General features: G+C 71.0%; 41 protein-coding genes and 1 pseudogene. 8 read left to right on the top strand and 34 right to left on the bottom strand.

Annotated features, from left to right (window positions below):
• The first annotated feature begins 35 nt into the window (after window positions 1-35).
• On the top strand, window positions 36-1,019 hold the full coding sequence (locus tag QM638_RS07890) for a hypothetical protein (protein WP_415141406.1): 984 nt from the start codon (window positions 36-38) through the stop codon (window positions 1,017-1,019).
• Between the two features lie 83 nt (window positions 1,020-1,102).
• Here QM638_RS07890 and QM638_RS07885 read toward each other — a convergent pair whose 3' ends face one another.
• The 5 genes from QM638_RS07885 to QM638_RS07865 form a co-directional block, all read right to left on the bottom strand.
• On the bottom strand, window positions 1,103-2,476 hold the full coding sequence (locus tag QM638_RS07885; RefSeq protein ID WP_415141405.1) for an NAD(P)/FAD-dependent oxidoreductase: 1,374 nt from the start codon (window positions 2,474-2,476) through the stop codon (window positions 1,103-1,105).
• A gap of 62 nt (window positions 2,477-2,538) precedes the next feature.
• Window positions 2,539-3,837, bottom strand: a complete 1,299-nt coding sequence (locus tag QM638_RS07880; RefSeq protein WP_415141409.1) for an ABC transporter permease — start codon at window positions 3,835-3,837, stop codon at window positions 2,539-2,541.
• Window positions 3,838-3,842: 5 nt separating this feature from the next.
• A complete protein-coding gene (locus tag QM638_RS07875) occupies window positions 3,843-4,691 on the bottom strand; it encodes an ABC transporter permease (protein WP_415141404.1) in 849 nt (282 codons plus the stop codon).
• Window positions 4,691-5,818 (bottom strand): ABC transporter ATP-binding protein, encoded by a 1,128-nt coding sequence (locus tag QM638_RS07870; RefSeq protein ID WP_415141403.1) that lies wholly within the window; start codon window positions 5,816-5,818, stop codon window positions 4,691-4,693. Before QM638_RS07870 ends, QM638_RS07875 begins: the two co-directional genes overlap by 1 nt.
• Window positions 5,802-6,995, bottom strand: a complete 1,194-nt coding sequence (locus QM638_RS07865; protein WP_415141401.1) for an ABC transporter substrate-binding protein — start codon at window positions 6,993-6,995, stop codon at window positions 5,802-5,804. Before QM638_RS07865 ends, QM638_RS07870 begins: the two co-directional genes overlap by 17 nt.
• A 201-nt stretch (window positions 6,996-7,196) precedes the next feature.
• Between QM638_RS07865 and QM638_RS07860 the strand changes: the two genes are divergently transcribed.
• The 4 genes from QM638_RS07860 to QM638_RS07845 all read left to right on the top strand — a co-directional run bounded on the left by QM638_RS07860 (window position 7,197) and on the right by QM638_RS07845 (window position 11,256).
• Entirely contained in the window at window positions 7,197-7,664 is a 468-nt protein-coding gene (locus tag QM638_RS07860) for an Lrp/AsnC family transcriptional regulator (protein ID WP_415141400.1), read from the top strand.
• Window positions 7,661-9,064 carry an NAD(P)/FAD-dependent oxidoreductase gene (locus QM638_RS07855; protein ID WP_415141399.1) on the top strand — a complete coding sequence of 468 codons (1,404 nt, stop codon included), beginning with the start codon at window positions 7,661-7,663 and terminating at the stop codon, window positions 9,062-9,064. The genes QM638_RS07860 and QM638_RS07855 overlap by 4 nt, the downstream gene beginning before the upstream one ends.
• A 209-nt stretch (window positions 9,065-9,273) precedes the next feature.
• Complete coding sequence (locus QM638_RS07850) at window positions 9,274-10,152, top strand: serine protein kinase RIO (protein WP_415141398.1); 879 nt, start codon at window positions 9,274-9,276, stop codon at window positions 10,150-10,152.
• Window positions 10,153-10,161: 9 nt separating this feature from the next.
• Complete coding sequence (locus QM638_RS07845; protein WP_415141397.1) at window positions 10,162-11,256, top strand: LOG family protein; 1,095 nt, start codon at window positions 10,162-10,164, stop codon at window positions 11,254-11,256.
• Between the two features lie 110 nt (window positions 11,257-11,366).
• On the opposite strand, the gene QM638_RS07840 is transcribed toward QM638_RS07845, so the two are convergent.
• The 3 genes from QM638_RS07840 to QM638_RS07830 form a co-directional block, all read right to left on the bottom strand.
• Window positions 11,367-12,479, bottom strand: a complete 1,113-nt coding sequence (locus QM638_RS07840) for an enoyl-CoA hydratase/isomerase family protein (protein WP_415141396.1) — start codon at window positions 12,477-12,479, stop codon at window positions 11,367-11,369.
• Between the two features lie 68 nt (window positions 12,480-12,547).
• Window positions 12,548-13,741 carry a glycosyltransferase family 4 protein gene (locus QM638_RS07835; protein WP_415141395.1) on the bottom strand — a complete coding sequence of 398 codons (1,194 nt, stop codon included), beginning with the start codon at window positions 13,739-13,741 and terminating at the stop codon, window positions 12,548-12,550.
• A gap of 95 nt (window positions 13,742-13,836) precedes the next feature.
• Entirely contained in the window at window positions 13,837-14,637 is an 801-nt protein-coding gene (locus QM638_RS07830; RefSeq protein ID WP_415141394.1) for a GNAT family N-acetyltransferase, read from the bottom strand.
• 186 nt (window positions 14,638-14,823) lie between these two features.
• Between QM638_RS07830 and QM638_RS07825 the strand changes: the two genes are divergently transcribed.
• Window positions 14,824-15,336 (top strand): hypothetical protein, encoded by a 513-nt coding sequence (locus tag QM638_RS07825; protein WP_415141393.1) that lies wholly within the window; start codon window positions 14,824-14,826, stop codon window positions 15,334-15,336.
• A 196-nt stretch (window positions 15,337-15,532) separates the two neighbouring features.
• On the opposite strand, the gene QM638_RS07820 is transcribed toward QM638_RS07825, so the two are convergent.
• The 8 genes from QM638_RS07820 to rpsB all read right to left on the bottom strand — a co-directional run bounded on the left by QM638_RS07820 (window position 15,533) and on the right by rpsB (window position 22,622).
• The gene (locus tag QM638_RS07820) at window positions 15,533-16,615 is read right to left on the bottom strand and encodes a class I SAM-dependent methyltransferase (protein ID WP_415141392.1); all 1,083 of its coding nucleotides are present in this window, start codon (window positions 16,613-16,615) and stop codon (window positions 15,533-15,535) included.
• Between the two features lie 55 nt (window positions 16,616-16,670).
• A complete protein-coding gene (gene rlmN, locus QM638_RS07815) occupies window positions 16,671-17,813 on the bottom strand; it encodes a 23S rRNA (adenine(2503)-C(2))-methyltransferase RlmN (RefSeq protein ID WP_415141391.1) in 1,143 nt (380 codons plus the stop codon).
• Between the two features lie 84 nt (window positions 17,814-17,897).
• Entirely contained in the window at window positions 17,898-18,269 is a 372-nt protein-coding gene (locus tag QM638_RS07810; RefSeq protein ID WP_415141390.1) for a hypothetical protein, read from the bottom strand.
• A 118-nt stretch (window positions 18,270-18,387) separates the two neighbouring features.
• Window positions 18,388-19,278: a phosphatidate cytidylyltransferase gene (locus tag QM638_RS07805; protein ID WP_415141389.1), complete on the bottom strand. Its 891-nt coding sequence runs from the start codon at window positions 19,276-19,278 to the stop codon at window positions 18,388-18,390.
• Between the two features lie 34 nt (window positions 19,279-19,312).
• A complete protein-coding gene (gene frr / locus QM638_RS07800; protein ID WP_415141408.1) occupies window positions 19,313-19,867 on the bottom strand; it encodes a ribosome recycling factor in 555 nt (184 codons plus the stop codon).
• Between the two features lie 81 nt (window positions 19,868-19,948).
• Window positions 19,949-20,662, bottom strand: coding sequence for a UMP kinase (gene pyrH / locus QM638_RS07795; protein WP_415141388.1), 714 nt, complete (start codon window positions 20,660-20,662; stop codon window positions 19,949-19,951).
• Window positions 20,663-20,803: 141 nt separating this feature from the next.
• On the bottom strand, window positions 20,804-21,613 hold the full coding sequence (gene tsf / locus QM638_RS07790) for a translation elongation factor Ts (RefSeq protein ID WP_415141387.1): 810 nt from the start codon (window positions 21,611-21,613) through the stop codon (window positions 20,804-20,806).
• Between the two features lie 49 nt (window positions 21,614-21,662).
• A complete protein-coding gene (rpsB, locus tag QM638_RS07785) occupies window positions 21,663-22,622 on the bottom strand; it encodes a 30S ribosomal protein S2 (protein ID WP_415141386.1) in 960 nt (319 codons plus the stop codon).
• Window positions 22,623-23,097: 475 nt separating this feature from the next.
• Between rpsB and QM638_RS07780 the strand changes: the two genes are divergently transcribed.
• Window positions 23,098-23,691 carry a murein hydrolase activator EnvC family protein gene (locus tag QM638_RS07780; protein ID WP_415141385.1) on the top strand — a complete coding sequence of 198 codons (594 nt, stop codon included), beginning with the start codon at window positions 23,098-23,100 and terminating at the stop codon, window positions 23,689-23,691.
• A gap of 80 nt (window positions 23,692-23,771) precedes the next feature.
• Here the strand turns inward: QM638_RS07780 and QM638_RS07775 are convergent, their stop codons facing one another.
• The 13 genes and pseudogenes from QM638_RS07775 to rpsP form a co-directional block, all read right to left on the bottom strand.
• Window positions 23,772-24,719 (bottom strand): tyrosine recombinase XerC, encoded by a 948-nt coding sequence (locus QM638_RS07775; protein WP_415141384.1) that lies wholly within the window; start codon window positions 24,717-24,719, stop codon window positions 23,772-23,774.
• Window positions 24,720-24,927: 208 nt separating this feature from the next.
• A complete protein-coding gene (gene dprA, locus QM638_RS07770) occupies window positions 24,928-26,133 on the bottom strand; it encodes a DNA-processing protein DprA (RefSeq protein WP_415141383.1) in 1,206 nt (401 codons plus the stop codon).
• Window positions 26,130-27,743, bottom strand: coding sequence for a YifB family Mg chelatase-like AAA ATPase (locus QM638_RS07765; protein ID WP_415141382.1), 1,614 nt, complete (start codon window positions 27,741-27,743; stop codon window positions 26,130-26,132). Before QM638_RS07765 ends, dprA begins: the two co-directional genes overlap by 4 nt.
• A 1-nt stretch (window position 27,744) precedes the next feature.
• Window positions 27,745-28,110 (bottom strand): YraN family protein, encoded by a 366-nt coding sequence (locus QM638_RS07760; RefSeq protein WP_415141381.1) that lies wholly within the window; start codon window positions 28,108-28,110, stop codon window positions 27,745-27,747.
• A 146-nt stretch (window positions 28,111-28,256) separates the two neighbouring features.
• A complete protein-coding gene (locus tag QM638_RS07755; protein ID WP_415141380.1) occupies window positions 28,257-28,565 on the bottom strand; it encodes a DUF2469 domain-containing protein in 309 nt (102 codons plus the stop codon).
• Window positions 28,562-29,308 (bottom strand): ribonuclease HII, encoded by a 747-nt coding sequence (locus QM638_RS07750; protein WP_415141379.1) that lies wholly within the window; start codon window positions 29,306-29,308, stop codon window positions 28,562-28,564. The genes QM638_RS07755 and QM638_RS07750 overlap by 4 nt, the downstream gene beginning before the upstream one ends.
• Entirely contained in the window at window positions 29,305-30,153 is an 849-nt protein-coding gene (gene lepB, locus QM638_RS07745) for a signal peptidase I (RefSeq protein ID WP_415141378.1), read from the bottom strand. Before lepB ends, QM638_RS07750 begins: the two co-directional genes overlap by 4 nt.
• 27 nt (window positions 30,154-30,180) lie before the next feature.
• The gene (rplS, locus tag QM638_RS07740; RefSeq protein ID WP_415141377.1) at window positions 30,181-30,531 is read right to left on the bottom strand and encodes a 50S ribosomal protein L19; all 351 of its coding nucleotides are present in this window, start codon (window positions 30,529-30,531) and stop codon (window positions 30,181-30,183) included.
• A gap of 258 nt (window positions 30,532-30,789) precedes the next feature.
• Entirely contained in the window at window positions 30,790-31,296 is a 507-nt protein-coding gene (locus tag QM638_RS07735) for a GNAT family N-acetyltransferase (RefSeq protein ID WP_415141407.1), read from the bottom strand.
• A gap of 15 nt (window positions 31,297-31,311) precedes the next feature.
• Window positions 31,312-32,004 (bottom strand): annotated as a pseudogene (trmD, locus tag QM638_RS07730) (tRNA (guanosine(37)-N1)-methyltransferase TrmD); the annotation flags it as partial.
• Window positions 32,001-32,582, bottom strand: coding sequence for a ribosome maturation factor RimM (gene rimM / locus QM638_RS07725; RefSeq protein WP_415141376.1), 582 nt, complete (start codon window positions 32,580-32,582; stop codon window positions 32,001-32,003). The gene rimM and the pseudogene trmD, both read right to left, overlap by 4 nt.
• A gap of 124 nt (window positions 32,583-32,706) precedes the next feature.
• Window positions 32,707-32,949: an RNA-binding protein gene (locus tag QM638_RS07720; RefSeq protein ID WP_415141375.1), complete on the bottom strand. Its 243-nt coding sequence runs from the start codon at window positions 32,947-32,949 to the stop codon at window positions 32,707-32,709.
• Between the two features lie 5 nt (window positions 32,950-32,954).
• Entirely contained in the window at window positions 32,955-33,422 is a 468-nt protein-coding gene (gene rpsP / locus QM638_RS07715) for a 30S ribosomal protein S16 (RefSeq protein WP_415141374.1), read from the bottom strand.
• Window positions 33,423-33,633: 211 nt separating this feature from the next.
• On the opposite strand from rpsP, the gene QM638_RS07710 reads away from it, so the two are divergent.
• Window positions 33,634-34,551, top strand: coding sequence for a VanW family protein (locus QM638_RS07710; protein WP_415141373.1), 918 nt, complete (start codon window positions 33,634-33,636; stop codon window positions 34,549-34,551).
• A gap of 31 nt (window positions 34,552-34,582) precedes the next feature.
• Here QM638_RS07710 and QM638_RS07705 read toward each other — a convergent pair whose 3' ends face one another.
• The 5 genes from QM638_RS07705 to QM638_RS07685 all read right to left on the bottom strand — a co-directional run.
• Window positions 34,583-35,665 carry an amidohydrolase family protein gene (locus QM638_RS07705; protein WP_415141372.1) on the bottom strand — a complete coding sequence of 361 codons (1,083 nt, stop codon included), beginning with the start codon at window positions 35,663-35,665 and terminating at the stop codon, window positions 34,583-34,585.
• 52 nt (window positions 35,666-35,717) lie between these two features.
• Entirely contained in the window at window positions 35,718-37,403 is a 1,686-nt protein-coding gene (locus QM638_RS07700; protein WP_415141371.1) for an FHA domain-containing protein, read from the bottom strand.
• A 118-nt stretch (window positions 37,404-37,521) separates the two neighbouring features.
• Window positions 37,522-37,893 (bottom strand): hypothetical protein, encoded by a 372-nt coding sequence (locus QM638_RS07695; protein ID WP_415141370.1) that lies wholly within the window; start codon window positions 37,891-37,893, stop codon window positions 37,522-37,524.
• Window positions 37,894-38,011: 118 nt separating this feature from the next.
• Window positions 38,012-39,592, bottom strand: a complete 1,581-nt coding sequence (ffh, locus tag QM638_RS07690) for a signal recognition particle protein (RefSeq protein WP_415141369.1) — start codon at window positions 39,590-39,592, stop codon at window positions 38,012-38,014.
• Between the two features lie 186 nt (window positions 39,593-39,778).
• Window positions 39,779-41,050 (bottom strand): ACT domain-containing protein (locus QM638_RS07685; RefSeq protein WP_415141368.1); only part of this gene is annotated, 1,272 nt, incomplete at its 5' end.

Genomic DNA, 41,050 nt, shown 5'->3' with positions numbered 1-41,050 from the left:
TCTGCCCACCGGTTCCGGTGGGCAGACCACGCGGCATGTCACCTTCACTCTCACCACCGGCGCTCCCCTCACTGGCCGACCTGGGGCTCGGCCTGCCTTGCGAGGAGCCATTCACCCGCACTCAGGCGGCCGACCACGGGATCACTCCAGCCAGACTCAAGCGGCTGATCGCCGGCGGCGCCGTACGTCGCGTGCTCCACTCGGTCTATGTCGCGGCGGAGGTGCCCGACTCGATCGACCTGCGCTGTCGTGCGCTCTCCTCGGTCCTCGCCCCCGATTCCTTCATCTGCGACCGGACGGCCGCGTGGATCTACACCGGGTCGAGTGCGCTCGCGCCCAACGAGCACCTCGCGATGCCGTCGATCTCGTGCTTCCGTCCCAGCGGCAAGCGCCGTCTCACCGGTCCGATCCTGGTCAGCGGGGAGCGAGCCATTCGCGACGGCGACCTGCGCGAGCTCAACGGCCTTGTCCTGACGACGGAGCTGCGTACGGCGCTCGACCTCGGCCGCCTCGAACCGACGATGGACATGCGGGTCTGGGGAATGAGCAACCTGCTGGCCACCGGTGCCTTCGACAAGGAAGCGCTGCTGGCGCGTGTTCCCGAGTTCAAGGGTGCGCGAGGCGTGGTGGGCCTGAGGATCGCGGTCCCGCGCGTCGACGCCAGACTGGAGTCGATGGGCGAAGCCGCCCTCTACAACCGTTGGCTGGACATAGGCCTGCCACCTCCAGAGCTCCAGATCTCGCTCCAGGTCGACGGCGTCGAGGTCGCGCGACTCGACATGGGGCTCCGGGAGTGGCTCTTCGCCGCCGAGTACGACGGGGAGAGGTTCCACTCCAGTGACGCCGACGTGGAGCATGACGAGGACCGGCGGGCCTGGATCGAGCGCGACTTCCGGTACCTCATCGAGGTGTTCACCAGGGCCAACGTCTTCGGTCGTTCACAGGATGTCGACGTACGACTGCGGAGAGCGGCCCTTGCCGCGCGGGCGAGCGCGGGGTCGAGGAGCTTCATCCTCTGAGCCACAGGTTGACCACCTGGCTCTGCTCGCCGCCCCCAGGGCGACCATTTGGCTCTGCTCGCCGTGGGGGGACCTCAGGAGTCTCAGGAGTCGAAGCCCAGGCCCAGTTTGTCGAGGAGGCGGAGCCAGGGACCGTGGCGGCCGGTGGCCGCCTCCTTGGCCATCGCGCGCCGGGTGAGGTTGATGCCCGCCCACCGGATCGGCTCGGGTGGGAACGGCAGCGGCTTGGTGCGCACCATCTCCAGTCTGGTGCGCGGCGTCTGGGCACCGGAGAGCAGGTCGAGCATCACCTGGGCGCCGAACCGGGTCGCCCCCACGCCGAGCCCGGTGTAACCGAGCGCGTAGGCGACCTTGCCCTGGTGCGCGGTGCCGAAGAACGCGGAGAACCGGCTGCAGGTGTCGATCACGCCCGCCCAGCGGTACTCCCAGCGCAGCTCAGCGACCTGGGGGAACCGGGCGCGGAAGATCTGCGCGAGCCGCTCGTGCGTGGTCGGCTCGACCTCCAGGTCACGTCCGGTGCGGCCGCCGAAGTGATAGACGGCGTCGTAGCCGCCCCACAGGATCCGTCGGTCCCTGGTCAGCCGGTAGTAGACGAACAGCGGCGAGGCGTCGGCCAGACCGTACCCGTCGTGCCAGCCCAGCGCCTCCCACTGCTCGTCGGTCAGCGGCTCGCTCATCAGCACATAGTCGTAGACCGGCACGATCCGGCTGCCTGGGCCCTTGACCAGCGGGGCCCAGGCGTTGCTGCCCAACGCCACCTTGTCGGCGCTGACGCTTCCCTGCGGCGTGGAGAGTACGACGCGCTGGCCGGTGTCGCTCAGCGTGTGCACGGGGGTGGACTCATAGAGGCGCACGCCTGCGTCCAGACAGGCCTGGCGCAGTCCCCAGGCCAGCCTGGCCGGCTCCACCAGGGCTGCGTTCGGCTCCAGCACGCCGCCGAGGAAGCTCTCGCTGCGCGCGCCGATCTCGGACGGCTCGAGCCAGCGCACGTCCCGGCCGCGCGCCCTCATCTCCTCGTACTCCTCGCGCAGCCCCTCCAGGTCGGACCGGGTGGCCGCGATGGAGAGCTCGCCGGCGAGATGGAAGTCGCAGTCGATGCCGAGCCTGGCGATCGTCTCACCCATCTCGCGCAGATTCTGCGCGCCCAGCTCGTCGAGCCGGTCGAGCTCGTCGGGCCAGCGCGCCAGGCCGTTGCCGAAGCCGTGGGTCAGCGAGGCGCTGACGAAGCCACCGTTGCGACCGCTCGCGCCGTCCCCGCAGCCCTCCTGCTCCACCAGCACCACGGAGCGGCCGGCCTCGGCGGCCAACAACGCGGTCCACAGACCGGTGTAGCCACCGCCGACGACGGCGAGATCCGCCTCGATGTCATCGACCAGTGGAGCGGTGCGGGTGGGACGGTCCGGGTCGTCGAGCCAGGCAACCTTGGTCTTCGCGTCGGCCAGGGTGGGATGCAGCATGGATATCGGTTCGGTTCCTTGGGTGGAGTGACGGGGTGATGAGGCGAGGGGCCGGCGGGCGCTCAGGCGCTGCGCGCCCGGCGGCGGCCGACCAGGTCGGCGGTGACGACCAGGACGATGGCCAGCAGGAACATGAACGTCCCGACCACGTTGACCTGCATGGGGAGCCCGCGCTGAGCCGCGCCCCAGACGTACATCGGGAACGTGGTGGTGGTGCCGGCGTTGAGGTTGGTGACGATGTAGTCGTCGAAGGAGAGCGAGAAGCTCAGCAGCGATGCCGACAGGATGCCGGGGAAGACCAGCGGGAAGGTGACCTTCCAGAAGGTCTGCACCTCGGTGGCGTAGAGGTCCATCGCGGCCTGCTCCAGGGTGCGGTCCATGCCGGCGAGGCGGGCCTTGACCGTCATCACGACGTAGGACAGGCAGAACATCACGTGCGCGATGATGATGGTGGTGTGGCCGAGGTGGCCGCCCAGGCGCAGCGCGACGAAGAGCGCCAGCAGCGAGGAGCCCATCACGATCTCCGGGGTCGCCATCGGCAGGAACAGCACGATGTTCGACGAGCTGCGCCCGAGGAACCGATGACGCACCAGCGCGAACGCCGCGAGGGTCCCGATCACGGTGGCGATCAGGGTGGCGACCACGCCGATCCACAGGCTGGTGACCAGCGAGTCGCACATCCCCTGCGGCTTGCAGACGTTGGTCCAGTTGCTCCAGGTGAAGCTGTACCACTGGTAGACGGTGTGCTTCCCGGTCTCGTAGTTGAAGCTCATCGCCGCGACGACCATGTTCGGGATGTAGAGGAACAGCATCACCCCGACGCCGACGAAGGCGACCACGTTGCCCTGGATCCAGCGTCCGACGTTGAGGATCGGGGAGCGCGACTGCATCCACTCGTTGGCGGCGCGGGTGGACACCGCCGCGACGCACGCCACCGCGAGCACGGCCCACACCAGTGCGACCAGCCCGGGCACGGTGTGGTCGGCGGCGAACAGCCGGGCCATCACGATCAGCGACACCACCGCCGCGACCAGACCCAGACCGGCCAACTGGTCACGGCTGCGCGCGTCCTCGGCCAGGGTCCGGCTGGCCACCCGGATGCCGTAGATCGAGAACGCCATCGTCACCGCGAGGGCGATCTCGAAGAAGCCGAAGATCGGCCCGGACATGTTCCAACCGGTGTTCTCGTGGCTGTAGCGATACATCGCGGCGCCGAAGACGCCCAGGAAGAGCCCCAACGTCGCGATCCCGCACATCGCTCGCGCCACCTCGGCGCCGGCGGTCAGGCTCACCGGACGACCGGCCTGAGGCGGGGTGGTGCCGCTCGGCGTCGTCGGGCTGGTCGGGCTGGTCGGGGTCATCGGGGTCACAGCAGTTCCTCCGTCCCCGCCTTGCGGACATAGGCCAGGGTCATCACCAGGATGACGAGCATCAAGATCACCGAGAGCGCACCGGCCGAGGCGTAGTCGCCGGTGGTGGTGAACAGGCTCTGGATGTCCTGGCCGACCACCCGGTCGTTGGTGCTGCCGAGCAGCTCGGCGTTGATGTAGTCGCCGACCGCCGGGATGAAGGTCAGCAGCGTGGCACCGACGATCCCGGGCAGGGTCAGCGGGAAGGTGACCTTCCAGAACGTCTTCATCGGGTTGGCGTACAGGTCGCCGGCCGCCTCGATCAGTCGCCGGTCCAGCTTCTCGATGCTGGTGTAGAGCGGCAGGATCGCGAACGGCAGGAAGTTGTAGGTCAGACCGGCGATGGCGGCCACCGGGGTCTGGATGATCCGGCCGTCGGCTCCCAGGATGTGCACCGACTGCAGCGCGTGCACCACCCAGCCCTTGTCGGCCAGGATCAGCTTCCAGGCGTAGGTGCGGATCAGGAAGCTGGTGAAGAACGGCGCGACCACCATGATGAGCACGAGGTTCTTCCACCGGCCGGTCTTGAACGCGATCGCGTAGGCGAGGACGTAGCCGAGCACCAGGCACAGCAGCGTCGCCACCACCGCCCACCACATCGCCCGCCACATGTGCGGCCAGTACTTCTGCACCACGTCGACGAAGTTGTCGAAGTGGAAGGTGACCTGGTAGCCGGTCAGCACCGACCCGTGCGGGTCGAAGAGACTGCTGGCGACCAGCGAGTAGAACGGTACGACGAAGAAGAGACCGAGCCAGATCGCCGCCGGGAGGATGAGCCAGTACGGCAACCACCTCTTTGTGAACATCACTCCTCCTCGGTGCCGGCGTTCACGTCCTGGTTCGCGTCGAGCAGGAAGGCGAACTCCGGGCGCCAGGAGACGTCGACGGTGGTGCCGGGCGCCATCACACCCCGGGCACCGGTGTTCTGCTCGAAGACGGTCAGCTCCTGCCCCCACGGCATCCGTACGACGTACTGGGTGCTGACCCCGATGAAGCTGGTGTCGACGATGACCGCGCCCCTCATGTGGTTGCCGGGTGCGTCGATCGGCTCGCCGGCGGGCGCGATGAGCACCTTCTCGGGGCGGATCCCGACCCAGGCCTTGCCGGCGTTGACGTGCGCCCGCTCGGCCGGGATCGAGACGGCGGTGCCGTGCATGTCGACGCGCACCACCCCGTTGCCCGTCTCCTGGACGGCGCCCGCGATCAGGTTGGACTGGCCCAGGAAGTTCGCCACGAAGGTGGTCTGGGGGTTCTCGTACAGTTCGGCGGGCGAGCCCATCTGCTCCACCCGGCCGGCGTTCATCACCGCGATGGTGTCGGCCATCGTCATGGCCTCCTCCTGATCGTGGGTGACGTGCACGAAGGTGAGGCCGACCTCGATCTGGATCCGCTTGAGCTCCAGCTGCATCGCGCGGCGCAGCTTGAGGTCGAGCGCACCCAGCGGCTCGTCGAGCAGCAGCACCTCGGGGTGGTTGATCAGCGCCCGGGCGAGCGCCACCCGCTGCTGCTGACCACCGGAGAGCTGGGCCGGCTTCTTGGTGGCCTGGGTGGTCAGCTCGACCAGCTCGAGCATGTCCGCGACCTGTTTGCGGGTGTCCCTGACCCCGCGTCGCTTCAGCCCGAAGGCGACGTTGTCCACGATGGTGAGATGCGGGAACAACGCGTAGTTCTGGAAGACGGTGTTGACCGGCCGCTTGTAGGGCTTCTCGTAGGTGATCTCGGCGTCGCCGATCGAGATCGTGCCGGCGGTCGGGGTCTCCAGCCCGGCGACCATCCGCAGGGTGGTGGTCTTCCCACAGCCGGACGGGCCGAGGAGCGCGAAGAACGTGCCCTGCGGGACCACCAGGTCCAGCGGGTGAACTGCAGTGAACGCGGCGAACTGCTTCTCCACCTGGGTCAGGCGCAGATCGCGGCCCTCAGACGCCTGAGACATCGGAAAAGTCCCCTTCGTAGTTGCGGATCTGGTACTCCTCCAGCGCCATGAACTGGTGGGTCTGCTTGAGGTACTCCTCGTCGGGGAAGATCAGCGGGTTCTCCGCCGCCTCCGGATCGATCTTCCGGGCGTACTTCTGCGTTCCCTGCACCGGGCTGACGTACCAGTTGTAGTTGGCGAGGTAGGCGGCTATCTCGGGCCGGTAGTACCAGTTGACCCATTCCTCGGCGATCCGCTGATGACTGGTCATGTTCGGGATCAGCATGTTGTCCGACCAGATCATCATCCCCTCCTCCGGCACCATGAACTTGGAGTGCGGGTCGGAGGAGGCGGCCATGTCACCGGACCACGCCATGCAGGCCAGCACATTGCCCGAGGTCAGGTCGTCGGTGTACTCCTGCCCCTGGAAGGCCCGGATCTGACCGCTGCTCTTCGCCTTCTCCAGGAAGGCGATCGACTCCTCCCACTGGGCCTGGGTGAACTTGGCCGGGTCGTAGCCCAGCGCGAGCATGACCAGCCCCATGGTGTCGCGCATCTCGGTCATCACGCTGATCTTGCCGTGCAGGTCGGAGCGGGTGAACAGCTCCTTGATCGTGCGCGGTGGGTTGTCCAGGTACTTGTCGTTGTAGCCGATGCCGGTGAAGCCCGCCTGCCATGGCGCCGAGTACTGCCGCTTCGGGTCCCAGTCGGGAGCGCGGAGCGAGGAGATGATGTTGTTGTGCAGGTTCGGCACATGGGCCGCCTCCATGGGCTGGATCCAGCCCATCTGGATCATCCGGGCGGCCATCCAGTCGGTGAGCATGAACATGTCCCGGCCGGTCGAGGAGCACGAGCCGAGCTGGTTGACCACCTTGGAGAAGAACTGCACGTTGTCGTTGACGTCCGCGTTGTAGGTGACGTCGACGCCGAAGTGTCGCTCGAACCGGGTGAGCGTGGAGACGTAGTCGTGCTTCGGATCGTCCTCGTCGATGTACAGCGGCCAGTTGCTGACCACCAGCCTCTTGTCGGTCGCCGAGCGGTCGGTGGCCCGGCAGGTGGCCGGGTTCTGGTGCTTGTTCGGCGTGGAGAACAGCGGCAGCACCGCCGCGCTCACCCCGAGAAACGCCACCCCACCTGTTCCGGTGAGCAGCCCTCGCCGGGAGATGGGTCCCCGGCGCGGTGTCGGCTGGATCCTCATCCGACTCCCTTCGCGGCCCGCCCGAGGCGAGCAGTCCGTCCTTTGCTGCCGTGGATCGTGTCATGAAGATCCGCGCGCAACAAGGGATCCGGTGGATCATTAACGCGTTTGCAACGAAATCGCTTGAAAAATGGCGCGCTCAAGCCTGCTTCCGCATGTGTCGGCCTTCCGTTGCGGCCGCCGAGGCGGTTGACTTGGCCCATGACCCGCACCCAGTCGTTACGCACTCTCGACGAGTCCAACAAGCAGATCATCGCGCAACTCCAGCAGGACGGTCGACGTTCCTATGCGGCGATCGGCAAGGAGGTGGGGCTCTCCGAGGCCGCCGTACGACAGCGCGTGCAGCGCCTGGTGGAGAGCGGCATCATGCAGGTGGTCGCCGTCACCGATCCGCTCGAGCTCGGCTTCGCCCGGCAGGCGATGATCGGCGTCAAGGTGAGCGGTCGGATCGAGCCGGTCGCCGACGCGCTCGCCGAGCTGGACGAGGTGGACTACGTGGTGATCACCGCCGGCACCCACGACCTGTTGGTCGAGGTGGTGGCCGAGAGCGACGAGGCGCTGCTGGAGCTGGTCTCCGGCAAGATCCGCGGCATCGACGGGGTCCGCGAGACCGAGACGTTCATGTACCTCTCGCTGCGCAAGCAGACCTACTCCTGGGGTGTGCGGTGAGCGGCCGGGCATACGACGCGCACCGGCGGCCGTACGCCGAGACGTCGCTGTGGCACGCCACCGCGGGAGAGTCCTGGACCCCCCGGCCGGGGTTGGACGGCGAGACGACCGCCGACGTGGCGATCGTCGGGGCCGGCTACACCGGGCTGTGGACGGCGTACTACCTGCTGGCCGAACGACCGGACCTGCGGGTGGTGGTGCTGGAGGCCGAGGTGGCCGGGTTCGGCGCCTCCGGACGCAACGGCGGCTGGTGTTCGGCCCTCTTCCCCGCCTCGCTGGAGTCGCTGGCCGAGCTCGGCGGTCGCGAGGGCGCCCTGGCCCAGCAGGCCGCCATGCGGCACAGCGTGGACGAGGTGATCCGCGCGGCCGCGGACGAGGGCATCGAGGCCGACATCGTCAAGGGCGGCACGGTGGTGCTGGCGCGCACGGCGGCCCAGCTGGCGCGCGCCGAGCACGAGGCCGAGCATGCCCGGGCGTGGGGCCTGACCGCACCGGTGCTGCTGGACGCCGACGCGGCCCGGGCGCGACTGGCCGCCGCCGGCACCCTGGGCGGCACCTACACCCCCGACTGTGCCGCGATCCACCCGGCGAAGCTGGCCCGTGGGCTGGCCCGGGCGGTGGAGGCCCGCGGCGGCCGGATCCTCGAGCAGACCCGGGTGACCGGGATCGAGCCGCACCTGGTGCGCACCGAGCGGGGGACGGTGCGCGCCCAGACGGTGGTGCGCGCGACCGAGGGCTACACCCCGGACCTGCGCCGGCCGGCCTCACTGCACCGGGCGGTGATCCCGGTGTGGTCGCTGATCATCGCCACCGAGCCGCTGGGCGAGCGGGTCTGGCGCGAGATCGGATTGGCCGAGCGGGAGACCTTCTCCGACCATCGTCACCTGATCGTCTACGGGCAGCGCACCGCCGACGACAGGCTGGTCTTCGGGGGTCGTGGGGCGCCGTACGGCTTCGGGTCCCGGACCGACCGGCTGCCCGGCGACGGCCTGGCCACCCACCGGCGGCTGTGGGCGAGCCTGGTGGAGATGTTCCCGGTGCTTCGCGGGCACCGGGTCACCCATCGTTGGGGCGGCGTGCTCGGCATCTCGCGAGACTGGTGCGCCTCGGTGGAGCACTCCCCCGAGACCGGGCTGGCCAGCGCCGGTGGGTACGTCGGTGACGGCGTCTCGACCACGAACCTGGCCGGCCGGACGCTGCGCGACCTGATCCTGGGCGCCGAGACCGAGCTGACCGCGCTGCCGTGGGTGGGCCATCGCTCGCCGGCCTGGGAGCCGGAGCCGCTGCGCTGGCTCGGGGTGAACGCCGGACTGACCGCGACCTCGCTGGCCGACGCGGAGGAGCATCGCACCGGCCGGCAGAGCCTGGTCGCCCGGGCGATGGCCCCGCTGCTGGGCTGAGCTCGCCGCGACCGATCCCTCGCCTGGACCCGAACCGGGTGGATCGCCGAGGAGAAAATCGGTTGCGGGCGTGGGAAGCACGCCGGATGCTTGTCGGCGCCGCATCGCCGTGAGTCTCCCGTAGGCGGGAGCAGATGAGAGGAGCAGTGCCATGTCGATCACTGTCCCTGGCCTGTCCGCAGACCGTCCCTCTCATCGTTGGAGCCACCATGACCGAGGAGCCCTCCTCACCTGATCGCGTCGCCGGGATCGACCCCGCGTTCGTCTTCGACTACACCGCCTACGACGCCCTGGCCGACGGCCAGCGCTGGTCCACCTGGCTCGACGTCGAGCCGCTGTGCCGCGGCCCCGAGCCCCGCCCGGACTGGGTGGTGACCTCGCAGGGCGCCATCGACACCGACCTCGGTGTCTTGAAGAGCGGCAAGGAGGCCGACGCCTTCCTGCTCGACCGCACCGATCCGCGCGACCCGGCCGCCTCGGTGGTGATGGTCGCCAAGCGCTACCGCAGCGGCGAGCACCGCGACTTCCACCGCGCCGCGAGCTACACCGAGGGACGCGGCACCAAGCGCTCGCGCGACGCCCGCGCGGTCAGGCGCGGGTCGACCTGGGGGCGGGAGGTGGCCCGGTACGAGTGGGCGAGCGCCGAGTGGGACGCCCTGGTGCGCTGCCACCGACTCGGGCTGCCGGTGCCCTACCCGGTGCAGATCGACGGCACCGAGATCCTGATGGAGTGGATCACCATGCTCGACGAGGACGGGCGCCAGACGGCGCCCCGGCTCGCCCAGACCCGCCCGGATCCGGAGTTGCTCGACGGCTACGCCGAGCAGCTGCGAGACGCGCTGGCCACGATGGTGCAGGCCGGGCTGGTGCACGGCGACCTGTCGCCGTACAACGTGCTCGCCGCCGGCGACCGGCTGGTGATCATCGACCTGCCGCAGACGGTCGACCTGGTCGGCAATCCGTCCGGCTTCGACTATCTCCTGCGCGACTGCGCGACCATGTGTCGTTGGTTCCGTGGCCGCGGACTCGACCTGGACGAGCAGGAGCTGTTCGCCGAGCTGATGGCGCACGCGTTCTCGCGTGGCTAGGTTGTCGGCGTGAAGCGTCGCCGCGGCCGCATCGTCGTCATCGACTCCCTCGCCGAGCTGGACGCCAGGATCGCCCACGGCGCGAGCGACCTGCGCGGCTGGCGGCTGCACGGACTCGACCTGCGCACCTACGGCGCCGTGCTCGACCGGGTGCGGCTGACCGGCGCCACCTTCCTGGGCTGTACGTTCGCCGCCGGCGACGCCGCCCGGGCCGAGCAGGCCGGCGCGCTGGTGCTGCCCCGGATCGAGAAGGTGCCGGTGGACCCCTACCGCACCGCCCTCTACACCGCCGAGGAGCTGTACGACGACCCGGCCTATCCCCACTCCCTCGACGCCCGCGCCTACGCCTGGTCGCAGGCCTCCGAGCGCAGCGACGACGAGCTCGCCCGCACCCTGCACGACCATGCCATCGACGAGGCGCTCGCCGACTGGTTGGCGATCCGCCGCCGCGCCGGGACGGGGGTGGTCGGGGTGATGGGCGGACACGCCCTGGCTCGTGGCGAGGACGGCTACGCCCAAGCCGCCCGGCTGGGGTCGCTGCTCGGTCGCACCCACGTGGTCGCCACCGGGGGTGGCCCCGGCGCGATGGAGGCGGCCAACCTGGGCGCCTGGCTCGCCGACCGTCCGGGCGACCTGGACCACGCGCTGACCACGCTGGCCGCCGTACCGTCCTTCCGGCCCTCGATCCCGGCCTGGGTGCAGGTGGCGATGCGGGTGCGTGCGACGGGGCCCGGCGCGGTGGACCGCTCCCTGGGGATCCCGACCTGGCACTACGGGCACGAGCCCCCGAACGTCTTCGCCGGCGCCATCGCCAAGTTCTTCCGCAACGCCACCCGGGAGGCGATCCTGCTCCAGGTCTGCGACGCCGGCATCGTCTTCCTCCCCGGGGCCGGCGGCACCGTGCAGGAGGTCTTCCAGGACGCCTGCGAGAACTACTACGCCGACGCCTCCGCGCTGGCGCCGATGATCCTGGTCGGCATCGAGCACTGGACCCGCGAGCTGCCCGTCTGGCCACTGCTGCGCGCGCTGGCGCGGGACCGCCCGATGCAGGACCAGGTGCACCTGGTCGACACCCTGGAGGAGGCGGCCACCCTCGTCGAATAGTTCCGTAGAACCGCCGAGTTGGTCCTTGGAACCGCCGAATCGGTCCCTAAGACCGCCGAGTCGGTCCTTGGGTCAGTCGCCGGGCCAGTCCCCGAGCCGGCCCGGACGCGTCACTCGAAGCTGAGGTCCGGTCCGATCGGCGCGAAGTACTCGAGCACGGCGTCCCGGGTGACCTCGTCCGGTCGGGCCGGCCGCCAACGGGGGTTGCGGTCCTTGTCGACCACCTGCGCCCTGATCCCCTCGCTCAGGTCGTGACCGCGGGCGAAGTGCTGGCACACCCGGAGGTCCTGGATCCAGCACTCCTCCGGCGCCGACATCGTCTCCGCGCGGCGCAGGCCCGCCAGGGTGACCGCGAGCGCGGTCGGTGATCCCGCACTGATCGCGGCGTACGCCTCCGCCGCCCAGGTGGGTACGTCGTCCCGCTCGGTCAGCGCGCGCAGCCGGCCGAGGATCGCCCTCAGGTCCGCGCCGGCGAAGGTGCGCGCGACCAGGTCGGCGTCGGCGAGCATCCCGCTCGGTCCGGGTGACGCCGGCGATGCGGGGCCGGGCCCGGCGAGCAGCTCGGCGATCCGGACCGCATCCAACCGGTCGGCGGCGGCCAGCCGTGCCCGGGTGCGCTCGATCCGGTTGCCGGGCACGAAGTGGCGCGCCAGCCCGGTGGCCAGGGACTCGGTCGCGTCCAGCCGTCGACCGCTCAGCGCGGCCAGGGTGCCGATCTCGCTCGGCAGCCGGGAGAGCAGCCACAGCCCCGCGACGTCCGGGGCGAGACCGATCGCCACCTCCGGCATCGCGATCCGGGTGGACTCGGTCACCACGCAGTGGCTGGCGTGGCCGGCGAGCCCCAGGCCGCCGCCCATGGTCATGCCGTGCGCGATCGCGACGACCGGCTTCGGGTAGCGCGCGATGAGCCGGTCGAGCAGATACTCCTCGGCCCAGAAGTCCCGCAGCTCGCCGAGCTCGCCCGCGACGATCAGGTCGCGCACCCGCTTGATGTCACCGCCGGCACACAGACCACGATCGCCGGCACCGTCGAGCCAGACCGCGTCGACGGCCGGGTCCTCACGCCAGGCCAAGAGCTGGCGCCGCAGGGCGCCGACCATGGCCGGGGTGAGGGCGTTGATCGCCCGCGGGCGATCCAGGGTGAGCCGGCCGAGCCGGCCCTCGACCACCGCGCGGACCTCGTCGGTGTCGAGCGACGGATCGGCCCGGGCGGAGTTGGTCACCGCGGCATGGTAGCCAAGGGCCGGTCCGCCCCCGCCGGCGCGCCGTCCCCCGCCCAGCCGTGGGGGGCTCAGCCGACCCGCCGCCAGGAGCGCCGTTCGGCGATCACGTCGCGGTAGTGCTCGATCAGCGCGTCGTTGACCGCCGCCCACGACTTGTGCGCGACGCTCATCCGCGCGGACCGGCCCATCCGGTACCGCTCCGCCGGATGCTGGCGCAGCCGGTCGACGTACGCCGTCAACGCGGAGGCGTCGCCGGGCCGGTACAAGAACCCGGTCACCCCGTCGCGGACGAGGTCCACCGGACCACCCGACCGGGGCGCGACCACCGGCACGCCGGAGGCGAGCGCCTCCTGTGCCGACTGGCAGAACGTCTCGTGCCGACCCGTGTGGACGAAGACGTCGAAGGAGGCGTACGCGGTGCCGAGCTCCTCACCGTGCAGGACGCCGAGGAACGTCGCATGCGGCAGCCGGGAGCGCAGCCGCTGCTCCTCGGGGCCACCGCCGACCAGGACCACCTGGCAGCGCTCGTCGCGGTCGAGCTCGCCGAGCAGCTCCAGCTCCTTCTCCGCGGCGAGCCGGCCGACGTAGCCGACGATGAGACGGCCATCGGGTGCGAGCCTGTGGCGCAGCTGATGGTCAATCCGGGAGGGGTGGAAGGTCTCGACGTCCACCCCGCGCGGCCATAGCGCCGTGCGGGTCACGCCCAGCCGATCGAGCTGGGTGAGGCTCGCGGTGCTGGGGGCCAGGGTGCGATCCACGCCGAGATGGATCCGGCGGGTGAGCGCCGCCGCGGCCGCGACCCCGCCGGCCACCGGATAACGGGCGGCGAAGCCGACCAGATCCGTCTGGTAGATGGCCACGCTCGGAATGCCGAGCTCGGCCGCGACCCGTGCGGCCTGGTAGCCCAGGGTGGCGGGCGAGGCGATGTGGACCACGTCGGGCCGGAACCGGATCATCACGTGCCGCAGCCGCCGGCGGGTCTCGATGCCGAGTCGGAACTCGCGGTAGAACCACAGGTTGGCGCCACGGGCGCGGGTCACCCGGAAGCCGGCGTACGTGGTGGGGCCGGTCGGCGCCACCAGCTCGGCCAGATGCCCGGTGGCGCGGAGATGCTCGAGCACGCGACGGACCGAGTTGGTCACGCCGTTGATCTGGGGAAGGAAGGATTCGGTGACGACCAGCACGCGCAGCCGGTCGTCGTCGACGGCGAGGCCTGCCGGGTCCCCGGCAGGCGAGATGCTGAGCTCGAATCGAGCGGTCATGTCTCCATGCTGTGCCGGCTGTGGCAACGGTGACGGTGCGCCGGCTGACGTGTCGGTGAATCCCGTGTGACCAACGGCGTCTCGCGGACCGATGCTCACACCGGCAGGCGGTAGCAGAGCTCCTTGCCGAAGACCGCGAAGCCGGCCCGGCGCAGGATCGGCCCCGAGGTCAGCACCCGCCCCTTGACCAGGGCCATGGTGGCGCCGTACCGACGTGCGTAGCCGAGGCGGGCGGCGAGCGTCGCCCGATAGGCGCCACGGCCACGAGCCGAGGGGATCACTCCTCCGCCCCACAGCCGAGCGACGCCGCTCGCCATGGTGAGACCGGCGGACGCCACCGGCTCACCGTCCAGATAGGCGATCACGGTGCCGCCGCGACCGGCGGCCAGGTCCACCCGGGCGGCCTCCGCCAGCACCCTCAGCCGCCCCGGGTCGGGCATCGTGCCCTCCTCGAACGCCGCCAGGGCGACCCGGTGCGCGTCCCGGGCGGTGTCCAGGTCCCGCTGCCACCGCAGCCGGACGGCCTCCGGGACCGGCAACGCCGGCGCCGCCGCACTCAGATCGAGGGCCAGTACGTCGAGATCCTCGCCGACCTCGGCCCCGCGCCGGAGGAGTTCCTGCGCCAGGTTCGCCGGTGCGTCCAGGCGCACCCACACCGTGACCCGGGTCGCGCCCCAAGCGCGCGCCTGGGCGGCGATCTCGTCGAGGAGCTCGGCGCTGGCACGAGCGGACCGCACCCGCAGCACCTCCGGTGGCTTGGCGAGGTAGGCCGGCCAGTCGACCAGCAGGTAGTCAGCGGTGTCGATCACCTGGGCGTCGTCGGGATACCAGACCCAGTCGTTGCTGGCCGCCACGACCGCCGAGGCGTCCAGGTCCACCGGGTTCGCCGGGTTCATCGGATACGCCCCTCCTCGAAGCGGCCGAGGCCCGCGGCGTGTCCACGAACCGTCGTGCACCGCGGGTCAGCGTAGCCGCCCCGGCCGCGGCGCCGGAGCCGTCGGCAGCACGCCGGCCTCGCGGCCGACGCTGCGCCGATGGGGTGAGGCAGCGGCGATGGGTGAGGCAGCGGTTACCCTGCCGAGATGATCGGAGATCGCTGGGGCGTCACCGACGCGGAGATCGCCCTGGAGTACCCCTGCGACGCACTCGTGCCCGACGCTGCGGTCCAGGCCTGGCGAGGCGTCTCGGTCGGCGCATCGCCGGCGGAGATCTGGCCGTGGATCGTGCAGATCCGGCTCGCCCCGTACTCCTACGACTGGATCGACAACCTCGGTCGTCGGTCGCCGCGGGAGCTCCGTGGGCTGCCGGACCCCGAGATCGGAGACCCCTTCAGCGCAACCGCGGGGCGTCGGATCGGACGCGTCGTCGCCGTCGAGCACGCGATCTCGCTGACCGCCCTCATCGGCGGCTTCCACATGTCCTACCTGCTCGTGCCGGACGGCGCGTCGACTCGGCTGCTGCTCAAGATCGTGCGCGCCAAGGGCGGCCGCTACGCGGATGCGGTGGTCCTGGGCGACCTGGTGATGGCCCGCAGGCAGCTTCTCAACCTCAAACGGCTCAGCGAACAGCACCGCGGTCGGCCGCGCCCCTCGTAGGCCGTCGCCGGGATGACCGCGGCCTCCAGCCTGCGCACGAACTCCCGCTCGCCGGCCGGGTCGGAGGCGCGACGCCTCCACCGCGATGCGGTGCCACACGGTGCGATAGACGTCCTCGACGGGTTCGGTCACGGCGTACCCAGCCAACAGAGCCAACGGGTCGACTCGGCTCCACCGGGGCGCACGCGGCGTGCCCCTACCGGCGCTGACCGGGCAGCGGCCGCAGCTTGAACATCAAGATGCCGAGGTACTTGTTCATCACAGCCTGCTTGTGCGGGTGACGTCGACCAACGTCGTCGGACATCTGCGGCTCGACCGCAGTCTCGATCCACATACCGGCGGCACTGAAGACGTTGAGCAGATCCGAGACCGTGTAGGGGCGTTTCGTCAGAGCGACCTTGTCGTCCCAGCCACGATGGCGGTACGTGAACGAGTCGGTGGAGAAGTACTCTTCGCCGAGCGAGGTCCCGTTCTCCTCCGCGCGCTCGATGGCGTATCGGATCGGTTGGGTCCTGGTCAGCACGATGAAACCGTCGTCCGCCAGCATCGCGCGCGCAGTCTGCAAGGCGTGAACCGGATCCTTGGCATACCCGAACGACTGCAGGAAGAGGATGCGGTCGAACCGTCGCCCAGCAAGTCCAGGCACCGCGGCGAGGTTGGAGAGGTCGCCTTGCAGGAGCTCCAGGCCTGGCGGTGTCGCAGCGATGAAGTTGTCGCTGACGTCGACACCGACCGAGGCGCTCGCCCCGCTGTGAACCAGCTCGGCGATCTTGGCTCCGCTGCCGCATCCGGCGTCGAGCAGGGACAGTCCGGTGACATCGCCGAGGAGTGCGCGCTGCGCGGGCCACTCGACGAGCCGATCCAGCGAGTCCTCGCGGGCACGCGCCTGCTCGTAGCCGGAGGCGAGCTCGGCCCACGGCCGACTCGCGTCGCCACCGTCCACCGAAGCCACCGAGGTCGAAGAGTCGCCCACCGCCATCGCAGCAGCATAGTGGTCGCCGCAGGCGAGTCGCCGGCCCGATGCGTCGGGTCCACTCGTGGTCGGATCACTGCCTACCGGCAAGGCGAGGTCGAGCTTCTGTCCGAAGACGAGGTCCGCGACCTGCTCGACTCGTGAGTCGCGAACACCCAGCTCCGCTGGTTCCCCGCGGCCCATGACGACCTCCGTGAGGCACGCGACTGGTATGACGAGCAGAGCCCTGGTCGTGGAATTCGTCGTGGATTCCGTCGCGGAAGCAGTGCGGTTGATTCCGGGCACGCGGTGAGCGACAACGATCAATGGATTCGGGTGGAGGTGGATCCAGTCTCATTCGAGGATCGCGGAACCGCTGCTGTCAGCCCTCGGTCGCCGCCAGCTGTCCACACGCGGCATCGATGTCAGAGCCACGCGTGTCGCGCATCGTGGTGCTGATTCCACGCTCGAGAAGGCGCCTTTGGAAGGTGTCCATGTCCTCGTCGCTGGACCGCGTGAACTTTGATCCTCTGACCTCGTTCAGCGGGATGAGGTTGACGTGCACCCAGCCCCACGGCGCCGGATCGCCGACCGAGCCGAGGACGTCGGCGAGCAGGTCGGCCCGGTGCGCCTGGTCGTTGATGCCGCGCATCATCGCGTATTCGATGGAGACCCGCCGCTTCGTCGTACGGGCGTAGTCCCAGGCGGCCTCCACGGTCTCGGCCACCGAGTACCGGGTGTTGATCGGCACCAGCTCGTTGCGCAGCTCGTCGTCGGGCGCGTGCAGGGAGAGCGCCAGGGTGACCGGCAGCCCTTCGGCGGCGAGCTGCCGGATCCGGGGCACCAGGCCGACGGTGGAGACGGTGACGCCACGCGCCGACATGCCGAGGCCGTCGGGCGCCGGAGAGGTGAGACGTCGTACGGCGCCGACCACGGCGTGGTAGTTGGCCAGTGGCTCCCCCATGCCCATGAAGACGACGTTCGAGACCCGGCCGGGCCCTCCCGGGACCTCACCGCGGGCAAGCGCCCGGGCGCCGGCGACGACCTGCTCGACGATCTCGGCGGTCGACATGTTGCGCTGCAGACCACCCTGGCCGGTGGCGCAGAACGGGCAGGCCATCCCGCAGCCGGCCTGGCTGGAGACACACATGGTGGCGCGGTCGGGATAGCGCATCAGCACCGACTCGACCAGCGCCCCGTCGAACAGCCTCCACAGCGTCTTGCGGGTGGTGCCCCGATCGGCCTCGAGCGTGCGCAGCGGGGTCATCAGCTCGGGCAGGAAGCCGGTCACCAGCTCCGCGCGCTGGGCGAGGGGAAGATCGGTCATCTGCTCCGGGTCGTCGACCAGGCGGTCGAAGTAGTGCACCGAGAGCTGCCTGGCCCGGAAGCCCGGGAGTCCGAGCCGGGTGGCCTCCTCGAGGCGCTCGGCCAGGGTGAGGTCGGCCAGGTGCCGCGGCGGCTTGGCGCGGCCGCGCGGCGGGGTGAGGACCAGGGGAAGGTGGGTGGGCTCCGGCATCGGGCTCATTCTCCCATCGGCGTACGCCGACCGGCGAACCCGCGCGCCACCCGACCCACCCGGGCTGGTCCCGTCGGGTCCCGTCGGGTCCCGTCAGGTGTGGTCGATCAGGATCCAGAGCACCAGCGCCGCGACACCGCCGACCACGATGGCGGTGGAGACGATGCCGAGCCAGACGAACTCGGCGAAGCGTCGGGTCTTGCGTGGGACCAGCAGTGCCAGCGGCAGCAGCAGGGTGAGCAGCACCAGCGGATAGAGCTTGCCGACCCGGTCGTCGTCGACGACCGCGGTCAGGATCGCGGCGAAGGTGCTCGGCGCGAGGATGATGAAGACCAGTCCGACGTAGAACCCGGTCAGCGCGGCGAAGGTCGGGTGGGAGTGGTGCCACCAGTCCCACCATCCGCGCCCCCGACCGGGACCGCTGTGCAGTCCAGGTCCGGGGGTGGCGAGGCCGTCGTCGCTCATCAGGCCACGGTAGCCGCCCGGCGGACCAAGTCCCAGCAGTTGCGGACGCAACACGCCGAGACGCCGGGCTACCAGCAGGCCATCGACGGTGCCGCCGCCGGGGAGATCCCGCAGAGGGTCAGAAGACCGCGTAGTGCAGCAGCAGCCAGACCGGGGCGACGGTGGCGAGCAGTGAGTCGAGGCGATCCATCAGGCCACCGTGGCCCGGGATGACCTGGCTCATGTCCTTGACCCCGAGATCCCGCTTGATCACCGACTCGCACAGGTCACCGAGCACCGCCATCACCACCGTGACCACACCGAGCGCGATGCCGACGTACCACCCGCCGTCCAGCAGCTGGGTCACCACCACGACGCCGACCACGATGGTGAAGACCGCCGAGCCGGCGAAGCCCTCCCAGGACTTCTTCGGCGAGATCACCGGTGCCATCGGATGCCTGCCGAACCGGACACCGGCCACGAAGCCACCGATGTCGGAGGCGATGGTGACCAGCACCCAGGAGATGATCGCCTTCACCCCGTCGTCGCCGAAGCCGCCCGCGCCCGGGCCGCCGCCCTCGCTCAGCAGCAGGGCGACGAACGAGCCGAGGAACGGGAGGTAGAAGACCACGAACACCGTCGCACTCGCCGTGGACAGGTAGCCCTCGACGCCACGGTGCAGCACCCACAGCATCACCGCCAGTCCGGTGACCGCGGTGGCGGTGACCAGCGCGTCGGCGCCCCAGAAGTAGGCGACGACCACCATCACCACGCCGCCGATCATCAGCGGCTGCTCGGGCAGGTCGATCTGCTTGGCGAGCATGCCGCGGCGCAGCTCCCAGACCCCCACCACCACCGCCACCGCGACCACGACCATGAAGGCCGTCTTCACGAAGGCGAGACTGGCCGCCACGACGGCGAGCAGCACCACCGCCGAGGCGATCGAGACCGGCACGTTGCGGCCGGCGCGGCCGTAGTCCTTGGCCGGCTTGCCGCTGCCGCCGGCGGGCAGGGTGGCGTTATTCGTCATCGTTATTCGTCATGTGGAAGGTCGCGCGGAGTCCTCAGACCTCGAGCAGCTCGCCTTCCTTGTTCTTCAGCATCTCGTCGATGGCGTCGGTGTGCCTCTTGGTGATCGAGTCCAGCCGCTTCTCACCGCCGGTGACGTCGTCCTTGCCGACCTCGCCGTCCTTCTCCAGCCTCTCCAGGCCCTGCTTGGCGGTACGGCGCAGGTTGCGGACCGCGACCCGGCCCTCCTCCGCCTTGGTGCGGGCGAGCTTGATGAACTCCTTGCGGCGCTCCTCGGTGAGCTCGGGGAAGACACAGCGCAGGATCTTGCCGTCGTTGGCGGGGTTCACGCCGAGATCGGAGTCGCGGATCGCCTTCTCCACGTTGCCGATCGCGCCGATGTCGAACGGCGCCACCAGGATGATCCGCGGCTCGGGCGAGGTGAAGGAGGCCAGCTGCTGGATCGGGGTCGGCGAGCCGTAGTAGTCGACCATGATCTTGTTGAACATGCTCGGGTGGGCGCGACCGGCCCGGATCGTCGCGAACTCCTCGCGGGCGGCCTCGACCGACTTGTCCATCTTGGCGTCGGCTTCGTTGAGGATGTCGTTGATCACCAGAGCACTCCTAGCATCGGGCTGGTTATCGGGGCGTCACAGGCTGCGAGTCGTCACCGACGCCGGGCCGGACAGGCGTCAGCCGGCGGTGACGGTGGTTCCGATCTTCTCACCCTGCACGGCCCGGGCGATGTTGCCGGGGGTGGAAAGGTTGAAGAAGACCAGATCGAGGTTGTTGTCCCGGGCCATCGCGATGGCGCTGGCGTCGGCGACTCGCAGGTCGCGCGCCAGGAAGTCCTCGTAGGTGAGCCGGTCGTACATCACCGCGTTCGGGTTGGCGTGCGGATCGTCGTCGTACACCCCGTCCACGCCCTGCTTGCCCATCAGCAGCACCTGGCAGCGCGCCTCCAGGGCACGCTGTGCGGCGACGGTGTCGGTGGAGAAGAACGGCATGCCGGCGCCGGCGCCGAAGATCACGATCCGGCCCTTCTCCAGGTGCCGGATGGCGCGGCGGGGGATGTACGGCTCGGCCACCTGCCCCATCGTGATGGCGGTCTGCACGCGGGTCTCCACCCCCTGCTTCTCCAGCAGGTCCTGCAACGCCAGACAGTTCATCACCGTGCCGAGCATGCCCATGTAGTCGGCGCGGGCGCGCTCCATGCCGCGGTGCTGCAGCTCGGCGCCGCGGAAGAAGTTGCCGCCACCGACCACGATCGCGACCTGGGCGCCGGCCTTGGCGACCTCGGCGATCTCGACGGCGATGGCGTTGATCACGTCGAGGTCGAGTCCGATCTGGCCACCCCCGAACACCTCGCCGGAGAGCTTGAGCAGTACTCGCTTGTATGCGGTCACTCGGGGTCCTTTCCGCAAGCCGGGGTGAAATGCGAGGAGGCCGGTCCGATGAACACGATCGGTGTCATCGAACCGGCCTCCTCCTCGTACGTCGTGGTGCTCCTCATGGGCCTGAGGCGCTCGGTGCGGGTGGCGGGTGCCTCAGGCGCCGACCTCGAAGCGGACGAATCGCTTCACGGTCGTGCCGGCCTCGTTCAGCACCTGCTGGACCGACTTCTTGTTCTCGGTCACCGACGGCTGGTCGAGGAGGACGACCTCCTTGTAGAAGCCGCCCAGGCGGCCCTCGGCGATCTTGCCGATGATGTGCTCGGGCTTGCCCTCCTCGCGGGCGGTGGCCTCCCCGATCTCGCGCTCGTGGGCGACGATGTCGGCGGGCACCTCCTCGCGGGTGAGGTACGTCGGGCGCATCGCGGCGATCTGCTTGGCCACCCCGAGCGCTCCACCCTCGTTGCCCTCGTAGGAGACCAGCACGCCGATGGCCGGCGGCAGGTCGGCGGCACGCTTGTGCAGGTAGACCGCGACCGGACCGTCGAAGTAGGCCACGTTGCCGAGCTCGATCTTCTCGCCGATGGTGATGGCGAGCTGCTGGACGAGCTCTCCCACGGTCTGCTCGCCGAGCGAGACGCCCTTGAGCGTCTCGACGTCGCCCGCCTTGGCCTCGTCCGCGGCCGCGACGATCTGCTGGGCGGCGGCGATGAACTGCTCGCCCTTGGCCACGAAGTCGGTCTCGGACTTGAGCTCGACCAGCGCGCCACCGGCGTTGGCGACCAGGCCGGCCGAGGTCTCGCGCTCGGCACCGCGCGCAGCCGCCTTGGCCGCGCCCTTGGTGCGCAGCACGTCGACGGCCTTGTCGAAGTCGCCGTCGGTCTCGTCGAGCGCCTTCTTGCAGTCCATCATGCCGGCGCCGGTGAGCTCGCGCAGCTTCTTCACATCAGCAGCGGTGAAAGCCATCTGTGGTGTTCCTCTGACTTCTCTAGGGATGGGGTACGACGGACGAGGCTCAGGCCTCGGCGGACTCCGCGGCCGGCGCCTGCTCGACGGTGCCCTCGCCATCGGTGGTCTCGGCGACGACGGTGTCCTCGGCGATCGGCTCGCCGGCGGGAGCCTCGGCGGCGGTCTCCGCCGGGGTCTCGGCCGGGGTCTCGGCCGGGGTCTCGGCGGCCGGAGCGTCCGCGGCGGGCGTCTCGGCAGGCTGCTCGAGCAACTCACGCTCCCACTCGGCCAGCGGCTCCTCGGCGGTGCCGGCGGTCGCGCCCTCGGTCTTCGCGCCGGAGCGGGCGATCAGGCCCTCGGCCACGGCGTCGGCAACGACCCGGGTGAGCAGCCCGACGGCGCGGATGGCGTCGTCGTTGCCGGGGATCGGGAAGTCGACCTCGTCGGGGTCGCAGTTGGTGTCCAGGATGCCGATCACCGGGATGCGGAGCTTGCGCGCCTCTTCGACGGCGAGATGCTCCTTCTTGGTGTCGACGATCCAGACGGCGTTCGGGGTGCGGCCCATCTCGCGGATGCCACCGAGGGTCTTCTCCAGCTTGTCGCGCTCCCGCTTCATGCCCAGGAGCTCCTTCTTGGTGCGACCGGAGCCGGCCACGTCGTCGAAGTCGATCTCGTCGAGCTCCTTGAGGCGGTTGATCCGCTGGTGCACGGTGGAGAAGTTGGTGAGCATGCCGCCCAGCCAGCGCTGGTTGACGTACGGCATTCCGACGCGCGTCGCCTGCTCGGCGATGGCCTCCTGGGCCTGCTTCTTGGTGCCGACGAACATGATCGTCCCGCCCTTGGCCACGGTCTCCTTGATGAAGGCGTAGCTGCGGTCGATGTAGGCCAGCGACTGCTGCAGGTCGATGATGTAGATGCCGTTGCGCTCGGTCATGATGAAGCGCTTCATCTTCGGGTTCCAGCGACGGGTCTGGTGTCCGAAGTGGACGCCGCTCTCGAGGAGCTGGCGCATGGTCACGACTGCCATGATGGTCTCTCCTTGGTGGATCGGCGCGCCGTCGCTGCCCGCCCTTGCCGATCGAGGGCGAGCCGGCGCACAGGTCCGGTTCGGTTTTTCAGTTTCCTGCTCGCCGGCGGGTGCCGGCGGGCCCTGACGTCCACACGCGGTCCGACCCGGATCACCCCGGGACCGAGGACCGTCGCCCACGGGCGCTCACCCACCAAGGGAGGGTGTCGTGGTCTGCGGACGTGCGAAGTCAGCCCACCTGGGGCTGCCGCGACGAGTCTACGTCGGCTCGCCGCGGCCGGGCGAATCTTCGCACCCGCTCTCCCCGCGGCCGGCCTCGGATGATCGCGATCCGGCTCTCCGACGGGCCGGTGGCCCGAGCGCCGCTGGTCGCGGTGCATCCCGATCTCGTCCCCACCGCCGGTTCGGGTACGGGTTCTCCACAGCCCCGGGCGACCCGGTGGACCGAGCGCGACCGGCCGAGCAGGGTGCAGCCATGGCCCGTCCACCATCTCGCTCCTCCGACCGGTTCCGTGCCCTCGTCGGGGCCCATCTCGTCGTCCTCGCGTTGGTCGTGATCGCGGCGCGCCCGCTGGCCGCGGACGCCTCGCCCTCGACCGGCGTGGGCCTCGGCGAGGGTTCGCGATCGGTCGCGACCGACGGCGTGCCGACCGGTCAGTGGCCGCTGCGCCCGCAGCCCACGGTGGTGCGCGGCTTCGATCCTCCGGATGCTCCGTGGGGGTCCGGGCACCGCGGGGTCGACCTGCTCGGCAGTCCGGGTGCACTGGTGCATGCCGCGCTCGCCGGCCGGATCAGCTATGCGGGACCACTCGCCGGGCGCGGGGTGCTGGTGGTCGACCACGGCGCCACCAGGACCACCTACGAGCCGGTCGTCGCCAGCGTGCAGGTCGGCGACCGGGTCGCGGCGGGTGCGGTGATCGGACGCCTCGCGGTGATCGGATCGCACTGCTTCCCTCGCGCCTGCCTGCATTGGGGCTGGATCCGCAACAGCGACGACGTCTATCTCGATCCACTGCAGCTGGTCGGCGGTCCCCAGCCGGTGCGCCTGTTGCCGCTGTGGTCGGGCTAGTCGTGCCCGAACGGCCCGGACGCAGGGGACCACCGACGCCCGGGCTCGGACGGGCGCGGACGGGCGCGGACGGGTCGGGTTCAGGCGCGCGGGTGCGCCTGCTGATAGGCCCGGCGCAGCCGATCCGTGCTGACGTGGGTGTAGAGCTGGGTGGTCGCCATCGAGGCGTGCCCGAGCAACTCCTGCACCGAGCGCAGGTCGGCGCCGCCCTCCAGCAGGTGGGTGGCGGCGGTGTGCCGCAGACCGTGTGGCCCGATGTCGGGTGCTCCCGGCACATCGGCGATCCGGCGGTGGACCATGCGACGCACTGCCCGCTGATCGACCCTGGCTCCCCGAGCGCCGAGGAAGAGGGCGGGTCCGGAGCCGGGCACGGCGATGGTGGGTCGGCCCCGCACCAGCCAGGCGTCGAGGGCGTGGGCGGCCGGGGCGCCGTACGGTGCGCTGCGCTCCTTGCGACCCTTCCCCAACACCCGCATCACCCGCCGATCGGCGTCCAGGTCGTCGACATCGAGCCCGACCAGCTCACCGACCCGGACCCCGGTCGCATAGAGCAGTTCGAGCATCGCCACATCGCGAAGTCCGATCGCGCTGCCGTCCGCGGCCAGCTCGGTGGCCGCCCTGATCAGTTCCTCGGCCTCGTCTGCCCGCAGCACCGGGGGCAGCGTGCGATGCGCCTTCGGGGTGCCGAGACTCGCGCCCGCGTCGACCGCGGAACGCCCGGTCCTGGCGAGCCAGCCGGTGAAGACCCGGGCAGCCGTCGCCCGCCGCGCCATGGTGGTACGCGCCCGGCCGGTGCTCTGCAGCCTGGCCAACCAGCTTCGCAGGGTCCGCAGGTCCAGCTCGGCGGGTTCGGTGACCCCCATCCGGGTGGCATGCTCCAACAGTCCGGCCAGATCGCCCAGATAGGCGCGAACGGTGTGGTCGCTGAGGTCGCGCTCGGCCCGGAGATGCCGCTCGTACTCGCCGAGCACCCGGGCGAAAGACTCGCCCAACTCGGTCTCTGTCGTCTCACCAGCCACACTGGTCACAGCCCCAGGCTACCTCCAGCGGCGCGGTACGGCCGGTCGAGTTGCGAGCGCCGTCGGTGGGATGGTCTCGAGTAGCCGTCGCTCGTCCCTCGCGACGGCCACTCGACCAACGACCCGGCCTGTTGGTCGAGTAGCGAGCCGAGTGTCCCAGGGCAGCGCATCCGGTCGGGAGCGAGCGCCAGTGAGGCCGTGCCGAGACAGCTCCGCCTCAGGACAGCTCGGTGCCCGGGGTCAGGCGCCAACCCTCCGCGGTGCGCTCCACCAGATGATGCCGCTCGAGGTAGAGCAACGCCGTGGCGACGTCCTGGATCGCGACGCCGGCAACCCTGGCGATCGACGCCGGGCTCGCCGCCCGGCCCACCGGGACGGCGTCGAGCACCTGACGGTGCCGGGCGCTGAGCCGGTCGCGCGGCTTGGCCGGTCCACGACGCTCGGTGACCAGGTGCTCCCCCGGCCGCGCGATCAGTTCGAGCACCTCCGCGCCCCTGGTCACGATGACGCCCCTGCCCTGCCTGACCTGCTCGAGCACGCCGAGCGAGGTGATCTCCGAGATCGGGCCCGGCACGCACATCAGCAACCGATTGAGTCGGTGCGCCCAGTTCGCGGTGTTGAGCGCGCCGCTGCGCGGCGCCGCCTGCACCAGGACGGTGCCACGGGTCAACGCGGCGATCAACCGGTTGCGACCCAGGAACCGCATCCGCGTCACCGGCAGCCCGGGCGCGAGCTCGGAGACCAGGGCGCCCTGGTCGAGAACGCTCAGCAGCAGCCGGGTGTTCTGCGCGGGGTAGAGCCGGTCGAGTCCGCAGGCGAGCACCGCCACGGTGGCTCCGCGTCCGGCCAGCGCGCCGCGATGACTGGCCGCGTCGATGCCGATGGCGCCGCCCGAGACGACGACGAACCCCTCCGCCGCGACCCCGGCCGCGATCTGCCCGGCGCACTCCAGGCCGTAGGTGGTCGCCGAGCGGGAGCCCACCGAGGCCACCGACCGTGCGAGCCGGTCGAGTCTGAGCGGGCCCCGCACCCACAGCCCGAGCGGCACCCCGCCACGCTCCTGCACCGGCTCGAGGCCGGCGAGGTCGTCGACCTGGGTCGGCCACTCCGGATCACTCGGGACCACGAACCTGATCCCCTGCCGATCGGCGTCCTCCAGGATCCGGTCGGGGCGGACCTCGCCAAGCCGCGCAGCGACGTCGCCCCGGACGCCGCCGGCCCGCGGGGACCCGGCCGGCGAGGACCCGGCCGAGCAAGGCTCGGCGCGTTGCAGCTCGCCGTACAGCTCGACCGCCGACATGCCCGCCAGCAGACTGTCCAGCCGCGGGTCGCCGGGCTCGAAGAGCGACCCGAGTGCGACCCTGGCCAGCCGGTCGCGCTCGGCGTCGGCGGCGTCGAGGGCGTCAAGGGCGACCGGGCTCATGAAGGCTCACCGTGCCGGCTCGGCACCGGCCGACGTCGGCGGTGATAGTCGTCGGCCAGCAGTGGATCACCCGAGCGCAGCCGCAGTGCGGTGTGGACCTCGCGAACCCCCGGCACCGCGACCCCGGCCAGGTCCGCCACCGTCCAGGCGAGCCGGTGGACACGCACCGCTCCGCGCCGGCTGAGCTTCCCGGCGAAGACCAGCTGGTCGAGCTCGGCCTGCCCGGCCGCGACCAGCGGCCATCGCTCGCGCAGCGCCGTGCTGGTGGCCTGTCCGTTGAGTCGCCAGCCGCAATCGGCGTACCGCTCGGCCTGCCGCTCTCGCGCGGCGACGACCCGCTCGCGCACCGCCGCGCTGCTCTCCGGGACCTCACCGGGGTCGTACTCGTGCGGCTGCAGCGGACGCACGTGCCGGGTGATGTCGATCCGGTCCGCGATCGGGCCGGTGATCTTCTTGCCGTACTCCCGGCGCTCCACCTCCCGGCAGGTGCAGGGCTCGCCGTTGACGTCGGCGGAGTGGTTGCCGCACGGACACGGGTTGGCGGCCAGCACGACCAGGCTGTGCGCCGGCATCGTGACCATCTCCTCGGCGCGCGCGATGGTGATGTCGCCGCTCTCCAGCGGCTCGCGCAGGGCCTCGATGACGTCGGCGCGGAACATCGGGAACTCGTCGAGGAAGAGCACCCCGCCATGGGCGAGCGAGATCTGGCCGGGCCGTACGCGCGGATGGCCTCCGCCGACCAGACTCGCCTTGGACGCGTCGTGGTGCGGCGCGGTGAACGGCGGGCGGCGCAGCAGCCCCCGCACCGGATCGAGTACGCCGGCCAGCGACTGCACCGCCATCAGCTCGACCGCGACGTCGGGCTCGAGGTCCGGGAGGATCGTCGCGACCCGCTCGGCGATGGAGGTCTTGCCGCACCCCTTGGGCCCCCGCAGCAGGATGTGGTGGCCGCCGGCCGCGGCGACCTCGATCGCGAACCTCACCTCTCTCATGCCGACCAGATCGGCGAGATCGACCTCCTCGAGCCGGTCCTCGCCACGCCAGCCGAGGATCTGTCCGCTGGCGCCGGCCGGCACCGGCGGAGCCGGTGGGACCTCCTCGCCGCGCAGCTCGGCGACCACCTGGGCGAGCGAGCGCAGACCGAGCACCTCCATCCCGGGGACCATCGCCGCCTCCCGGGCCTGTGGCTCGGGCACGATCACCCTGCGGAGGTCGCGCTGGCGGGCGGCGAGCACCATCGGCAGCACCCCGGTCACCGGCCGCAGTCCGCCGTCGAGGGAGACCTCGCCGATGAGCGCGCAGGCGTCGAGCGCCGCGGTGTCGAGCGTGCCGGCGGCCGCCAGGATCGCGACGGCCATGGCCAGGTCGTAGTGGGTGCCGGACTTCGGCAGGTCGGCCGGGGAGAGCAGGACGGTCGTCCTTCTGGTGCTGGGCCACTCCAGACCGCTGTTGACCACCGCCATCCGGACCCGGTCGCGGCCCTCGGTGAGGGCGAGGTCGGCCCGTCCCACCAGGGTCAGGCCCGGCATCCCGGGCGAGACGTCGGCCTGGACGTCGACGAGATGACCGACGGCGCCGTTGAGCGCGACGGTGTGCGTGCTGGCGAACACCTCACAGCCCCCGCACGTGGTCGACGCGTGCGGCACCCCGATCGGGATGGATGATCGCGACCAGGTCGATGCGCAGCTCCGGCGCGGCGACCCGGTGGGCCTGCATCCACTGCTCCCCCAGCCGGCGGAGCCGGCCGAGCTTCGCCTCGTCGATCGCCTCGTGCGGGGTGCCGAAGTCGGCACCGCTGCGGGTCTTGACCTCGCAGATCACCAGGACGTCCCCGTCGCGCAGGACCAGATCGAGCTCGCCCTCGGCGGCGCGCCAGTTCCGGTCCAGCAGGATCATGCCGGCGGCCACCAGATGCCGCTCGGCGACCTGCTCGCCGTACCTCCCCAACGCCTGCCTGGCCTGTGCGGTGGTGCTCATCAGCCGTCCCCTCGTGCCTACGCTCGGTTCACGAGGGTCAGCATCGCCATCGACGCCGACCCTCGCCACACGTCACGAGCGCGCTGGGGACAACCGCTGCTCGAAGCTGCGTTGGGGAGGAAACGGGGACGGGATCCCGGCCGGCGTCAGTCCTTGGGCGGGTCGAGGTCGGCGGGAGTGAGGGTCTCGACGTTGACGTCCTTGAAGGTCAGCACCTTCACCGCCTTGGCGAACCGCGCCGGTCGGTACATGTCCCAGACCCAGCAGTCGTTCATCGAGACCTCGAAGAAGACGTCACCGCTCTCGGTACGCGCTTTCACGTCCACCTGGTTGCACAGATAGAAGCGTCGGTCGGTCTCGACGACGTACTTGAAGATGCCGACCACGTCGCGGTACTCGCGGTAGAGGGTCAGCTCCATCTCGGTCTCGTACTTCTCGAGATCCTCCGCGCTCATGCTCCAGACTCTAGTGCCGCGGTGTTCGACCGACCGCGCGCCCCGGCGGCCGATGGGCCCGGGCGTCGTACGGGCAGCTTCCAGGTGAGCCGGTGGTGCGGGCTGGGGCCGAGCTCGGCCAGCGCGGCCAGGTGGCCGGGCGAGGCGTAGCCCTTGTTCTCCTCCCAGCCGTAGTCGGGGTAGTCGCCATGCAGGCCGACCATCAGCGCGTCCCGTTCGGTCTTGGCCAGGATGCTGGCCGCGGCGACGGCCGCGCACCGCAGGTCGGCCTTGATCATCGTGGTCACCGGCGGGACCGGTACGGCGACCGGGGCCGTCGCGCCGAGGAGGTCGGCCGGGTCCTCGAAGAGCTGCTGGGCCGGCGAGAGGTAGTCGTGGTTGCCGTCCAGCAGCAGCGCGTCCGGGGCGGCGTCGAGCTGGGCGAGCGCCCGCTGGCCGGCCAGCCGCATCGCCGCCATCAGGCCGATCCGGTCGATCTCGGCGGAGCTGGCGTGCCCCACACCGCTGGCCCGGGCCCACCGCCGGATCTTCGGCGCCAGCCGCATCCGAGCCGCCGGGGTGAGCAGCTTGCTGTCCCGCACCCCCGCCGGCGCCGTACGGGTCTCGGCGTCGACGACCACGACGCCGATGCTCACCGGGCCGCACAGCGCGCCGCGACCCACCTCGTCACAGGCGGCCAGCCGGGTGACGCCGCCACGAAGGATCGCCCGCTCGACCCGCAGGGTGGGGGTGCCCGCTCTCATCGGTCGGGCACATCCGCGAAGGTCGAGGGCCGGTGGATGATCGTGGCGCGATCCAGCGGCCAGGCCAGCGCCACCACCTTGCCGACGACGTCGTCCACCGGCACGTACGGCGACTTGGCGCAATCGGTCTCCGCGCTGGTGCACAGGTGGGCCGAGCTGTCCGAGGAGTTGGCCCGGTTGTCGCCCATCACGAACATGTCACCCTCCGGCACCGGCCCCACGCTCCAGTGCTTGGTGCCGGGCATCGGCCCGTAGCAGGTGCCCGGCTCGGAGGCCTCCCCGCAGGCGTAGCTGGCCGGCCTGGCGTAGTCCTGCTCGTTCAGCGCCACCCCGTTGACCCGGATCCGGCCGCGGATGTCGCAGCAGCTGATGGTGTCGCCCGCCACTCCGATCACCCGCTTCACCAGATGTCCGCCCTGAGGGTAGAGCCCGATGGCGGCCATCGCCTTGGTGAGCGGGTTGGAGGCGGTGGTCTCCTCGCTGGCGTCGAGCCATCCCTTGGAGTCGGAGAAGACCACGATGTCACCGCGCGAGGGCCCGCCGAACCAGTACGACGGCTTCTCCACGATCACCCGATCGTCGGTCTTGACCGCGCTCCCGCCCTGCAGACCCGGCTCCATCGACTCCGAGGGGATGTAGAAGGCCTGGACGAAGAACGACTTCACGATCACCGCGGCGACCACCGCCAGGACGACCAGGATGACCGTCTCCTGCAGCAGCGAGAGTCGCGGCTTGCGCCTGTTCTCGCTCGCTGCCGGCTCAGACGACGACCGCGACCCCGCCGGATCGTCACCGTCCTCGGGAGGCTCGGCTTCGACGGCGGGATCGCGGTCGGTTGAGGTCACGCGCAGATTCTAGAGAACCGCTGGGGCTCAGGCCTCGCGGCGCTCCTTGATCTTCGCCTTCTTGCCTCGCAGGTTGCGCAGGTAGTAGAGCTTGGCCCGGCGCACGTCACCCCGGGTGACGACCTCGAGCGACTCGAAGATCGGGGAGTGCAGCGGGAAGGTGCGCTCCACGCCGACCCCGAAGGAGACCTTGCGGACGGTGAAGGAGCGGGAGACGCCGGCGCCCTGGAGGCGGATCACGACGCCCTGGAAGACCTGGATGCGGGACCGGTTGCCCTCGACGACCTTGACGTGCACCTTGACGGTGTCACCGGCGCGGAAGTCCGGGAGGTCGTCGCGCTTGATGGCGTCGCCGAGATCGGCGATGACGTTGCTCATGTCTCTCCTCGCAGCTGCCACAGGTCAGCCGCGGTACTCAGAGTGTCGGTGTTCAGATCTCGGGTCCACGCGCTGGCCGGCGGCGTGCGGTTCCCCCCGTGGCAGGAGCCCGACGCAGATCCCCCGGGTGCGTGCTTCGGGGCGATCCTTCGGCCGAGTGGACCAAGGCAGAAGTCTGCCACAGCGGTGTCGTCGCACCGAAATCGTTCGCCCTGCCCGCCCAGCACCGCCCGATTCGCCGTCTTCGCCGCGCCCGGCTCAGCGGACCGTCTTGGCGAAGACCACCGCCGTCGGGCCGGGCCCGGGCCGATCGCGGCGCAGCCGGAACCCGGCTCGGGCGTAGAGACGGTGGTTGCGCTCGCTGGCCGCACCGGTGAACAGCCACATCCGGCGGACCCCGGCCGGCGCGACGGCCTGGATGTGCTCGAGCAGGGCTCGCCCCAGGCCGCCGCCCTGCAGGTCGGGGGCGACCATCAGGCGGCCGATCTCCCACTCGGCGTCGGCGGCGTCGACGCCGCCGTCGACACCGCCGTCGGGGGACACCGTCCGGCCGCGGACGGACCCGATCAGTCGGCCGGCCTGGCGTACGACATAGGTGTCCCACTCGCCCAGTCCGGCCTGGACGTCGGCGAGCGTCTCGTGCAGCGTCGGGATCCGCAGGTCGTCGTTGGCGATCGCCTCCTGGACCCAGCAGGCTCGCTGCAGGGTGAGGATCTCACCGGCGTCGGCGCGAGTGGCCGGCGTGATCTCCCACTCACCGGCCACCGCGCTGGGATGCAGCAGGTCGGGCCGTCGCTCCGCCGTACGTCGCAGGGCCTGATCGTGCCGCCAGGCGGCGATCCTGGCGTGGTCGCCGGTCCGCAGCACCGGCGGCACCTCGAGACCGCGCCAGGAGGCCGGCTTGGTGTAGACCGGATACTCCAGCAGCCCGGTCTCGGAGTGGGACTCCTCGGCGAGCGAGTCCGCGTTGCCCATGAAGCCCGGCAGCAGCCGGACGACCGCCTCGGTGATCGCCAGGGCGGCTGCCTCTCCCCCGTTGAGGACGTAGTCGCCCAGGCTGATCTCACGCACCTCGGCCAGGTCGCGGGCGTGGTCGATGACCCGCTGGTCGATGCCCTCGTAGCGGCCGATGAGGAAGACCAGCCGCTCGCGGGTGGCCAGCTCCGCGGCGAGCGCCTGATCGAACGGCTCCCCCGACGGCGTGGTCACCACCACAGTGGTGCCGGCGCGGGCCGGGCCGTCCGGGACCAGCCCGAGCTCGTCGAACGCCTCGCCGAACGGCTCCGGCTTGAGCACCATCCCGGCGCCGCCGCCGTACGGGGTGTCGTCGACGGTGCGATGGCGGTCGTGGGTCCAGTCGCGCAGGTCGTGGATGTGCAGGTCGAGCAGGCCGGAGGCGACCGCCCGGCCCGGCAGGCTGAGGGTGAGCGGAGCCAGATAGTCCGGGAAGAGGGTCAGATAGTCGAGCCTCACGCCTCCTCCAGTGGCGCGATCAGCCCGGGGCGGTCGGCGATCACGACCCGGGCGGCGGCGAGGTCGACGACCGGCACGAGCTGGGTCACGAAGGGGACGAGGGCGTCCCGGCCGTCCGGCGTACGGATGGAGAGCAGGTCCTGGGCTCCGCCGTGGACGACCTCGGTGACGGTGCCGAGCGGGGTCTCGTCCCGGTCGTAGGCCGCCAGCCCGACCAGCTGATGGTCGTAGAACTCGTCGGGATCCGCCGGGGTCTCGTCGGTGGGCACGTCGACGAAGAGCAGCGTCCCGCGGGCACCCTCGGCGGCACCGCGGTCCCGGATCTCCTCGAAGCCGGCCAGGAGCAGCCGCTGGTGCCACCGGGCGCTGCGCACGGTGAGCTCACCCTGGGCGACACCGTCGTACGCCGACCCCCGCGCGGGCCGCGCGCGCAGCACCGTCCCGGGGGCGAACCGGCGCTCGGGCTCGTCGGTGCGGACATCGATGGTGACCAGTCCACGCACTCCGTGCGGCTTGCCGATCCGGCCGACCATGACCTCGATCGTCTCCGCGGACTCCCTGGGCTCCCTGGGCTCCATAGGCTCATTCTCCTGTATCGAGGCGGAGGTATCGCTCCCGCCCGGTGGGCCGGGCGGCGCGGGGACGACGAAGCGGGCGCCACCCGGAGGTGACGCCCGCCTGCGAGCACTCGTCGGTGCCGGCTCAGCGCTCCCGGTCGACGTCGACGAAGTCGATCCGGGCGCCGTTGCCGTCGGCGAGCGCGTTGACCACGGTGCGGAACGCGGTGGCGGTACGACCGCCGCGGCCGATCACCTTGCCGAGGTCGTCGGGATGCACCCGGACCTCGAGCACCGAACCGCGTCGCAACTGCTTGTCGCGCACGCTCACGTCGTCCGGGTGATCGACGACCCCGCGGACGAGGTGTTCGAGCGCCTCGGCGAGCATGCTGCTCAGGCCTCGGACTCGGCAGACCCGGCGGGCTCGGTGGCCGCGACGGGCTCGGTGGCCTCGGCGGCCGGCGACTCCTCGGCCTTCTTCGGCGACTTCGCCGTGACGGCCTCGGCACCTCCGGTGCTGTGCGCCTCGGCAAGAGCCTTGTTGAACAGGTCGAGCTTGTCCGGCTTGGGCGCGGCGGTCTTCAGCCGGCCCTCGGCACCCGGCAGGCCCTTGAACTTCTGCCAGTCACCGGTCACCTTGAGGATGGTCTCGACGGCGTCGCTCGGCTGAGCACCGACACCGAGCCAGTACTGGGCACGCTCAGAGACGACGGAGATGTAGGAGGGGTCCTCCTTGGGGTGGTACTTCCCGATCTCCTCGATCACCTTGCCGTCGCGCTTCTTGCGGGAGTCGACGACGACGATGCGGTATTGCGGCACCCGGATCTTGCCCAGGCGCTTCAAGCGGATCTTGACAGCCACAGTTGGTGGTATTCCTTCGGAATCGAATGTGGGTGAGGCGGCCACGCACGGTGTGGGGACACCCGAGCGGTCGTCTCGATGGGCACTGCGTCGCCCGGTTGAGAGGGTCCGGACGCACAGGACTCAGCGCAGAAGTCTGCCAGAGTCCGGCGACGACGGCGAAATCCGCATCCGCCGCAACCAACCGGCGGTGGCCGAAGTCTGTACCGGTATGACTGCTGTGAGCCTCGCCTCCCCGCGCGAACTCGGCCGACCCGACCTCGACACCCCGCGGCCGCCCGTCTCGCCCATGCTGCCGGTGACACCACCCGCCCGGCCGCGGCTCTCCCAGCGCCATCCGGCGCTCTACCCGGTCGCGGTGCGCGCCCATCGCGCCCGGCGCCGGGTGCAGTGGTGGCTCTCGGATGCGCGCTGGGCGGCCACGCGTGCCGATCGGCCGCTCGACGTACGGGTGATGAAGCATGCCTCGCTGCTGATGCGCGAGCTGGACGGCGCCGAGATGGAGCTGCAGCGCAACAAGGTGGTCAACCTGCGGCTGGCGGCACCGCGGGTGGACGGCCTGCTGATCGGCCCGGGCGAGACGTTCAGCTTCAACAAGGTGGTGGGCAACTGCACCCGGCGCAAGGGATACATCGAGGGGATGCGGCTCTCCAACGGCGAGGCGCGCAGCGGCGTCGGCGGCGGCATCTGTCAGCTGGCGAACCTGCTGCACTGGATGTTCCTGCACTCCCCCATGACCGTGATCGAGCGCTCCGAGCACAGCTTCGACCCGTTCCCGGACAGCAAGCGGGTGCTGCCCTGGGGCGTGGGCTGCTCGATCGTCTACAACTACGTCGACCTGGTGGTGCGCAACGACACCGAGGTGACCTTCCAGCTCGGCGTGCGCGTCGGCGAGCGGCACCTCAAGGGAGAGCTGCGGGCCGACCGGCCGATCCCGCTCTCGTACCGGGTCGAGGCCCGTGGTGAGGAGTTCGTTCGTACGCCGAGCGGCGAGGTCTATCGGCGCAACGAGATCTGGCGCACCAGCATCGACAAGCGCACCGGCGACCGGGTGGTCACCGAGTGCGTCAAGCGCAACTGTGCGCTGGTGAAGTACCTGCCGGACGAGGACCGCATCCGCGACCTGTGACCCCTCCGCGCCGCGAGGCCACGGGCGCGGCTCAGCAGCGCGAGCCGACCACCCGCCCGCGGAGGACGACGGCCGCCGGCCGGGCGAGCACCGACAGGTCCGCCAGCGGGTCGGCGTCGTAGACCACGAAGTCGGCCGGATCGCCCTCGGCCAGGCCGGCGTGGTGACCCAGCCACTCCCGCGCCCGCCAACTGCCGGCGCCCAGCGCCACCTCGGCCGGCAGCCCGAGCCGGTGCAGCGCGATGATCTCCTCGGGCAGGATGCCGTGCCGCTGGTTGCCGCCGCCGTCGGAGCCGGCGAAGAGTGGGATCCCGGCCTCGTGGGCGGACATGAGCGTCTCGCGCCGGCGGGCGTGGAGATCCTCCATGGTGGCGGCGTACGCCGGGAACTTCGGCGCGGCCTGAGCGGCCAGGTCGGGGAAGATCCCGATCTGCAGCACCGTCGGCACCAGCGCGGTGCCGGCCGTCGCCATCGCCTCGATCTGACCGAGGTCGAGGCCGGTGCCATGCTCGATGCAGTCGATGCCGGCCGCGATCAGACCGGTGAGCACGTCGTGGCCGAAGCAGTGCGCGGTCACCCGGGCACCGTGGTCGTGCGCGGTGGCGATCGCGGCCGCGAAGGCATCGGCGGGGAAGCTCGGCGCGAGGTCGCCGGCGTCCCGGTCGATCCAGTCGCCGACCAGCTTGACCCAACCGTCGCCGCGCTCGGCTTGGACGGCAACCGCCGCGACCAGGTCGGCCGGCTCGACCTCGTCGGCGTAGTTGCGTAGATAGCGCCGGGTGCGGGCGATGTGCCGACCGGCGCGGATCAACCGCGGCAGGTCCTCGCGCTGCTGCACCCATCGGGTGTCGGCCGGGCTACCGCAGTCGCGCAGCAGCAGCGCGCCGGCGTCCCGGTCCGCGATCGCCTGGGCCTCGGTCTCGGAGTCGTCGACGGCGCCGGACTCGCCGAGCCCGACATGACAGTGCGCATCGACCAGGCCGGGCACGATCCAGCCGGAGGCCGCCGTCTCCGCGCCCGCGACCGGCTCGTGGGTGATCCGCCCGTCGACGACGTACAGGGTGCGGCTCTCCCCGTCGGGCAGGACCGGTCCAGCAAAGCGCAGCGCGGGCATGAGCGCGAGGTTACCGGCCCGGCTCGACCCCACATCGCCGATCTGTGGGAGCTCAGTCCTGCTGCTCGGCCTGGTCGATCAGGTCGGTGACCCAGGCCAGTGGCCGGATCCGGCCACTCACGATCGGCTCGTCCTCCTCCTGACGAGTCGAGGACGGGATGCCGATCAGCCGTCCGTCGTTGTCGATCGCGGCACCGCCGGAGTTGCCCGGCGCGATCCGGGCGTCGGTGTCGATCTCGGAGCGCTTGCCGATCGGCTCACGGTCCAGGAAGGTCGAGATCACGCCTCGGGTGACGCTGACCTCGGGTGCCTTCACCTCGGTGACGTCGAGGTCGGTGGCGATCCCCGGGAAGCCCAGGATGGTGACGTCGTCACCGGTGTGCATCGCGTCGGAGTCGCCGAGCTTCATCGTCGGCAGATCGAGGGCGTCGATGTCGTTGCCCTCCCCGTCGGCATAGATCTTGATCACCGCGGCGTCCACGTGGCCGTCGGCGGCCACCACCTTGGCCAGGTAGTCCGGCTCGGTGTAGTCGGTGGCGTAGCCGTTGTCGGGGTCGGTGATGTTGACGTAGACGAACTCCGGGTCCGGCAGGTTCTCCGTCGAGCCGTACAGCTCGCTGAGTCCGTCGGCGCTGGGTGCGGCGACATGGGCGTTGGTGAGGATCAGGCCGTCCTTGCGGATGATCGATCCGGAGCCGGTCCAGGCGACCTTGCCCTGGTCGGTGTCCTCGTAGGCGGTGATCAGCACCGTCGCCGCCTGGGCGGCGTTGAGCTCGCCGGCGGTGAGCCGGTCCATCGAGTCCTCACCGGATCGGGTGAGGACGAGTACGGCGGCCAGACTGCCGCCGAGCGCCAGCACGAGGGCCGCGGCGATGCCGATGATCGTGAGCCGCCTGCGCCGCCGCCTGCGGGCGAACCGGGCCACCTCCTCGGCGGCGCTGTGGATCGGCACCAGCGAGAGCCGCTCACCGGCGACCGGATGGCCGAGCCGGAGGTCGGTGGTCTCGTCGAAGTCGATCCGGGTGATCGGCCGACCGTCGAGGTAGGAGCCGGCCGGAGAGAGGTTCTCGAACACCCAGCCACCGGGCTTGGCGACGACCCGGGCGTGCTGTCGGGAGACCCCCTGGTCCTCGAGGACCACGGAGCACTCGCGGGCGCGGCCGATGGTGAGGGCGGCGGGATGGCGGAACCGATGCTCCCGGCCCTCGGCCACCAGGAGGAGATCGGGTCCCGACGGCGGCGGCGCCATCATGCCGAGCGGCACCGGGACTCCCATCCCGGGTGCGATGGTGCGCTCCGCGTCCGACTCGGCGGGCGGGATCTGGTCGGGCGCCGGCCAGGAGGCGGACGCCGTCGGGGCGGGCGGCATCTGGACGGGCGGCATCTGGATCGGCACCGGGGCCGGCGATGGCGGCGATGCGGGGGCCGGGGCGGCCACCGGCTGGGCGAGCACCTGCACGCGCAGGGTGGAGCCGGGCGCCGGCGGGCCGCACTGGATGTCGACGGTGCCCGCGAGGGCCAGCTGGCGCACCGGTACGCCGGCCACGAAGGTGCCGCCCGCGCTCCCCGCATCGGCCAGCACCCAGCCGGTCGGGGTGGGACGCAGCTCGGCGTGCGCCCGCGAGACCGAGGGGGCGGAGAGCACGACATCGGCGTCGATCGACCGGCCGATCCGGACCACGGAGCCATCCGGGAAGCTCAATGCCCGGCCGTCGACCTCGATGCGCAGGTTCTGCATGCGCCTACCCTTACCCAATCCGGCCCGGATATCACCACGGACCTGACCACCGGTGCGCTCGACGCATCGCCGACCCAGCCGACCCAGCCGACCGGTCACGATCCCGCGGCCGGGCCGCTCACAGCTGGTCGAGCAGCCAGGACGGGCTCATCGCGAGCTCGGCGCCGGACCTGGCCCGCAGCATCCGGTCGGCACTGACCAGGGTGACCCGGCTCCCGCGGCCGGCCGCCGCGCGGACCTCGGCGACGATGGTGCTGTCGCCGTCGCGCGGGGCGTGCACGGTGCGCACGTGCGCATCGCGTCCGGCTCGCACACCGGCCTTGGCGGCTCCCTCGAGGACCAGCACGATCTCGTCGTACGTGGTGTCGGCCACCAACAGCCGCTCGTGCAGCCGACGGGCGGCGCCGGGGCGATCCTTCCACCAGCCGTCCGGCCGAGAGCCGACGACGTTGGCGCCGTCGACGACGAGGACGGTGCCCGGCCGGCTCACCCGCGCTCCTCGAGCCCGCCGACGAGCCGGACCGCTCGCGCCGACGGCGCCCGCGCAGTCCCGAGACCGCCGATGCCGAGACCGCCGATGCCGTGACCGCCGATGCCGAGACGCATGGCTACTTCAGGTACTTCGAGAAGTCCTTGGGCAGGTTGAGCTGCGCGGCGGCTGCCTCGTAGTCGACCTGGTCGGCGCCGGCCGGCGTACCGAACGGGTTCGCGGCCGCCGGCTTCTGGGCCTCCTTGGCGGCCGCCGCCTTGGCCTGCTGCGCTGCCTTCGCCGGGTTCCCGGAGCGGCGCGCGCCCTTGCCCTTCTTCTGCTTCGCCTGCTGCTTCGCCCCGGCGCGCTTGCCGAACCCCGCCCCCGGCATGCCCGGCATGCCACCGCCGGCGGCCATCTGGGTCATCATCTTCTTGGCCTCGCCGAACCGGTCGACCAGCTGGTTGACGTCGGAGACCTGACGGCCGGAGCCCTTCGCGATCCGCAGCCGGCGGGAGCCGTCGAGCAGCTTGGGATTGGCGCGCTCGGCCGGGGTCATCGAGCAGATGATGGCCTGGATCCGGTCGATCTCGCGCTCGTCGAAGTTGGCGAGCTGCTCGCGGAACTGCCCCATCCCGGGCAGCATCCCCATCAGCTTCGACATCGAGCCGAGCTTGCGCAGCTGCTGCATCTGGGTGAGGAAGTCGTCGAGGGTGAACTCGCCGCTGCCCAGCTTCTCGGCGGTCTTCGCGGCCTCCTCGGCATCGAACGCCTTCTCGGCCTGCTCGATGAGGGTGAGCACGTCACCCATGTCGAGGATCCGGGAGGCCATCCGGTCGGGGTGGAAGAGGTCGAAGTCGGTCATCTTCTCGCCGTTGGAGGCGAACATGACCGGCCGGCCGGTGATCTGCACGATGGAGAGCGCGGCGCCACCCCGGGCGTCGCCGTCCAGCTTGGTCAGCACCACCGCGTCGTACCCGACGCCGTCGAGGAACGCCTGCGCGGTGGTGACCGCGTCCTGGCCGATCATGGCGTCGACGACGAAGAGAACCTCGTCGGGCTGGATCGCGGCCCGGATGTCGATCGCCTGCTGCATCATCTCCGCGTCCACGCCGAGCCGGCCGGCGGTGTCGACGATGACCACGTCGTGCAGGGTGCGCCTGGCCTCCTCCAGCGAGGCACGGGCCACCGCCACCGGGTCACCACCGTGCTCGATCCCCTGGGCATTGCCGGGCTCCGGTGCGAAGACCGGTACGCCGACCCGCTCGCCGTTGACCTGGAGCTGGTTGACCGCGTTGGGCCGCTGCAGGTCGCAGGCCACCAGCAGTGGACTCTTGCCCTGGCCCTTGAGCCAGAGTGCGAGCTTGGCCGCCAGCGTGGTCTTGCCGGCACCCTGCAGGCCGGCGAGCATGATGACCGTCGGTCCGGTCTTGGCGTACCGCAGTCGGCGGGTCTCCCCGCCGAGGATCGCGATCAGCTCCTCGTTGACGATCTTGACGACCTGCTGGGCCGGGTTGAGCGCGGCGCTGACCTCCTCGCCGCGGGCACGCTCCTTGACCCGGCCGACGAACTCGCGCACCACCGGCAGCGCGACGTCCGCCTCCAGCAGCGCGATCCGGATCTCGCGCGCGGTGGCGTCGATGTCGGCCTCGGAGAGCCGTCCCTTGCCACGGAGGTTCTTGAAGGTCGAGGCGAGACGGTCGGAGAGCGTGGCGAACAAGTGCTGGTCCCTCTTGCGCGATTCGGATGCGGGTGGGTTCCTAGCCTAACCGGGCGCCCCCGATCGGCCGGTGTCGCCGCTGGCAGGCGCCACTTACTGCGTGAAACTGCCACTTCCTGCGCGTTGCAACACGCAGGAAGTGCCAGTTTCACCGGTGAACCGGTGAAACCTCCCCCCGCCCCGCCCTCAGCCGGTCAGCGCGGCCCTCACCGCGTGGGCGGCGCTGGCGGCGCGGGTGTCGCCGAGCGCACCGGCGGATGCCTCCTGCAGGTAGAAGACGTCGACCGCCTGCGGTCCGAGGGTGGAGATGTGCGCCGAGCGCACCACGATGTCGAGCGCGGCCAGCGCCCGGCAGACCGCGGAGAGCAGCCCTGGCCGGTCCAGCGTGCGCACCTCCAGGACGGTGGCCTGCGCCGACGCCTCGGGACGTACGACGACCGACGGCTCCCCCGCGCCGGTCGCGCCGAGACGGGCGGCCACGTCCACGCGTCCGGCCTCGATCGCCTCGAACCGGTGCCGCAGCACGGTCGGATCGACCCGGTTCTCGGCAAGCTCCCACACGCTGACCGCATAGCGACCCTGGGACCAGGCCCGGCAGGCCCGGACCGGGACGCGCTGCATGGCGAAGGTCGCCGCGACGTCGGCGAGCAGCCCGACCCGGTCCGGCCCCAGCACCCACATCCGGGAGCCCTCGGAGGGCTCGTCGGTCTGCTCGGCCCAGAAGGCGACGGCACCGCCGCGGGCCGCGTCCGGGACCTCGACCTCCGGATAGGCGAGCTCGGGTGGAGCGGTCCCGGCATCGATCACCCCCGCCACCCGGCGGGAGAGGTCGCCGATCAGCTGGGCGCGCCACGTCGACCAGGCCTTCGGACTGGTGGCCCGGGCGTCGGCCTCGGTCAGCGCGGTGAGCAGGGAGAGCTCCTCGGTGTCCCGGACGCAGTCGACCATCAACGCGATGGTCGCCGGGTCACCGGGATCCCGGGTGGTGGCGGTGACGGCGAGCAGCAGGTGCCAGCGGACCAGGTGGGCGACCAGCTCCGCGCTGCGCTCGTCGTACCCGATCCGCAGCGCGATCTCGCGGGCGATCGGCTCGCCGGCGATGCTGTGCTCGACCAGACCGCCCTTGCCGATGTCGTGCAGCAGGGCGGTGACCAGCAGCACGTCCGGACGGGCGACCCGGTCGAGCAACGCGGAGGCCTCGATGCAGGTCTCGATGACGTGCCGGTCGACGGTGAAGCGGTGGATGATCGAGGCATGCGGCAGCAGCCGCAGCCGCTCCCACTCGGGCAGGATCCGGGCCAGTGCCCCGGTCGCCTCCAGCGTCTCCCAGATCAACAGCAGACCGCGGCCGGCGCCGAGCAGCCGGACGAAGAGCTGTCGGGCCTCCTCGGGCCAGGGCTCGGGCAGCGGCGCGGACTCGCGGGCCAGCCGGGCGGCCGTGGGCGGCGCCAGCACCAC

Source organism: Nocardioides sp. (genome assembly GCF_047606145.1).
Lineage (GTDB): Bacteria > Actinomycetota > Actinomycetes > Propionibacteriales > Nocardioidaceae > Nocardioides.
The sequence above is the reverse complement of the archived record's forward strand: the minus strand, read 5'-3'. Positions and strand labels throughout refer to the sequence as shown.

Coding starts and splice junctions, on each gene's coding strand:
- QM638_RS07890 (WP_415141406.1), top strand. CDS start 36: ATGTCACCTTCACTCTCACCACCGGCGCTCCCCTCACTGGCCGACCTG.
- QM638_RS07885 (WP_415141405.1), bottom strand. CDS start 2,476: ATGCTGCATCCCACCCTGGCCGACGCGAAGACCAAGGTTGCCTGGCTC.
- QM638_RS07880 (WP_415141409.1), bottom strand. CDS start 3,837: ATGACCCCGACCAGCCCGACCAGCCCGACGACGCCGAGCGGCACCACC.
- QM638_RS07875 (WP_415141404.1), bottom strand. CDS start 4,691: ATGTTCACAAAGAGGTGGTTGCCGTACTGGCTCATCCTCCCGGCGGCG.
- QM638_RS07870 (WP_415141403.1), bottom strand. CDS start 5,818: ATGTCTCAGGCGTCTGAGGGCCGCGATCTGCGCCTGACCCAGGTGGAG.
- QM638_RS07865 (WP_415141401.1), bottom strand. CDS start 6,995: ATGAGGATCCAGCCGACACCGCGCCGGGGACCCATCTCCCGGCGAGGG.
- QM638_RS07860 (WP_415141400.1), top strand. CDS start 7,197: ATGACCCGCACCCAGTCGTTACGCACTCTCGACGAGTCCAACAAGCAG.
- QM638_RS07850 (WP_415141398.1), top strand. CDS start 9,274: ATGACCGAGGAGCCCTCCTCACCTGATCGCGTCGCCGGGATCGACCCC.
- QM638_RS07835 (WP_415141395.1), bottom strand. CDS start 13,741: ATGACCGCTCGATTCGAGCTCAGCATCTCGCCTGCCGGGGACCCGGCA.
- QM638_RS07830 (WP_415141394.1), bottom strand. CDS start 14,637: ATGAACCCGGCGAACCCGGTGGACCTGGACGCCTCGGCGGTCGTGGCG.
- QM638_RS07825 (WP_415141393.1), top strand. CDS start 14,824: ATGATCGGAGATCGCTGGGGCGTCACCGACGCGGAGATCGCCCTGGAG.
- rlmN (WP_415141391.1), bottom strand. CDS start 17,813: ATGAGCCCGATGCCGGAGCCCACCCACCTTCCCCTGGTCCTCACCCCG.
- QM638_RS07810 (WP_415141390.1), bottom strand. CDS start 18,269: ATGAGCGACGACGGCCTCGCCACCCCCGGACCTGGACTGCACAGCGGT.
- QM638_RS07805 (WP_415141389.1), bottom strand. CDS start 19,278: ATGACGAATAACGCCACCCTGCCCGCCGGCGGCAGCGGCAAGCCGGCC.
- tsf (WP_415141387.1), bottom strand. CDS start 21,613: ATGGCTTTCACCGCTGCTGATGTGAAGAAGCTGCGCGAGCTCACCGGC.
- rpsB (WP_415141386.1), bottom strand. CDS start 22,622: ATGGCAGTCGTGACCATGCGCCAGCTCCTCGAGAGCGGCGTCCACTTC.
- QM638_RS07780 (WP_415141385.1), top strand. CDS start 23,098: ATGGCCCGTCCACCATCTCGCTCCTCCGACCGGTTCCGTGCCCTCGTC.
- dprA (WP_415141383.1), bottom strand. CDS start 26,133: ATGAGCCCGGTCGCCCTTGACGCCCTCGACGCCGCCGACGCCGAGCGC.
- QM638_RS07760 (WP_415141381.1), bottom strand. CDS start 28,110: ATGAGCACCACCGCACAGGCCAGGCAGGCGTTGGGGAGGTACGGCGAG.
- QM638_RS07755 (WP_415141380.1), bottom strand. CDS start 28,565: ATGAGCGCGGAGGATCTCGAGAAGTACGAGACCGAGATGGAGCTGACC.
- QM638_RS07750 (WP_415141379.1), bottom strand. CDS start 29,308: ATGAGAGCGGGCACCCCCACCCTGCGGGTCGAGCGGGCGATCCTTCGT.
- rplS (WP_415141377.1), bottom strand. CDS start 30,531: ATGAGCAACGTCATCGCCGATCTCGGCGACGCCATCAAGCGCGACGAC.
- rimM (WP_415141376.1), bottom strand. CDS start 32,582: ATGGAGCCCAGGGAGCCCAGGGAGTCCGCGGAGACGATCGAGGTCATG.
- QM638_RS07720 (WP_415141375.1), bottom strand. CDS start 32,949: ATGCTCGCCGAGGCGCTCGAACACCTCGTCCGCGGGGTCGTCGATCAC.
- QM638_RS07710 (WP_415141373.1), top strand. CDS start 33,634: ATGACTGCTGTGAGCCTCGCCTCCCCGCGCGAACTCGGCCGACCCGAC.
- QM638_RS07705 (WP_415141372.1), bottom strand. CDS start 35,665: ATGCCCGCGCTGCGCTTTGCTGGACCGGTCCTGCCCGACGGGGAGAGC.
- QM638_RS07700 (WP_415141371.1), bottom strand. CDS start 37,403: ATGCAGAACCTGCGCATCGAGGTCGACGGCCGGGCATTGAGCTTCCCG.